54 protein-coding genes and 1 pseudogene (2 of these 55 cut by a window edge) are annotated in these 57671 nt (G+C 56.1%); 15 read left to right on the top strand and 40 right to left on the bottom strand.

All coding sequences use genetic code 11. The annotated features are described in order from the left end of the window. Positions 1-1523, top strand: the 3' portion of a protein-coding gene (gene dxs / locus ACOTY9_RS17255) for a 1-deoxy-D-xylulose-5-phosphate synthase (protein ID WP_014882762.1). Its footprint begins 340 nt before the window's first position; only the last 1523 of its 1863 coding nucleotides appear in the window; its start codon lies off the left edge, out of view; it ends in the stop codon at positions 1521-1523. Positions 1524-1585: 62 nt separating this feature from the next. Then, the gene (locus tag ACOTY9_RS17250) at positions 1586-2560 is read left to right on the top strand and encodes an aldo/keto reductase (protein ID WP_014882761.1); all 975 of its coding nucleotides are present in this window, start codon (positions 1586-1588) and stop codon (positions 2558-2560) included. Between the two features lie 62 nt (positions 2561-2622). Here ACOTY9_RS17250 and thiL read toward each other — a convergent pair whose 3' ends face one another. From thiL to nrdR, 5 genes are all read right to left on the bottom strand, one after another. Continuing rightward, positions 2623-3594 carry a thiamine-phosphate kinase gene (gene thiL / locus ACOTY9_RS17245; RefSeq protein ID WP_045134716.1) on the bottom strand — a complete coding sequence of 324 codons (972 nt, stop codon included), beginning with the start codon at positions 3592-3594 and terminating at the stop codon, positions 2623-2625. A gap of 77 nt (positions 3595-3671) precedes the next feature. Next, positions 3672-4091 (bottom strand): transcription antitermination factor NusB, encoded by a 420-nt coding sequence (nusB, locus tag ACOTY9_RS17240; RefSeq protein WP_014882759.1) that lies wholly within the window; start codon positions 4089-4091, stop codon positions 3672-3674. Between the two features lie 21 nt (positions 4092-4112). Then, a complete protein-coding gene (ribE, locus tag ACOTY9_RS17235) occupies positions 4113-4583 on the bottom strand; it encodes a 6,7-dimethyl-8-ribityllumazine synthase (RefSeq protein ID WP_014882758.1) in 471 nt (156 codons plus the stop codon). Positions 4584-4670: 87 nt separating this feature from the next. Next, positions 4671-5774 (bottom strand): bifunctional diaminohydroxyphosphoribosylaminopyrimidine deaminase/5-amino-6-(5-phosphoribosylamino)uracil reductase RibD, encoded by a 1104-nt coding sequence (gene ribD / locus ACOTY9_RS17230; protein ID WP_032637351.1) that lies wholly within the window; start codon positions 5772-5774, stop codon positions 4671-4673. A gap of 4 nt (positions 5775-5778) precedes the next feature. Then, positions 5779-6228 carry a transcriptional regulator NrdR gene (nrdR, locus tag ACOTY9_RS17225; protein WP_008503337.1) on the bottom strand — a complete coding sequence of 150 codons (450 nt, stop codon included), beginning with the start codon at positions 6226-6228 and terminating at the stop codon, positions 5779-5781. 152 nt (positions 6229-6380) lie between these two features. Here nrdR and ACOTY9_RS17220 point away from each other — a divergent pair, with 152 nt between their 5' ends. Then, positions 6381-6920 carry a DUF3251 domain-containing protein gene (locus ACOTY9_RS17220; RefSeq protein ID WP_047343977.1) on the top strand — a complete coding sequence of 180 codons (540 nt, stop codon included), beginning with the start codon at positions 6381-6383 and terminating at the stop codon, positions 6918-6920. A gap of 270 nt (positions 6921-7190) precedes the next feature. Continuing rightward, a complete protein-coding gene (locus ACOTY9_RS17215) occupies positions 7191-8075 on the top strand; it encodes a nucleoside-specific channel-forming protein Tsx (RefSeq protein WP_014882755.1) in 885 nt (294 codons plus the stop codon). 144 nt (positions 8076-8219) lie between these two features. On the opposite strand, the gene ACOTY9_RS17210 is transcribed toward ACOTY9_RS17215, so the two are convergent. The 7 genes from ACOTY9_RS17210 to queA form a co-directional block, all read right to left on the bottom strand. Beyond that, positions 8220-8900, bottom strand: coding sequence for a helix-turn-helix transcriptional regulator (locus ACOTY9_RS17210; protein ID WP_014882754.1), 681 nt, complete (start codon positions 8898-8900; stop codon positions 8220-8222). 14 nt (positions 8901-8914) lie between these two features. Next, complete coding sequence (locus ACOTY9_RS17205) at positions 8915-9280, bottom strand: VOC family protein (protein WP_047027716.1); 366 nt, start codon at positions 9278-9280, stop codon at positions 8915-8917. Positions 9281-9422: 142 nt separating this feature from the next. Beyond that, positions 9423-10394 (bottom strand): protein translocase subunit SecF, encoded by a 972-nt coding sequence (gene secF, locus ACOTY9_RS17200; protein WP_014882752.1) that lies wholly within the window; start codon positions 10392-10394, stop codon positions 9423-9425. 10 nt (positions 10395-10404) lie between these two features. Further along, positions 10405-12252, bottom strand: a complete 1848-nt coding sequence (secD, locus tag ACOTY9_RS17195; protein ID WP_071890803.1) for a protein translocase subunit SecD — start codon at positions 12250-12252, stop codon at positions 10405-10407. A gap of 27 nt (positions 12253-12279) precedes the next feature. Beyond that, the gene (yajC, locus tag ACOTY9_RS17190) at positions 12280-12612 is read right to left on the bottom strand and encodes a preprotein translocase subunit YajC (protein WP_000007630.1); all 333 of its coding nucleotides are present in this window, start codon (positions 12610-12612) and stop codon (positions 12280-12282) included. A gap of 22 nt (positions 12613-12634) precedes the next feature. Continuing rightward, the gene (tgt, locus tag ACOTY9_RS17185) at positions 12635-13762 is read right to left on the bottom strand and encodes a tRNA guanosine(34) transglycosylase Tgt (RefSeq protein WP_023334687.1); all 1128 of its coding nucleotides are present in this window, start codon (positions 13760-13762) and stop codon (positions 12635-12637) included. Positions 13763-13815: 53 nt separating this feature from the next. After that, positions 13816-14886: a tRNA preQ1(34) S-adenosylmethionine ribosyltransferase-isomerase QueA gene (gene queA / locus ACOTY9_RS17180; RefSeq protein ID WP_014882750.1), complete on the bottom strand. Its 1071-nt coding sequence runs from the start codon at positions 14884-14886 to the stop codon at positions 13816-13818. 92 nt (positions 14887-14978) lie between these two features. On the opposite strand from queA, the gene acpH reads away from it, so the two are divergent. Together acpH and ACOTY9_RS17170 are read left to right on the top strand one after the other, a co-directional pair. After that, positions 14979-15560 carry an ACP phosphodiesterase gene (gene acpH, locus ACOTY9_RS17175; RefSeq protein ID WP_014882749.1) on the top strand — a complete coding sequence of 194 codons (582 nt, stop codon included), beginning with the start codon at positions 14979-14981 and terminating at the stop codon, positions 15558-15560. Between the two features lie 126 nt (positions 15561-15686). Beyond that, positions 15687-16289, top strand: a complete 603-nt coding sequence (locus ACOTY9_RS17170; RefSeq protein WP_008503347.1) for a peroxiredoxin — start codon at positions 15687-15689, stop codon at positions 16287-16289. Positions 16290-16332: 43 nt separating this feature from the next. On the opposite strand, the gene ACOTY9_RS17165 is transcribed toward ACOTY9_RS17170, so the two are convergent. The 7 genes from ACOTY9_RS17165 to phoB form a co-directional block, all read right to left on the bottom strand. After that, positions 16333-17718: a DUF3999 family protein gene (locus ACOTY9_RS17165; RefSeq protein ID WP_348565981.1), complete on the bottom strand. Its 1386-nt coding sequence runs from the start codon at positions 17716-17718 to the stop codon at positions 16333-16335. Then, the gene (locus ACOTY9_RS17160; protein ID WP_348565980.1) at positions 17715-20330 is read right to left on the bottom strand and encodes a DUF2339 domain-containing protein; all 2616 of its coding nucleotides are present in this window, start codon (positions 20328-20330) and stop codon (positions 17715-17717) included. Before ACOTY9_RS17160 ends, ACOTY9_RS17165 begins: the two co-directional genes overlap by 4 nt. 89 nt (positions 20331-20419) lie before the next feature. Continuing rightward, complete coding sequence (gene malZ / locus ACOTY9_RS17155) at positions 20420-22237, bottom strand: maltodextrin glucosidase (RefSeq protein ID WP_348565979.1); 1818 nt, start codon at positions 22235-22237, stop codon at positions 20420-20422. A gap of 156 nt (positions 22238-22393) precedes the next feature. After that, on the bottom strand, positions 22394-23767 hold the full coding sequence (proY, locus tag ACOTY9_RS17150; protein ID WP_014882745.1) for a proline-specific permease ProY: 1374 nt from the start codon (positions 23765-23767) through the stop codon (positions 22394-22396). A gap of 80 nt (positions 23768-23847) precedes the next feature. Beyond that, a complete protein-coding gene (gene brnQ / locus ACOTY9_RS17145) occupies positions 23848-25167 on the bottom strand; it encodes a branched-chain amino acid transporter carrier protein BrnQ (protein ID WP_348565978.1) in 1320 nt (439 codons plus the stop codon). A 409-nt stretch (positions 25168-25576) separates the two neighbouring features. Continuing rightward, positions 25577-26872, bottom strand: coding sequence for a phosphate regulon sensor histidine kinase PhoR (phoR, locus tag ACOTY9_RS17140; protein ID WP_348565977.1), 1296 nt, complete (start codon positions 26870-26872; stop codon positions 25577-25579). A gap of 21 nt (positions 26873-26893) precedes the next feature. Further along, positions 26894-27583: a phosphate response regulator transcription factor PhoB gene (phoB, locus tag ACOTY9_RS17135; protein WP_008503265.1), complete on the bottom strand. Its 690-nt coding sequence runs from the start codon at positions 27581-27583 to the stop codon at positions 26894-26896. A gap of 186 nt (positions 27584-27769) precedes the next feature. Here phoB and sbcD point away from each other — a divergent pair, with 186 nt between their 5' ends. Both sbcD and sbcC read left to right on the top strand, forming a co-directional pair. Next, positions 27770-28975 (top strand): exonuclease subunit SbcD, encoded by a 1206-nt coding sequence (gene sbcD, locus ACOTY9_RS17130; RefSeq protein WP_348565976.1) that lies wholly within the window; start codon positions 27770-27772, stop codon positions 28973-28975. Then, positions 28972-32103 (top strand): exonuclease subunit SbcC, encoded by a 3132-nt coding sequence (gene sbcC, locus ACOTY9_RS17125; protein ID WP_421637388.1) that lies wholly within the window; start codon positions 28972-28974, stop codon positions 32101-32103. Before sbcD ends, sbcC begins: the two co-directional genes overlap by 4 nt. Positions 32104-32201: 98 nt before the next feature. On the opposite strand, the gene mak is transcribed toward sbcC, so the two are convergent. Next, positions 32202-33107, bottom strand: coding sequence for a fructokinase (mak, locus tag ACOTY9_RS17120; protein WP_348565974.1), 906 nt, complete (start codon positions 33105-33107; stop codon positions 32202-32204). Positions 33108-33230: 123 nt separating this feature from the next. On the opposite strand from mak, the gene rdgC reads away from it, so the two are divergent. Further along, a complete protein-coding gene (gene rdgC / locus ACOTY9_RS17115) occupies positions 33231-34145 on the top strand; it encodes a recombination-associated protein RdgC (RefSeq protein ID WP_014882739.1) in 915 nt (304 codons plus the stop codon). Positions 34146-34193: 48 nt separating this feature from the next. On the opposite strand, the gene ppnP is transcribed toward rdgC, so the two are convergent. The 5 genes from ppnP to ACOTY9_RS17090 form a co-directional block, all read right to left on the bottom strand. After that, positions 34194-34481, bottom strand: coding sequence for a pyrimidine/purine nucleoside phosphorylase (gene ppnP, locus ACOTY9_RS17110; RefSeq protein ID WP_014882738.1), 288 nt, complete (start codon positions 34479-34481; stop codon positions 34194-34196). A gap of 71 nt (positions 34482-34552) precedes the next feature. Further along, entirely contained in the window at positions 34553-35230 is a 678-nt protein-coding gene (locus ACOTY9_RS17105; protein ID WP_032637368.1) for an AroM family protein, read from the bottom strand. A 238-nt stretch (positions 35231-35468) separates the two neighbouring features. Beyond that, positions 35469-35660 carry a protein YaiA gene (gene yaiA, locus ACOTY9_RS17100; RefSeq protein ID WP_014882736.1) on the bottom strand — a complete coding sequence of 64 codons (192 nt, stop codon included), beginning with the start codon at positions 35658-35660 and terminating at the stop codon, positions 35469-35471. A gap of 44 nt (positions 35661-35704) precedes the next feature. Continuing rightward, positions 35705-36229 (bottom strand): shikimate kinase AroL, encoded by a 525-nt coding sequence (gene aroL, locus ACOTY9_RS17095; protein WP_014882735.1) that lies wholly within the window; start codon positions 36227-36229, stop codon positions 35705-35707. Positions 36230-36373: 144 nt separating this feature from the next. Beyond that, on the bottom strand, positions 36374-36832 hold the full coding sequence (locus ACOTY9_RS17090) for a YaiI/YqxD family protein (protein ID WP_014882734.1): 459 nt from the start codon (positions 36830-36832) through the stop codon (positions 36374-36376). Positions 36833-36929: 97 nt separating this feature from the next. On the opposite strand from ACOTY9_RS17090, the gene proC reads away from it, so the two are divergent. Continuing rightward, a complete protein-coding gene (proC, locus tag ACOTY9_RS17085) occupies positions 36930-37739 on the top strand; it encodes a pyrroline-5-carboxylate reductase (protein WP_014882733.1) in 810 nt (269 codons plus the stop codon). Between the two features lie 14 nt (positions 37740-37753). Here proC and adrA read toward each other — a convergent pair whose 3' ends face one another. From adrA to ACOTY9_RS17060, 5 genes are all read right to left on the bottom strand, one after another. Further along, the gene (gene adrA, locus ACOTY9_RS17080; RefSeq protein ID WP_248196163.1) at positions 37754-38857 is read right to left on the bottom strand and encodes a diguanylate cyclase AdrA; all 1104 of its coding nucleotides are present in this window, start codon (positions 38855-38857) and stop codon (positions 37754-37756) included. 102 nt (positions 38858-38959) lie between these two features. Continuing rightward, the gene (gene psiF, locus ACOTY9_RS17075; RefSeq protein ID WP_014882731.1) at positions 38960-39280 is read right to left on the bottom strand and encodes a phosphate starvation-inducible protein PsiF; all 321 of its coding nucleotides are present in this window, start codon (positions 39278-39280) and stop codon (positions 38960-38962) included. Positions 39281-39554: 274 nt separating this feature from the next. Then, positions 39555-39815: an anti-adapter protein IraP gene (gene iraP, locus ACOTY9_RS17070; RefSeq protein ID WP_014882730.1), complete on the bottom strand. Its 261-nt coding sequence runs from the start codon at positions 39813-39815 to the stop codon at positions 39555-39557. A gap of 209 nt (positions 39816-40024) precedes the next feature. Beyond that, positions 40025-41239 (bottom strand): multidrug efflux MFS transporter, encoded by a 1215-nt coding sequence (locus tag ACOTY9_RS17065; RefSeq protein WP_023332216.1) that lies wholly within the window; start codon positions 41237-41239, stop codon positions 40025-40027. Between the two features lie 168 nt (positions 41240-41407). Next, positions 41408-42091 carry an extensin family protein gene (locus ACOTY9_RS17060; protein WP_014882728.1) on the bottom strand — a complete coding sequence of 228 codons (684 nt, stop codon included), beginning with the start codon at positions 42089-42091 and terminating at the stop codon, positions 41408-41410. A gap of 103 nt (positions 42092-42194) precedes the next feature. Here ACOTY9_RS17060 and ddlA point away from each other — a divergent pair, with 103 nt between their 5' ends. After that, positions 42195-43295: a D-alanine--D-alanine ligase gene (gene ddlA, locus ACOTY9_RS17055; RefSeq protein ID WP_014882727.1), complete on the top strand. Its 1101-nt coding sequence runs from the start codon at positions 42195-42197 to the stop codon at positions 43293-43295. Here the strand turns inward: ddlA and ACOTY9_RS17050 are convergent. Further along, entirely contained in the window at positions 43292-43522 is a 231-nt protein-coding gene (locus ACOTY9_RS17050; protein ID WP_014882726.1) for a DUF2754 family protein, read from the bottom strand. The genes ddlA and ACOTY9_RS17050 overlap by 4 nt on opposite strands. A 249-nt stretch (positions 43523-43771) precedes the next feature. On the opposite strand from ACOTY9_RS17050, the gene ACOTY9_RS17045 reads away from it, so the two are divergent. Next, positions 43772-44071 (top strand): DUF2755 family protein, encoded by a 300-nt coding sequence (locus tag ACOTY9_RS17045; protein ID WP_014882725.1) that lies wholly within the window; start codon positions 43772-43774, stop codon positions 44069-44071. Here the strand turns inward: ACOTY9_RS17045 and ACOTY9_RS17040 are convergent. The 3 genes from ACOTY9_RS17040 to ACOTY9_RS17030 all read right to left on the bottom strand — a co-directional run bounded on the left by ACOTY9_RS17040 (position 44068) and on the right by ACOTY9_RS17030 (position 47049). Beyond that, positions 44068-45165: a DUF1615 domain-containing protein gene (locus ACOTY9_RS17040; protein ID WP_023332214.1), complete on the bottom strand. Its 1098-nt coding sequence runs from the start codon at positions 45163-45165 to the stop codon at positions 44068-44070. The genes ACOTY9_RS17045 and ACOTY9_RS17040 overlap by 4 nt on opposite strands. 14 nt (positions 45166-45179) lie before the next feature. Beyond that, positions 45180-46400: a peptide antibiotic transporter SbmA gene (sbmA, locus tag ACOTY9_RS17035; protein WP_088126506.1), complete on the bottom strand. Its 1221-nt coding sequence runs from the start codon at positions 46398-46400 to the stop codon at positions 45180-45182. A gap of 115 nt (positions 46401-46515) precedes the next feature. Next, positions 46516-47049 (bottom strand): isochorismatase family protein, encoded by a 534-nt coding sequence (locus tag ACOTY9_RS17030; RefSeq protein ID WP_014882722.1) that lies wholly within the window; start codon positions 47047-47049, stop codon positions 46516-46518. 204 nt (positions 47050-47253) lie between these two features. On the opposite strand from ACOTY9_RS17030, the gene ampH reads away from it, so the two are divergent. After that, entirely contained in the window at positions 47254-48414 is a 1161-nt protein-coding gene (ampH, locus tag ACOTY9_RS17025) for a D-alanyl-D-alanine-carboxypeptidase/endopeptidase AmpH (protein ID WP_045269296.1), read from the top strand. Positions 48415-48416: 2 nt separating this feature from the next. Here the strand turns inward: ampH and ACOTY9_RS17020 are convergent, their stop codons facing one another. Together ACOTY9_RS17020 and ACOTY9_RS17015 are read right to left on the bottom strand one after the other, a co-directional pair. Then, entirely contained in the window at positions 48417-49040 is a 624-nt protein-coding gene (locus tag ACOTY9_RS17020; protein ID WP_348565973.1) for a helix-turn-helix domain-containing protein, read from the bottom strand. A 92-nt stretch (positions 49041-49132) separates the two neighbouring features. Then, positions 49133-51907, bottom strand: a pseudogene (locus tag ACOTY9_RS17015) (autotransporter outer membrane beta-barrel domain-containing protein). Positions 51908-52357: 450 nt separating this feature from the next. Here ACOTY9_RS17015 and hemB point away from each other — a divergent pair. Next, the gene (hemB, locus tag ACOTY9_RS17010; protein ID WP_008503294.1) at positions 52358-53332 is read left to right on the top strand and encodes a porphobilinogen synthase; all 975 of its coding nucleotides are present in this window, start codon (positions 52358-52360) and stop codon (positions 53330-53332) included. 72 nt (positions 53333-53404) lie between these two features. Then, on the top strand, positions 53405-55108 hold the full coding sequence (locus tag ACOTY9_RS17005; RefSeq protein ID WP_252070336.1) for a lysophospholipid acyltransferase family protein: 1704 nt from the start codon (positions 53405-53407) through the stop codon (positions 55106-55108). An 88-nt stretch (positions 55109-55196) separates the two neighbouring features. Here ACOTY9_RS17005 and tauD read toward each other — a convergent pair whose 3' ends face one another. The 4 genes in view from tauD to tauA are tightly spaced (at most 10 nt apart) and all read right to left on the bottom strand, a layout consistent with a single transcriptional unit that may run on beyond the window. Beyond that, positions 55197-56045, bottom strand: a complete 849-nt coding sequence (gene tauD, locus ACOTY9_RS17000) for a taurine dioxygenase (RefSeq protein WP_023332207.1) — start codon at positions 56043-56045, stop codon at positions 55197-55199. Further along, positions 56042-56869 carry a taurine ABC transporter permease TauC gene (tauC, locus tag ACOTY9_RS16995; RefSeq protein WP_014882718.1) on the bottom strand — a complete coding sequence of 276 codons (828 nt, stop codon included), beginning with the start codon at positions 56867-56869 and terminating at the stop codon, positions 56042-56044. Before tauC ends, tauD begins: the two co-directional genes overlap by 4 nt. Next, a complete protein-coding gene (gene tauB / locus ACOTY9_RS16990; protein WP_014882717.1) occupies positions 56866-57633 on the bottom strand; it encodes a taurine ABC transporter ATP-binding subunit in 768 nt (255 codons plus the stop codon). Before tauB ends, tauC begins: the two co-directional genes overlap by 4 nt. A 10-nt stretch (positions 57634-57643) precedes the next feature. Next, positions 57644-57671 carry the 3' portion of a taurine ABC transporter substrate-binding protein gene (gene tauA / locus ACOTY9_RS16985; RefSeq protein WP_200924908.1) on the bottom strand. 935 nt of this gene lie beyond the right edge of the window, so 28 of the gene's 963 nt are visible here — the last part of the coding sequence; its start codon lies beyond the right edge, outside the window; its stop codon occupies positions 57644-57646.

Raw genomic sequence — 57671 nt, 5'->3', positions numbered from 1 at the left:
AGTATGACGTGCTGAGCGTCGGCCACTCCTCCACCTCCATTTCTGCGGGCATCGGTATTGCCGTTGCCGCCGAAAAAGAGAATAAACAGCGCCGCACCGTCTGCGTGATTGGTGACGGTGCTATCACCGCCGGGATGGCCTTTGAGGCCATGAACCATGCGGGTGATATCAAACCGGACATGCTGGTTATCCTCAACGATAACGAAATGTCGATTTCCGAGAACGTCGGTGCGCTGAACAACCATCTGGCGCAGCTGCTTTCCGGCAAGCTTTACTCCTCGCTGCGTGAAGGCGGTAAAAAAGTCTTTTCCGGCGTACCGCCGATTAAAGAGCTGCTCAAACGCACCGAAGAACACATCAAAGGCATGGTCGTGCCGGGTACGCTGTTTGAAGAGCTGGGCTTTAACTATATTGGCCCGGTTGACGGCCATGACGTGCTGGGCCTGGTCACCACCCTCAAGAACATGCGTGACCTGAAAGGCCCGCAGTTCCTGCATATCATGACCAAAAAAGGGCGTGGCTACGAACCGGCGGAAAAAGATCCGATCACCTTCCACGCGGTACCAAAATTCGACCCGTCCAGCGGCTGTCTGCCAAAAAGCAGCGGCGGTATGCCGAGCTATTCCAAAATCTTCGGCGACTGGCTGTGTGAAACCGCCGCGAAAGACAACAAGCTGATGGCGATCACCCCGGCCATGCGTGAAGGCTCCGGCATGGTGGAGTTCTCCAGAAAATACCCTGACCAGTATTTTGACGTGGCGATTGCCGAGCAGCATGCGGTGACGTTCGCAGCGGGCCTGGCCATTGGCGGCTACAAGCCGGTGGTCGCTATCTATTCTACCTTCCTGCAGCGCGCCTACGATCAGGTGATCCATGACGTGGCCATCCAGAAGCTGCCGGTACTGTTTGCGATAGACCGTGCGGGCATCGTCGGCGCTGACGGTCAGACGCACCAGGGCGCATTCGATCTGTCGTTCCTGCGCTGTATTCCGGATATGGTCATCATGACGCCAAGCGACGAAAACGAATGTCGTCAGATGCTGTTTACCGGCTATCACTATCAGGATGGCCCTAGTGCGGTGCGCTACCCACGCGGCAATGCGGTGGGCGTTGAGCTGCAGCCCCTGGAAAAACTGGCGATCGGTAAAGGTCTGGTGAAACGTCGCGGTGAGAAAGTGGCGATCCTGAACTTCGGTACGCTGATGCCAGAAGCTGCGAAGGTCGCTGAAACGCTAAACGCTACCCTGGTGGATATGCGCTTCGTGAAGCCGCTCGACGAATCTCTGATTTTGAATTTGGCCGAGACGCATGACGTGCTGGTCACTCTGGAAGAAAACGCCATCATGGGCGGTGCGGGAAGCGGCGTGAACGAGGTGCTGATGGCAAACCGCAACGTCGTGCCGGTGTTGAACCTCGGCCTGCCGGATCATTTCATTCCTCAGGGTACCCAGGATGAAGCCCGTGCGGCTATTGGCCTGGACGCCGCCGGTATTGAAGCCAAAATCCGCGCCTGGCTGGACTAATCCCTCCCCTTTTTCGCTCCTGCTATGCTTAAACGTATTGTTTAAACAGCAGGAGCGGAACCATGCAATACACCACATTAGGAAAAACCGACCTTAAGGTTTCCCGGCTTTGCCTGGGCTGTATGACTTTTGGCGAGCCCGAACGAGGGAACCACGCCTGGACGTTGCCGGAAGAGAGTAGCCGTCCGATTATTAAACGCGCTATCGAGGGCGGCATTAACTTCTTCGACACCGCCAACAGCTACTCCGACGGCAGCAGCGAGGAGATTGTCGGTCGTGCCCTGCGTGACTTTGCGCGTCGGGATGACATTGTGGTCGCCACCAAGGTGTACTACCCGTCAGGTGACCTGACTCAGGGCCTTTCTCGCGCGCAGATCCTGCGCTCTATTGATGACAGCCTTAGACGCCTGAACATGGATTACGTCGACCTGCTGCAAATTCACCGCTGGGATTACAACACGCCGATCGAGGAGACGCTTGAAGCGCTCAACGAGGTGGTGAAAGCCGGTAAAGCGCGCTATATCGGCGCGTCGTCTATGCATGCGTCGCAGTTTGCACAGGCGCTGGATCTCCAGGCACAGCACGGCTGGGCACGTTTTGTCACCATGCAGGATCACTACAACCTGATCTACCGTGAAGAAGAGCGCGAAATGCTGCCACTGTGCTATCAGGAGGGCGTGGCGGTGATCCCGTGGAGCCCGCTGGCGCGCGGACGTTTAACCCGTCCATGGGGGGAAACCACGGCTCGTCTGGTCTCAGATGAAGTCGGAAAAAATCTCTATGACGGTACAGAAGCCAGCGATGCGTTAATTGCCGAACGCTTAGCCGGGATTGCCGACGATACGGGTGCCACCCGCGCACAGGTGGCGCTGGCGTGGCTGCTGAGTAAGCGCGGGGTCGCGGCACCGATTATCGGGACGTCCAGGGAAGAACAGCTGGATGAACTGCTGAGTGCAGTGGATTTATCCCTGACGCCGGAGCAGATTGCCGAGCTCGAAACGCCGTATCAGCAGCATCCGGTGGTGGGGTTTAAATAAGCACCCTCTTTTGTAGGCCGGGTAAGGCGGAGCCGCCACCCGGCAATACAGAGCGCACAAAATTAACTGAAGTGATCGTACCCTTTCCAGTCGAGCGTGACCGGGGCGCCGTCCTGAACAAACTTCAGCCCTTCGCTCTCCGGCATGATCTGCCCGATGCAGGTAAATTTCGCGCCGAGATGCGCTAACGCCACATCCAGCGTGCCACGGTTCAGCTCAGGTACCGTGAAGCACAGTTCGTAATCCTCACCACCGGAAAGCGCCCAACGCAGGGCCTGCTCAGGCTCCACGTGGCGAAGCAGTTGCTCTGATAGCGGGAACAGATCCAGGTCGATGCGCGCGCCCACGCCGCTGGCCTTCAGAATATGGCCAAGATCGGAGATCAGCCCGTCGGAGAGATCGATAGCCGAGCTTGCCCGTTCCCGTAGCGCCTGCCCATGCAGAATACGCGGGGTGGGTCGCAGATGGCGTTTCACCAGATACGCCGCGTCGTCAGCATCCTTCACGGTCAAGCGATCCTGAAGAATAGCCAGCCCCGCAGCGCTGTCTCCCGGTGTACCGGTCACGTAGATCCAGTCACCTGGTTTTGCGCCCGAGCGTTTGAGCGCCCGACCGAGGGGCACATAGCCATGGATCGCCAGCGTCATCGACAGCGGCCCGGCAGTTGTATCACCGCCAATCAGCTGCATATCGTAGTAGTTCAGCTGTTCAAACAGCGCATCGCTAAAGGCTTCAAGCCAGGTTTCATCGACCTCGGGCAGCGTCAGGGCCAGCGTTAGCCATGCCGGATCGGCACCCATCGCGGCCAGATCGCTGACGTTGACCGCCAGCGCTTTATACGCCAGATCGGCAGGATCGATATCGGGTAAAAAATGACGTCCGCACACTAAGGTGTCGGTGCTGATTGCCAGCGTCTGTTTTTCGGGAATATTGAGAAGTGCACAGTCATCGCCAATGCCGGTTTCAACATCAAGACGAGAGGTTCTGACACGGTCGAAATAACGGGCAATCAGGGAGAATTCGCCGCATGCCATACGTTATGCCTCAGCAAATAAAAGAAAAAACCGGAGCCGCACTGCCCGTCAGGCAATGCAGGACTCCGGTTTGCGGATCACTTTTTGTGGGGACGGATCGCAGGTGCAGCTTTATCAAGAACGCCGTTAACAAATTTGTGGCTGTCTTCAGCGCCGAAGGTTTTTGCCAGTTCGATCGCTTCGTTGATGGCCACTTTGTACGGCACATCATCACGTTTAGACAGCTCAAACAGCGCGATACGCAACACTGCTTTTTCCACCTGACCCAGCTCTTCGAGCAGACGGGACAGGTATGGCTTCATCAGACCATCGAGATACGCGCTATTAGTCGCCACTCCCGACAGCAGTTCACGGAAGTACAGAACATCGACGTCTTTCACGTCCTGTTCTGACAGGAACTGGTACTCAACATCGGCGATGTCGTTGTGGGACAACTGCCAGGAGTAAAGTGCCTGAACGGCACATTCACGGGCGCGGCGACGAGCAGCAGGTTTCACGGAATTCCCCTTACAAAAAAATCAGGCCTTGATGGCTTTCAATACATTGATCATTTCAAGCGCGGTCAGTGCAGCTTCTGCACCTTTGTTACCGGCTTTGGTGCCAGCACGTTCGATGGCTTGTTCAATACTTTCGGTGGTCAGCACGCCGAACGCGACAGGAATTTCAGCATCCTGCGCAACGTGTGCCAGACCATTGCTTGCACCGCCCGCAACGTATTCGAAGTGCGCAGTGCCGCCACGAATAACAGTACCCAGCGCGATCACCGCGTCGTATTTACCGGTTTTCGCCAGCGCGCCCGCTGCCAGTGGCAGCTCGTAAGCGCCTGGAACCCAAACAACGGTAATGTTCTCATCTTTCACCTGACCGATACGTTTCAGGGCGTCAATCGCACCTTCCAGCAGGCTGTCGTTGATGAAGTTGTTGAAACGCGCAATGGTGATGGCGACGCGAGCGTCCGGGGTAGCTACAGCAGCTTCAATAATGTTCATACTCTTCCTTTACGGGTTCATTTGGCCCCGCAGGGGGGCGGATTTTATCATAATACTTTGCGCACTGCTTCCCTATTTCAGGAGCAATTACGCTGTCGTTAAATGGAGGCAGACATCCGGGCCTACAGGACGAATCTCGCTGAATGTGAGTTGCGGTGCGTCGGCCAGTTTTTCAAGGCCAGGCAGCACAAACAGGCCGCGCGCGTCGTGGCCTAACAGTTTAGGCGCAACGTATACAATCAGTTCATCCACCAGCCCGGCCTGCAACAGCGCACCCGCGAGCGTGGGTCCCGCTTCTACCCAGATGCTGTTCACCTGCTGCTTGCCGAGCAGCATCATCAGCACCACTAAGTCGAGGCGACCGTTGTGCTCAGGTACCATAATGCTACGCACGCCCTCTGGCCATTCGCGCGTATCTTCTTTGGTACGGGCAATCCAGGTTTCACCCGGCTGCTGCACGATGCGATGTTCCGGCGTTATGCGGTTCTGGCTATCAATGACAATACGCAGCGGCTGACGCAGATTCTCCTGCGGGTAAAGCGCCTGAGTATCGGCATTCAGTTCGTCCCAGCGCACGGTCATAGCCGGATCGTCAGCCAGAACGGTTTCACTGCTGGTGAGGATAGCATGGCTTTGCGCGCGAAGGCGTTGCACATCGCGCCTTGCCTGGGGCGAGGTGATCCACTGGCTTTCACCGTTTGCCATCGCCGTACGACCGTCCAGCGAGGCGCCCAGCTTAAGCTGGATATACGGGAACCCGGTGCGCATGCGCTTCAGAAAGCCTTTGTTGATCGCTTCGGCGTCCTGCATCATCAGCCCATGACTGACGTCAATGCCTTCCTGCTGCAGGCGATACAGACCGCGTCCGGCAACCTGCGGATTCGGATCCTGCATCGATGCCACCACGCGGGAAACCCCCGCAGCAATCAGCGCGTCGCAGCACGGTGGGGTACGCCCGTGGTGGCTGCAGGGCTCCAGCGTCACGTAGGCGGTGGCACCGCGTGCCTTCTCGCCTGCCATCCGCAACGCATGGACCTCGGCGTGCGGCTCGCCGGCACGATAGTGGAACCCCTCCCCCACGATCTCGCCATCTTTAACGATCACGCACCCGACGTTCGGATTGGGATGGGTAGTAAAACGCCCGCGCTGCGCCAGCTTCATGGCTCGCGCCATGTAAATCTCATCCTGCATGAGCTTAATCCTGTAAGCGGGCGATCTCTTCGCCAAACTCTTTGATATCTTCGAAACTGCGGTAGACAGAGGCGAAGCGGATATAGGCGACCTTATCGAGCTTTTTCAGCTGCTCCATCACCAGGTTGCCGATCATCTTGCTTGGCACCTCGCGCTCGCCCAGACCACGAAGATAAGATTTTATGTGGTTTAACGCCATTTCGACGTCATCCGCGCTGACGGGACGTTTTTCCAGGGCCTTCAGCATCCCGCTACGCAGCTTCTCTTCGTTAAACGGCTCGCGCACATCGTTACTTTTCACCACGCGCGGCATTACCAGCTCAGCAACCTCAAAGGTCGTAAAACGCTCGTTGCACACCAGACACTGCCGACGACGGCGTACGGATGACCCTTCGCCTACAAGACGCGAGTCGATGACTTTGGTATCCACAGCGGAGCAGAATGGGCAATGCATACGGTATCCCTGTTATCCGGTTAACTGAGTTTCATTTTACCCTGATCTGGCCTGACAACAAAGGAAGAGCTTTTTGAGACAAAGGATCTATGTCTGACGGCACGTTGCTAGCTACCATTAGGGAGATCCGTTATTTCAAGGAAATAAACGCTATGACAAGACGTTACCTGAGAATTTTACTTGTGGGGAGCCTCTTCACCCTCAGTGCCTGTGCACAGCAAACCGAAGTCCGTCAGATGAAACAGAGTGTGAATACACTTAATACGGCGATGGACAAACTGAACAAAGAAACGGTGAAGATCACCCAGCAAAACGCGCTGAACGCCAAATCCAGCAGCGGGGTATACCTGCTGCCTGGCGCGAACACACCTGCGCGGCTGAATAGCCAGATTGGCACGCTGAAAATGTCGCTGGTCAATGTGGCAGCGAATGCAAATGGTACGCGCGCAACATTGCGCATTCAGGGAGAATCCAACGATCCGCTGCCCGCTTTTAGCGGCACCGTTGAGTGGGGACAGATCCAGGGCACGACGGAGAATTACCAGGAAGTGAACGTGAAGAACCAGCTCTTCACCGCCCCGGCCAGCGTTTTAGCGCCCAGTGATGTGGATATTCCGCTGCAGTTAAGCGGCCTTACGCCAGAACAGTTAGGCTTTATCCGCATTCACGACATCCAACCCGCCGCGCAGTAAACCCTTCCTTCTGAGCGGAGTGAAATGTCACTCCGCTAACATTTACATTTCGTATGGATTGGCAACATAAATGATTGCCGCTACAATCCCGGCCGTTTAAAGTACGCAAACGTGAACGCAATCGATTACGCGTGTGAGAGATATGTGAAACAACACATATTTTTGTGAGCAAGGATTCCTATAATAGGCTCCGCAGAAACACGAAATATTTAGAAACGCAATTCGCGCATTTTTCACTCCCGGAAGGGAATTTCAATCAGTGGCATGATTATGAAAAAAACATTACTCGCAGCTGGCGCCGTGCTGGCACTGTCCTCCTCTTTCACTGTTAACGCAGCGGAAAACGACAAACCACAATATCTCTCCGACTGGTGGCACCAGAGCGTTAACGTGGTTGGTAGCTATCACACCCGTTTCGGACCACAGATCCGCAACGACACCTACCTGGAATACGAAGCATTTGCCAAGAAAGACTGGTTTGATTTCTACGGCTACATGGATGCTCCGGTCTTCTTCGGCGGTAACACCGATGCAAAAGGTATCTGGAACCACGGTTCTCCGCTGTTTATGGAAATCGAACCACGCTTCTCTATCGACAAGCTGACCGGTACCGATCTGAGCTTTGGTCCGTTCAAAGAGTGGTACTTCGCAAACAACTACATCTACGATATGGGCCGCAACAAGTCCGGTCGTCAGAGCACCTGGTACATGGGTCTGGGTACGGACATCGATACTGGCCTGCCAATGAGCCTGTCCCTGAACGTTTATGCTAAGTACCAGTGGCAGAACTACGGTGCGGCAAACGAAAACGAGTGGGACGGCTACCGTTTCAAAGTGAAATACTTTGTGCCAATCACCCAGCTGTGGGGCGGCAACCTGAGCTATATCGGCTTCACCAACTTTGACTGGGGCTCAGACCTGGGCGATAACGACTTCCGCGATCTGAACGGTAAGAAAGCACGTACCAATGATTCTATCGCGTCCAGCCACATCCTGGCGCTGAACTACGATCACTGGCACTATTCCGTGGTTGCGCGTTACTGGCACAACGGTGGTCAGTGGAACGACGATGCCAGCCTGAACTTCGGCAACGGCGATTTCAGCGTTCGTTCTACCGGTTGGGGTGGTTACCTGGTCGTGGGTTACAACTTCTAACCCGTGCGGGACTGTGCGGGCTGATGCCCTCACCCTGCCCCTCTCCCACAGGGAGAGGGAACAAATACTAAAAACGGCAACATACGTTGCCGTTTTGCTTTTACCTCGCCGCCGGGCAAAAAAGCCAGCTCAAGAGCTGGCTTTTTATTGCTTAACCTTGCGCAAAAAATCCGCCAGAGACCTGTCCGCACTTTCGCTAAACCGTCTCTCCGTCTGCACGATATTGAGACATCTGTCGAGCCGGAAACAGCGATAGTCATCGCGCCGTTCACACCACGCCGCCAGCAGCCAACGCTCTCCCCAGAAGAACAAGCCCAGCGGCTGAACCTCACGCTTTGAAAGCTGCCCGGCTTCATCACGGTAATGCAACGCCAGCACGTGCTGGGCGGAAATTGCCTGATGAATCATGTCAAAATCGCTGCGGGAGTGGCTTTGCATGCAGAAATCCGGGGCATAAATCCGCGTCTGCTCCGCCTTTCGACGACTCTCCTCAGGCAGGATCGCCAGCACTTTCTCCTGGGCCGACTCCAGCTCGCGCGACAGCGATTCTCCTCCCCAGGTCTTGAGCAGGCGAATTGCGACGATCAGCGCCTCAGACTCCTTATTTGTCAGCATCAGAGGCGGCAGATCAAAACCCGACATCAGCCGGTATCCGCTTCCCGCTTCGCCTTCCACCGGCACGCCGGAGAGCGACAGATCGCGGATATCGCGGTAGACCGTGCGCTCGGAGACGCCAAGCCTGTCCGCCAGATGCGCTGCCGTCGTCAGACGCCTGCCCCGCAGGATCTGCACAATCTGAAACAAACGGTCAGCGCGTCGGGTCATATCGTATTACGCTCTCAGGCAGGTTGATGGAGGCCGACGCGGTTACCTTCGCTGTCGATAAACAAAGCAATGGTGCCAATCCCATCCGGCAGTTCCAGCGGGCCAAACACGCACTCGCCGCCCGCGGAGGCAATGCGATCGAGCGTAGCCGCCAGGTTATCCGTATGCAGATAGATAATAGCGCCCTGCTGCGACGGCGAAACACCCTCAAATTTTGCCAGCGCGCCGCCGGTGGCCGGATCGTCATGCGGGAATACCGCGAGCTCTGCCATGTCCATTTTCTCACGTCTCAGCTGTACCTGCATGACTGGCTCATAAAATTTGATGGCGCGATCCATATCTACCACGGGAATTTCAAACCAGTTAATCACACTTTTCATACATCCTCCTGACTGTTGTTGGGGTTCGAAAAGAGTCTACGACAGGGCTCCTGACAGCATACTGTCAGGAGTGTTTGTCAGGAGCAGATAAAAAAAATCCCGGTCAACCGACCGGGATTTCGATAACACGCTATTCGACGCCTTACGGCAGAATGGACGGCTGATCCGCCCCTTCTTTCTCAACCTTCTGCTGGAGCAGGTGCTCGCGCTTCATGCCGAGTTTCAGTGCCAGTGCGGATGCGACGTAGATAGACGACGCCGTACCGATGGAGACACCAATCAGCATGGTCAGCGAGAAGCCTTCCAGTACCGGGCCACCGAACAGGAACAGCATCAGGATCACCATCAAAGTGGTACCGGAGGTGATCAGGGTACGGTGCAGCGTCTGGGTCAACGACACGTTAAAGATTTCGTACGGCGTACCGCGACGGATCTTACGGAAGTTTTCACGGATACGGTCAGATACCACGATACTGTCGTTCAGTGAGTAACCGATAACGGACATCAGGGATGCCACGATGGTCAGGTCAACCTCAATGTGGAACAGCGACAGAACCCCCATGGTGATCACCACGTCGTGCGCCAGGGCGATAACCACCCCGGCCGCCAGTCGCCACTCGAAGCGGAAACCGACGTACACTAGGATGGAGATCAGCGCCACCAGCAGCGCCATTGCACCGGTCTGCGCCAGGTCCGCACCCACGCTCGGGCCGACAAACTCAATACGCTTGACCGCCGCGTTCTGGCTGGTTGTTTCGTTAATCACGTTAACAACCTTGCTGCCCAGCTCCTGGCTGCCGTTAGCATCGTGTACCGGCGGCATACGCACCATGATGTCACGGCTGCTGCCGAAGTTCTGCAGCAGCGGCTCTTCAAAGCCCGCTTTCTGCAGAGACAGACGCATCTGGTCCATATCGACCGGTTTTTCCAGGGAGATCTCGATAACCGTACCACCGGTGAAATCCAGACCCCAGTTAAAGCCTTTCACGCCCATAACGACGATGGACAGAATCAGCAGTAAACCTGAAATGCCGAAGGCCCAGTAGTCCCAGCGCATAAAGTCCCAGACTTTACGGCCATGGTTCAATTGTTCAACAGTATATTCCTGTGCCACAACGCACTCCTCAGATAGACAGCTTTTTGACGCGCTTGCCGCCGTACAGCAGGTTCACGATGGCACGGGTGCCGACAATAGCGGTAAACATTGACGTTGCGACACCGATACCGGTAGTAATCGCAAAGCCTTTGATCGCGCCAGTACCCACTGCATACAGGATAAGAACCTTAATCAGTGTTGTTACGTTCGCATCGAAAATAGAGCTGAACGCGCCTTTATAACCTTCGTCAATCGCCTGCTGAACAGAGCGACCGTTGCTCAACTCTTCTTTGATACGTTCGTTAATCAGTACGTTGGCGTCGACCGCCACCGCAAGGGTCAGAACGATACCCGCAATCCCCGGCATGGTCAGCGTCGCCCCTGGCAGCAGGGACATAATGCCGATGATCAGCACCAGGTTGGCGACCAGCGCACTGGTCGCAATCAGACCAAACTTCTTATAGAAGAAGATCATGAAGAGGATAGAGACCACCAGACCGGCCAGACACGCTTCCAGACCCTGTTGGATGTTCTGCATCCCCAGCGTTGGACCAATGGTACGTTCTTCAACAATCTGAATTGGCGCAATCAGCGCACCGGCACGCAGCAGCAGAGAGAGCTGACGCGCTTCGTTCGGGTTGCTAATACCGGTAATACGGAAGCTGTTACCCAGACGAGACTGGATATTGGCGATGTTAATCACCTCTTCCTCTTTCACCAGCACTGCACGACCGTTGGCATCTTTCTTACCGCTGTCTTTGTACTCCACGAACAGGGTGGCCATCGGTTTACCGATGTTATCCTTGGTGAAGTTAGACATGATGTTACCACCCGCGCTATCCAGCGAGATGTTAACCTGCGGCTGGTTGTATTCGTCCTGGCTGGAAGTGGAGTCGGTAATATGGTCACCGGTCAGAATGACGCGTTTGTACAGCACAACAGGCTGACCTTCGCGGGTCTGTTTCACTTCGGAGTCACCCGGAATACGGCCTGCGGCAGCAGCGGACTGATCGACGTTAGAGTTAACCAGACGGAATTCCAGCGTTGCGGTCGCACCCAGAATCTCTTTCGCACGCGCAGTGTCCTGAATACCCGGCAGTTCAACCACGATACGGTCAGCACCCTGACGCTGTACCAGCGGCTCAGCCACGCCCAGTTGGTTTACACGGTTACGCAGAATGTTGATGTTCTGCTGAACGGCATATTCACGCGCTTCTTTCAGACGCGCATCGGTCATCACCGCGCGCAGCTGGTTGCTGCCCTGAGAGGTGATCACCAGGTCACGGTGACGTTGGGTCAGGTAATCTACAGCCTGATCGCGCGCCGCACTGTCGCGGAACGTGATGCTCATGCCGTAGTTATCTTCTTTACGCACGGTAGTGTACGGGATGCCTTTGTCGCGCAGATCGCTGCGCAGGCTGTCGATATTCTGTTCCTGCAGCTTGCCGAGCGCGGTATCCATATCCACTTCCATCAGGAAGTGAACACCACCACGCAGGTCAAGACCCAGTTTCATCGGCTCTGCGTTCAGCGCAGCCAGCCAACGCGGGGTTGCAGGAGCAAGGTTAAGCGCCACGACATATTTGTCACCCAGCACGCCCATCAGCGCTTCGCGAGCGCGGAGCTGCGTGTCGGTGGTGTCGAAGCGAGCAAGAATTGCACCCTCTTCCAGAGCCACAGACTTAGCGGTAATTTTTTCTTCTTGTAACGTTTTCTGGACCTGGATCAGCGTTTGCTCACTGGCGGCGACACCGCGCGCGCCAGTGATTTGAACGGCCGGATCCTCACCATACAGGTTGGGAAGCGCGTACAGCAGGCCGACGAGAATCACGACGACCAGCATGATGTACTTCCACAAAGGATAACGGTTTAACACGGCAGTTCCCTTTGGGAAAAGTTGGGATTACAGCGCCTTCATGGTGCCTTTCGGCAGAACGGCAGCTACGAAGTCACGTTTGATAACCACTTCAGTGGTGTCGTTCAGGGCGATTGCAATGTAGCCACTTTCAGCCACTTTGGTTACGCGACCGACCAGACCACCGTTGGTCAGCACTTCATCGCCTTTCGCGATGGAGTCCATCAGCTTTTTGTGCTCTTTGGTACGCTTCTGCTGTGGGCGGAGGATCATGAAGTAGAAGATCAGACCGAACACAACCAGCATCAGGATCAGAGACATCGGGCTGCCCTGCGCCGGAGCACCTGTTGCCGCTACCGCATCAGAAATAAAAAAGCTCATTCAAATTCCCTCATTATTAAAATTAATCAACGTTCAACGGTGGAACATCCCGCCCCTGACGTTGGTAGAAATCGGTCACGAAGCTCTCTAATTTACCCTCTTCGATAGCCTTACGTAAACCAGCCATTAAGCGCTGATAATAACGAAGATTATGAATGGTATTGAGACGCGCGCCCAAAATCTCGTTGCAACGATCGAGATGATGCAGATACGCGCGGGAATAATTGCGACAGGTATAGCAATCGCACTCGGAATCGAGCGGGCTGGTGTCACTCTTATGCTTCGCGTTACGGATTTTCACCACGCCGTCAGTCACGAACAGATGACCGTTACGTGCGTTACGGGTTGGCATGACGCAGTCGAACATATCGATGCCGCGACGTACGCCTTCCACCAGATCTTCTGGTTTACCCACACCCATCAGGTATCGTGGTTTATCCGCCGGGATTTGCGGGCAGACATGCTCCAGAATGCGGTGCATATCTTCCTTCGGCTCACCCACAGCCAAACCGCCGACAGCGTAGCCATCAAAACCTATCTCTACCAGACCTTTAACGGAGATATCGCGTAAATCTTCGTAAACGCTGCCCTGGATAATGCCGAACAGCGCATTTTTGTTCTGCAGGGAGTCAAAACGGTCGCGGCTACGCTTCGCCCAACGCAGAGACATCTCCATAGAGCGTTTCGCGTAGTCCCAGTCAGCCGGGTATGGCGTACATTCGTCGAAGATCATCACGATGTCAGAACCGAGATCGTACTGAATCTCCATCGACTTTTCTGGATCGAGGAAAATCGGATCGCCGTTGATCGGGTTACGGAAGTGAACGCCCTCCTCGGTGATCTTGCGGATATCCCCCAGGCTGAAGACCTGGAAACCGCCAGAATCAGTCAGGATTGGGCCTTTCCACTGCATGAAGTCGTGCAGGTCACCGTGCAGCTTCATGATCTCCTGACCCGGGCGCAGCCACAGGTGGAAGGTGTTACCGAGGATAATCTGTGCGCCAGTGGCTTCAACTTCTTCCGGCGTCATCCCTTTTACGGTGCCGTACGTACCCACAGGCATAAACGCGGGGGTTTCCACCACGCCGCGATCAAACACCAGACGACCGCGACGCGCGCGGCCATCGGTGGTATCGAGTTCAAATTTCATTTTTTCTCCGACGTCAGAAAAACAGTCCAACGTTGTCATACGGTGCCGCGGACTTATTCCCCGACACGCTCATTCAAAGCCTGCGGATTGTACGTGATAAACATCGCGTCCCCGTAGCTAAAAAAGCGATATTTTTGTTCTACCGCAGACTTGTAAGCATTCATCGTATGCTGATAACCCGCAAACGCGGAAACCAGCATAATCAGCGTCGATTCAGGCAGATGGAAGTTGGTCACCAGCGCATCAATGACTTTGTACTGGTAGCCCGGGTAGATAAAGATCTGCGTATCACCAAAGAACGGCTCGATGAGACCCGTTTTCGCGGCCTGTGCAGCGCTCTCCAGCGAACGGACTGAAGTCGTGCCTACCGCAACCACGCGGTTTCCGCGCGCTTTCGCCGCCAGCACCGCGTCCACCACCTCCTGAGGCACTTCGGCATACTCAGAGTGCATGATGTGGTCTTCAATGCTGTCTACGCGTACCGGCTGGAACGTACCCGCGCCGACGTGCAGCGTCACGAACGCCATCTCAACGCCCTTCGCGCGCAGTTTTTCCAGCAGCGGTTCATCAAAGTGCAGGCCCGCCGTCGGCGCCGCGACCGCGCCAGGTTTCTGGCTGTAGACGGTCTGGTAAAGCTCGCGGTCGGCCTCTTCATCCGGGCGTTCAATATACGGCGGCAGCGGCATATGGCCGATGGCGTTAAGGATATCGAGGACCGTGCGCTCGTCCTGGAATTCCACCTCAAACAGCGCGTCGTGACGCGCGGTCATGGTCGCTTTAATGCTCTCGTCATCGCCCAGCAGCAGTTCTGCGCCCGGCTTCGGCGCTTTAGAGGCGCGAATATGTGCCAGAATACGTTTATCATCGAGCATACGTTCGACCAGCACTTCAATCTTGCCGCCGCTGGCCTTACGGCCAAACAGACGCGCCGGGATCACGCGGGTGTTGTTAAAGACCAGCAGATCGCCAGGGTTGAGCTTGTCGAGCAAATCGGTGAAAGTACCGTGCGTCAGCTCGCCCGTTGGCCCATCCAGCGACAGTAAGCGACAGCTGCTGCGCTCAGGCATGGGATAGTGAGCAATCAGGGATTCAGGTAGTTCAAAGGAGAAATCGGCGACGCGCATGACGTATACTCGTGACTTAAAAACAGGCGGCATAGTCTAGTGCTCACACCCTTTTGCTGCAACAATTAGCCGCCCCCGGACAAATAAAACGCATGAATTTTCTCGCTCACCTGCATCTCGCTCACCTCGCTGACAGCTCCCTTTCCGGCAATTTGCTGGCCGATTTCGTGCGCGGCAACCCTGCAGAAGACTATTCCCCTGAGGTTGTCGACGGCATCTTTATGCACCGCCGCATTGATGTCATCACCGATAACCTGCCCGAGGTCACGGAAGCCAAAGCGTGGTTCCGCCCTGAGACGCGCCGCGTTGCGCCGATCACGCTGGATGTGATGTGGGACCATTTCCTGTCTCGCCACTGGGAACAGCTCTCCCCGTCGCTACCGTTGCCAGAGTTTGTGCGCTACGCCCATGCACAGGTGTCGGTCATTTTGCCCGATTCACCGCCGCGCTTTGTCAATCTGAACAACTATTTGTGGTCAGAACGCTGGCTGGAGCGCTATGGTGAGATGGCTTTTATCCAGAACGTCCTGAATGGCATGGCCAGCCGCCGGCCGCGTCTGGATGCGCTGCGTGACTCCTGGTATGACCTGGATGCACACTATGACGCGCTGGAGACGCAATTCTGGCAGTTCTATCCGCGCATGATGGCGCAAGCGAAAAACAAACAGCTATGACAGATTTACATTGATAGGTAAAAGCTGGCGGAACGATTGTCACCACCTCTTTGTCTTATCCATGAACACTCTCTATACTGGCTCGCGTTGCGTTCCAAATAACCTTAGTATCTACAGGAGAATCATATGGTTCTGGTAACTCGTCCGGCTCCGGATTTTACAGCTGCAGCAGTTCTGGGCAACGGTGAAATCGTTGAAAACTTCAACTTCAAACAGCACACCAACGGTAAAGCGACCGTTCTGTTCTTCTGGCCAATGGACTTCACCTTCGTTTGCCCGTCTGAGCTGATCGCCTTCGACAAACGTTATGAAGAATTCCAGAAGCGTGGCGTGGAAGTGGTTGGCGTCTCCTTCGACTCTGAATTTGTACACAACGCATGGCGTAACACCCCTGTCGACAAAGGCGGCATCGGTGCGGTGAAATACGCAATGGTTGCGGACATCAAACGCGAAATCCAGCAGGCTTACGGTATCGAACATCCGGACGCTGGCGTTGCACTGCGCGGTTCTTTCCTGATCGACGCAAACGGCATCGTTCGTCACCAGGTTGTTAACGATCTGCCGCTGGGTCGTAACATCGACGAAATGCTGCGCATGGTTGACGCGCTGCAGTTCCACGAAGAGCACGGCGAAGTGTGCCCGGCTCAGTGGGAAAAAGGTAAAGAAGGTATGGCTGCTTCCCCAGACGGCGTAGCAAAATACCTGTCTGAGAACGTATCCAGCCTGTAATCGGCACGGTTTACGAAGAAGGCCCGCACATGCGGGCCTTTTTTTATGCTTTACGCTGCGTCTCTCGCCAGATGCGCCAGGCCATGAGCGCCAGCAGGATCACGCCCACAATCAGCACGCTCCACACCAGCAGCGCGTTCATCCGGCTCTCCTGCTCGCCCGCAGAAGTGGCGGTTAAACGCGCCTCACCGCCCAACGCGACATCATCCACAATATCGGCCTGCGGCAGATTCGCCATATCATAGGTTTTGCGCAGGTCGGCGGGGATCAGCATGTCAGGTTCCAGGTTTGCTGGTTTTGCCGCCCCGTTTCCCCAGGCGAGCACGTACGGTGCTTTCCCCTGCGCGTTAAACACCAGATCAACGCGGTCGCGATGCCCTATGACGTTCGGAAGGTATTCAGGCAGACGCGCATTCAGCGTCGTGATTTTTACCGCCTGGACCCGCTCTCCGTTAAGCGAAACCGGCGCAGACGTTTTGCCCTCCAGGCGGTAAAGAACCTCTTTTCTCAGGGGGTGCCATGTGTCTTTTTCCGTACTTCGCCACGCAATCTCCACGGGCAGAACGCCGTCGCCATTCAGCAAGAAGCTGACCGTGCTCAATGGTTGCGGGTGCGCCCAGTGCCACTGCGCTTCGCTTGTCGATAGCTGTTCCCCTTCCCCCTCCAGGTCGATCGCTTCCGGAGCCATCTGCGCAGGGGCGCTAATCGCGTTTACGCCGGTCAAGGTCATGCCCTGGCTCTGCGCATTCAGCACCACCATGAGATAGCGATTCGCATCAGGAGATAAAACCGTATCGGTATCGATCCGATCGAGCTTAAGGCGATCCTGGCCACTGACGACGTCCAGCAAGGGCATATCCTCGCGTAGGGTATACCAGCGCTTCAAATCCTCGCTGTAATAGACCGATGCCGTTCCCTGCCATGACGTCTTAGGGGGATTCCAGAGCAGCTGCAGCTGGGATATAGCCATCTCACCCGTCGCCTGCTCTGGCAAGGTCAGCAGATAATGTTGCCCGGCCACGGCAGCTTTCTGCCCTTCGAGCACAATCTCAACGCCATTTCCGGAACGGAGCAGGATCTTATTGCTCTCACCGGCATCTGGCGCAGCGGCAAGCGGTGAGGCGTCCAGAGGAAAAAGACGCAGCGCCGTGGATTGCGCCACCACCTGCGGGCGCGTCGCGGTGACCAGGCTGAAGGGAACCGGCTCACCCGACTGATTAAAGACGCGGACATCGTCCAGATTCGGGGAGGTGCTCTGTTCATAGACGGCGAGCGGCAGCAATACCCGATACCACTGGGAAGGAACCGACGTTTCCAGTGAACGACCAAAGGCATAATCCCGCGGCGATTCCGTTTGCATCTCGTCGCAGAACGCCATGCCCGATAGCGCCAGCAGCGTGGTACAGACTACCGCTTTCATCCATTTCATTTTTCATCTCCAGTTTTAGGCGGTAGTGGCGAGAAATACCCCACGATCAGGACCAGTATCGCCACGCCGATAAATGCCACGGCACGGGACAGGCCGCCTCCGCCTGCGCTGTCCACCAGCATCAGTTTAACCATCACGACCCCCAGCAAGGCGGCCCCGCAGAGCCACTCCTGGCGGGAGGCCCGGCGGGTAGCATGGACCATGACCACCAGCGCGATCAGCATCCAGAACAGGGCAAACGTGGTCTGGATAAGCCGCGAATCCCACAGCGACGCCATATTCCAGCCCACATCCCCATACCAGGCCAGGGCGCGCATCAGCGCCCCGTTAAGCCACCAGAAGCCAAACGCCATGATAGCAACGGCAGGCCACGGGCGAGCCTGAGCAAGCAACGCGGGATAGTAGCGATCCACCCCCCGATAAAAGACCACCAGCCCCAGCAGCGCGAATGCCGCGCCTTCCTCAAGCGGGTTCACCAGCGGCAGCCAGGTTTGCCGGTAAACGACGCCGTCCTGGAAATTGGTCACGACCAGCAGCACCAGCAGCGCCACGACGACAGGGATCGGCGCCAGGCAGGTATAGAGCGCAGGCCACTCCCCGAACGGCCACGCGCGGCGACGCACCGCCGCGGAAAGCGCCAGAATCACGCCGCCCCCAGCCGCCATCGCCAGTCCACTGCCCCACGCCGCCATGCCCAACGGTAGCGCGCGAGCAAACCAGTAAAGCTCGGCCGCCAGCGCCAGTAAAATCATCCAGCAAAGCGTCAGGTGCAGCCCCATCGCGATGCGCGGCAGCAATCGTTCACCGTCACGTCGCAGCAGCATCAATGCGGCAGGAAGTGCAATGCACCAGGCCAGATTTGACCAGCCAGCGGCAACGATCTGCTGATGCGAAAGCTGGTAAACCACCATCACCAGCATCAGTGGCCACAGCAGCCATTTGCTGGCATCCAGCTCCCGCCACGCCAGACGAGCGGCAGCCTGGCGCCAGCCCCAGACCGAGACGGCCGAGAGCGCCAGCACGCCTGCCAGAACAGGTAATTCTTGTTTCAGCACCCGTTGCGAGGCACCCAATAGCGCCACGATCCAGAACAACAGGCCGCCTGCCAACAACGCCCAACTGACCGGCAGAACACTTTTGCGCCATAGCCACGCCGCAGCCAGCCAGCAAAGGCTGAGGATGGCGAAGATAAGGAGAAGGCTCAGCGACGTCACGCCGTCCATTTGCGCCCACAGCGCGCTGCCGAGTGCCAGCACCAGCAGCGCCGTCCCGCTATAGCTCATACGACGCTGGTTCTGCTGCATGCCCAGCCAGAGGATACCCAGCCCCTCCAGCGCCCAGGCCATCGCCGTCCAGCGCGCCGAGAGTGCCAGCGGAATGGCGAGCGTAGCGAACCCGCCGCCGATGGCCAGCGCCGCCATGACCAGTGGTCGTCCGATGGACGGATAGCGCCGCAGCGCGAGGAACGCAAGGGTAAGATAAAATGCCCCATATCCGAGCGCGCTCAGCGCCGGGCCATATTCCCAGTGCCGGGTCATGCCGTACTGCATCCCGAAGCCAATCAGCGGCGGAGCAAACAGCAGTACGCCGTCAATAATCTGTTTCCCTTTTTCCTGCGCCCGCAGCGACAGCGCCACGCACAGCACGCCGAATATCAGCGTATTGGCAATCAGGAACAGCTGGCACACCCAATAGTGTTCAGGCTGATAGTCGCTCAGCCCCCAGAGGCCACCCACGCCAAACGTAAAAAGCAGACCGAGCAGATTGAGCTCGCGCCAGTGCTGCCAGATGCTGATGGCGAGAATACCGATGGAAAGCAGGAGATAGAAAGAGAACAGCGCCACAAAGTTGCCGCCTCCGGTAGACAGGAGCAGCGGTGCCAGATACCCGCCGAGGCTCGCCAGCATGGCCAGGCTCAAGGCCTTTTGCAGCACGGCCAGCCCGACGCTCGCGGCGCAAATCGCTACCAGCAGCGCAAAAGCCAGCGTCATCGGCAACATTTGCCAGAGCCGGAAGGCACCAAAGACCGTCAGGTAAAGAATGCCCGTCGCCCCACCCTGTAAGATAAGCGCATAAACCGGCTGCTTATGCCGCAGTCGCCAGCCAAACGCCAGCAGAACGATGGCAAACAGCGCCGTCGCCACCAGGCGCAGCTCAAGCGGGAACAGGGAATGTTCGACGGTATAGCGCAGCAGGAAAGAGAGACCGAGGAAAAGCAGCAGGATCCCCAGCTTCGCCAGCGGATTTCCCTGCATAAACCAGCGCACCAGCGACGTCAGTATGCCGCCAAAGGCGGATGGCTGTTTTGCCGCAGGGGCAGGAGCGGAAACGGGTTCAGCCCTGGGCACGCGGGCGTCCGGACGCCAGGGGTCGACAGGTGCGGGAGCGTGCTCAACCACTGGCGCGGTCACAACCACCGGCGCGGCGGTCTGCGCCGTCTCCGACGCTATCTCAGCGGCACCACGCTGCTCAAGCGCTTCAATGCGCTGGCGAAGCCTGGCGATCTCCTGCCGCGCCGCCGTGCTCCGATTAAAGCCAATAACCGCAAGCACGGGCGCAACCACCAGCGCAAAAACCAGTAACAAACAGCCAAGGATGTAGAGCTCGTCCATGTTTCCACCTTCACCGTAAACTATTCGTTAAGATTGACACAAATCGTTGCATTTGCGCCATCTTAAAGGTGGAAACATTTACCGTCGCGTTAGCTACCGACCCAGATCGTCGCGGATATCGCCGGCAGCGCCAGCACGCCGTCCTGAATCGTCGCCTTGCCCTCTTTATTCTTCCACGTAGCCACCTTCAACAGCGGGGAATCATCCAGCACCACTTCACAAGCCTCGCCCCGGTTGATAGCCACCAGCACGCGCTGCTGGTTATAGACGCGGACAAAGACCACCACGTTATCGTGGGCGTACACCACCTGGCAGCCGCCGTAGCGCAGGGCTAGACTCTGTTTACGCAGCTTCGCCAGCCGCTGATAGAGGCTGAACAGTACCTTGTCCTGTTTTTCTGGCGCCCATGGGAAGGTTTTGCGACAGAACGGATCGTTGTTACCGTCCAGTCCCACTTCATCTCCGTAGTAGATACACGGTACGCCCGGCCAGGTGAAAAGCCAGGTGACCGCCAGCGGCAGACGCGCCACATCCTTGCCGAGCAGGGATTTAAAGCGTGCGGTATCGTGACTATCAAGCTGGTTAAACATCCTCAGCTGCTGCTGATGAGACAGCCCGGCGCGGTAGTTATCCATCCACGCTGTGCAGGTTTCGGCGTCAATGTGGTTCGGATCGTAGGAGATATCGGTATTCGCCAGGAAACCCCATAGCGGGAAGGTAAAACCGCGATAGTTCATCGCCGCATCTTCGGCATCGTTTTGCAGCCACTGGCGCGCGTCGCCAAAGTGTTCGCCAAACACGAACGCTTCAGGCCGGGCCGCTTTTGCCGAGCGCGTGATCCCGCCGACGTGATGCAGGTTATTTCGCGCCCCACCCGCTTCACCCAGCATATGTACGACGTCCAGACGCCAGCCGTCCATATTCCACGGGGCGTTCAGCCAGTGGCGGACGATGCTGTCTTCGCCGCCGTAAATCTCATTAACCAGCGTTGATGACTGGAAATCCAGCTTCGGCAGACTGGGGTAGCCCAGCCAGTCCAGGGCACGCCCCTCCTCATTAAAGCTGTACCAGTCACGCTGCGGCGAGTCCGGGTTATGACATGCTCCGCCCATCGACTGGTTATGACGGTCAAACCAGGCGTGCGAATCTCCGCTGTGGTTAAACACGCCGTCCAGAATCAGGCGCATGCCTTCCTTAAGGGTGTTCTCTCGCAGGCGCAGCAGTGCCTCGTCCCCGCCAAACTGCGCGTCAACGTGGCGATAATCCTGTGTATCGTATTTATGTACGCTCGGGGCTTTAAACACCGGGTTGAGGTAGAGCGCCGTCACGCCCAGTTTTTTCAGGTACGGCAGCTTTTCGCTGATGCCGTCGAGATCGCCGCCGTAAAACGTCGAGCCGCCCGCCTGCGCCGTCACCGGCTCATCCCATTTTTTCAGGATAATGTCGTGGCCCGCCGCGTGGTGGTGATAGACCTTATCCTGGTCGGCAGTGCGTTTTTCGCTACGCGCAAAGCGGTCCGGGAAAATCTGGTAAAAGACCTGATCGTTAACCCACTGCGGTCCGCTATCCGGATAATCAACGGCAAACTGTTCCAGCCGTGCGGGCGGGAACCGGCTAAACCCCTGCGGGGTAAACCACAGCTGACGATGGTTCCACAGCAGCTTGAAGCTATAACGGCGGCGCGGCTGTCCGCTACGCAAATCGATATTCGCCCGCCAGGCGGTGATCCCCGGCTGCGGCTGGCTGCGCAGCTTGTGCATTTTCAGCCCGGTCTCTTCATTATCAATTTCGGCGCGGAGCGTCACGCGTTCTGGCTGATTTTCCCCCGCCAGCCAGAGCGTAATCACAAGGTTGTCTTTGTTTTGCTTAACAAATGGGGCAACCGGAAGGTGCCAGGCATTTAACATCACGAATCCCCTTTGATGAAATTGACGTCACCTTGCCACAGGGTGGTTAAGGATAGCTCACCATGACGTGATTTATTGGGGGAGGAGGACGGGGGAGGAGGGATCAGTGCGGCCTGATGCCCTAACCCTCTCCCACAGGGAGAGGGAATAAAAAAATTACTGCGCTTCTGCCAGTTGGCGATCGCGGCGGCATTTAAACACCCAGCCAACCAGCAGCAGGACGATCCACGCACAGCCCACGTAGAGGGAAATACGGGTATCCGGATGGTAGCCAATCAGGCCAATGATAAACACCAGGAAGATCAGCCCGACGACGGTTGTTGCAACGCCACCCGGGACTTTAAACTTCAGCGCTTTCGCCTCTTCCGGCGACAGGCGACGGCGGAACGCAATCTGCGACAGCAGGATCATGATCCACACCCACACGGTCGCGAAGGTCGCCAGCGACGCAATCACCAGGAAGACGTTCTCCGGCATGATGTAGTTCAGGTAAACCGAGAACAGCAGCGCAACGGTCATGACCACCACCGTCACCCACGGCGTGCCGCGGCGGGAGGTTTTAGCGAACACCTTCGGCGCACTGCCCTGCTCCGCCATGCCATGTAGCATACGGCCTACGCCAAAGACGTCACTGTTGATCGCGGAAAGCGACGCGGTCAGCACCACGAAGTTCAGAATGCTGGCAGCAAACGCAATGCCCATATGCTGGAAGGTCAGCACAAACGGGCTACCGTTGGTACCGACCTGGTTCCATGGGTAGATGGACATAATCACGAACAGCGTGCCCACATAGAACACCAGAATACGCATCGGCACGGAGTTGATGGCACGTGGAATGGATTTCTCAGGGTCTTTCGCTTCCCCGGCGGTGATACCAATAATTTCAATACCGCCGTAGGCGAACATCACCATCTGCAGCGACATCACCATCCCGAGCCAGCCGTTGCTGAAGAAGCCCCCGTTGCTCCAGAGGTTATGGATCCCGGTCGGCTGACCGCCGTTGCCAATCCCCCAGAGGATGATGCCAAAACCGGCCACAATCATGATGATAATGGTGGCGACCTTGAAGAAGGAGAACCAGAACTCAAGTTCGCCGAACACCTTCACGCTCATCAGGTTGACGGCGCAGATGAGCAGCACCACGCTCAGCACCCAGATCCAGTGCGGCACCGTCGGGAACCAGACGCCCATATAGATCCCAAACGCCGTCACATCGGCAATGGCCACAATCAAAATTTCAAAGCAGTAGGTCCAGCCAGTGATAAACCCGGCCAGCGGTCCGAGGTTTTCCTGCGCATAGCGCGAGAACGAACTGGCAGAAGGATTGTGAACCGACATCTCTCCGAGGGCGCGCATGATGATATACGCCGCCACGCCGCCAATGATGTAGGCCAGCAGAACGCTTGGACCGGCCATTTTGATGGCATCTGCCGAGCCATAAAAAAGACCGGTACCAATCGCAGAGCCCAGCGCCATAAAGCGGATGTGGCGTGTGCTGAGACCACGTTTAAGTTTGTTAGTGCTTTCCATTAAAATCTTGCCATTCAACACGAAAAAACAAAAAACCACGGGGCCTTAAGCCCCGTGGTTAAACAGTTTGTTGCCGTTGATTAATGGGCGTTAGATGCAACCTGGCGCCCTGCAGCACGGTCCCAGATAATCGCCAGAACCAGTGCAACAACGGTAGGCATCAGCCAGGCCAGGCCCTGCTCGGACAGCGGCAGACGCTGTGTCCAGGCGGGCAGAATCGCGGCGAACGCTGATGCTTTAATCCCGTCAAGGATACCAAAAATCAGGCTGATAAACATGGCTGGCGCAATAATTCGTGAGGAGTTATTCCACCACGGACGGGTGAAGCTCAGCACCACCAGCACGATGCACGGCGGATAGATGGCCGTCAGCACCGGAATAGAGACCTGAATCAGGTGGCTCAGACCGAGGTTGGACACCGCCATGGAGAAGATACCGAGGATAAACACCAGGGTGCGGTAAGAGAGCGGCAGATACTGCGCAAAGAACTCAGCACAGGCGCAGGTCAGGCCCACTGCGGTCACCAGACACGCCAGGAAAATCAGCGCCGCCAGCAGCATACTGCCCGCACCACCGAAGGTGTGCTGGACGTAAGCGTGCAGAATAGCCGCACCGTTCGCGTTCTGATCAACCAGCATGGCGCTATCAGAGCCCAGGCGGAACAGCGCCAGATACAGCAGCGTCAGACCCACACCAGCCATCAGGCCAGCCCAGATGGTATAGCGGGTCAGCAGACGCGCTTCGGTCACACCGCGGGAACGCGCGGCGTTAACGATAACAATACCAAACACCATTGCGCCCAGCGTATCCATCGTCAGGTAGCCGTTCACAAAACCGTTAGAGAACGCGGCGTTTTTATAGGCGTCCATTGCCTCGCTGATCGGGCCTGCTGGCCAGATGATAGCGGCCACGGCGAGAACGATCAGGGCGATGATTTTCAGCGGCGCCAGGAAGTTACCCACGGTATCCAGCAGTTTGCCCGGATAGAGGGAGACCAGAATGACAATCGCGAAGTAGACCAGGCTGTAGATAAACAGCGGCATCGGGCCGTCGCCGGTCAGCGGAGCAATCCCCACTTCAAAGGAAACGGTCGCCGTGCGCGGGGTGGCAAACAGCGGGCCCACGGCCAGATAGCAGACGGTGGCCAGCAGAACACCTGCGACTTTGCCAATCGGCGTGCTGAGGCTGTCCACGCCGCCACCGACTTTCGCCAGCGCGACGACGGTCAGTACCGGTAGACCCACGGCAGTAATCAGGAAACCAAACGCAGCGGTCCAGACGTGTTCACCCGCCTGTAAGCCAACCATTGGAGGGAAAATAATGTTGCCTGCGCCAACGAACAGCGCAAATGTCATAAAGCCCAGCGCGATGATGTCACGCGATTTTAAGTGATGGGTCATAAAACCTTACTGCCTGTGGATGTGGTGTTGAAAACATTGAGATTTTCGTTTTCCCTGACGGGACGATACAGCCGAAAAATTGCTCAATTTCAGCGGGAAATGCTCCCGTCCTGGCGTGGAGAAGAATAGTTTTTCGATTTACCACGCAAATACAGTCGGTCTGACAGTATCTGGGGGGCAATTTAAACGCTTATAACGTTTAAAGGCAAGGTGGGATCTCAAAACCAGAACAATATGCCAGCATGAAAATACACGCCAGCACAATACGCTATCTACAGGAAAAACTCATGGCTAATCATGCGAACAAAAAACACCCAGCCGTATATTATTCATCCGCGTTTCGCTTGACTGCAAAGCAAACGGGCCAGCAGACGCTGACCCGTGGAAAGGGAAAATGACACACCTGCCCTCAGGCGGTCTTTTTGGCAATTAATCGTTCCGGAATAACGAAACTGAAGCGGGTTCCTTTCCCCAGCGTACTCTGAATATCAAGTCGGCTTTCGTGGTGATTTACCGCGTGCTTCACAATCGCCAGCCCCAGGCCGCTCCCCCCTGTTTGCCGCGACCGCGCTTTATCCACGCGGTAGAAGCGTTCGGTCAGACGCGGGATATGCTCCGGTGCGATCCCCGGCCCGTTATCTTCCACGCTAAACTCGGCGCCCGTAGGGGTACGGTTCCAGCGCACCATAATATCCGTTCCTTCCGGCGTATGGTTCACCGCGTTGTACACCAGGTTGGATATGGCGCTACGAAGCTCATCCTCACTGCCCAGCACCTTTAGCGTGCTTTCGACCTCGAAGGTCAGGTGATGCTTTTTGTGGCTTAACGTCTGCGCTTCACGCTCCACAACCCGCAGCATCATCGGCACATCTATCGTGTCATTCAGCGCAAGCGTAGGCGCCGCTTCAATCTTCGAGAGCGTGAGCAGTTGCTTCACCAGCCCTTCCATGCGATGCGTTTGCTCGCGCATGGTATGCAGCGCTTTTTCACGCGGCGCACCTTCCAGCGTTTGCTCCTGCATCATCTCCAGATAGCCCTGAAGCACGGTCAACGGAGTACGCAGTTCGTGGCTGACGTTCGCAAAGAAATTACGGCGCGCGCCCTCAAGCTGGTGCATTTGGGTGACATCGCGCGCCACCATCAGCCACTGCTTATCGCTGTAAGGCATCACGCGGATTTCCAGATGGCGACCATTATTGAGCTTCAGATTGTGCGGGCGGGTAAAATCACGCTTTTTCAGATACAGCGTGAATTCGGGATAGCGTAAAAGGTTAAGGATGTTCTGACCGTTATCGTCCGGCCAGCGAAGGCCCAGCAACTGTTGCGCCAGGCCGTTACACCAGAAGATGGTGCCTTCTTCAGTGGTCAGGATGACCGCATCCGGCAACGACTCCGCCCCGCTGCGAAAACGCTTAATCAGGCTTCCCAGCTCGCGACGGCGCTTTTTATTACGCATCTGCATCTGGTGCAGGCCGTACAGCAGGGGCTCCCAGCTGCCGCTGCCCGGCGGTGGGGTCATACTGCGGTCAACCCACAGCCACCAGGAGAGGCGCAGCAGGTTCCAGAAATGCCAGATCAGCAGCCCGGTGACCGACGCCAGCAGAAACCACGGCAGATGTCCGAGAAAGGCCCCAAGAAGGAAGGCCGGAATACAGCATAAGATCAGTTCAAAGACGAGCCTTTTCCATGACAGACGTTCCAGCACGCGTCACACTCCTGTCATTGTTCAGAAACGGGTCGAAAAACGATAACCCGTGCCGCGGACCGTCTGTACCATGCGATCGTGGCCGCTCAGTTCCAGCGCTTTTCGCAGGCGGCGAATATGTACGTCAACCGTCCGGTCTTCGACATACACGTTAGTTCCCCAGACGTTATTCAGCAACTGCTCGCGGCTATATACGCGTTCCGGGTGAGTCATAAAGAAGTGCAGGAGTTTAAATTCGGTAGGGCCCATATCGAGGGGGTTTTCGCCGGTCATCACGCGGTGCGAGGTCGGGTCAAGGCTGAGTCCCTGCATCTCTATCACCTCTTCCACCGCCATCGGTGAAATACGGCGCATCACGGCTTTAATGCGGGCGACCAGCTCTTTTGGGGAGAACGGTTTAGTGATGTAATCGTCCGCGCCGGTTTCTAGTCCGCGCACGCGATCCTCTTCCTCTCCGCGCGCCGTGAGCATAACAACCGGGATGTCGCGGGTCAGTGCCTCACGCTTCAGGTGTTTGATAAACTGCAGTCCGGAGCCGCCAGGCAACATCCAGTCCAGCAGAATCAGATCGGGCCAGGGTTCATTCAGCTGGTTCACTGCGCTGTCATAATCTTCCGCTTCAACCGGCTGGAAGCCATTTTGCTCGAGCACGAAGCACACCATTTCACGAATTGGAGCTTCATCTTCTACGACCAGAATACGTCTCGCCATACTTTGCCCTGTCTTATCTTATTAAGTTACACGTTTGTAATTCGGCGCCATTATGCGTCAGATTTATGACAGATTTATGAAAAACATTACCACGGTAGCGGGCAAACCGTTGTTTTATTACAGCGGTTATTTTCCCTTCTCTGAACGTTTATAATCCTGCTTTCTCATTTTTGCCACGGAACCGCTATGCGCATACTTCACACCTCGGACTGGCATCTCGGTCAAAATTTTTACAGCAAAAGCCGTGCGGCTGAACATGCAGCGTTCCTGAACTGGCTGCTGGAGACGGCGCAGGCCCACGAGGTCGATGCGATTATTGTCGCGGGTGACATCTTTGATACGGGGTCGCCCCCCAGCTATGCGCGCGAGCTGTATAATCGCTTCGTGGTGAATTTGCAGCAGACCGGCTGTCATCTGGTGATAGTGGCCGGTAACCATGACTCCGTGGCAACGCTCAATGAATCCCGTGACATTCTGGCGTTTCTCAATACTACCGTCGTCGCCAGCGCCGGGCATGCCCCGCAGATCCTGAAAAAACGCGACGGTACGCCGGGGGCAGTGCTGTGCCCGATCCCCTTTTTACGCCCGCGCGATATCGTACAAAGTCAGGCGGGACTGTCGGGCACAGAAAAGCAGCAACATTTATTACAGGCCATCACCGACTATTATCACCAGCAGCACGCGGATGCCTGCAACCTGCGTGGCGAACAGCCGATACCGGTGATTGCGACCGGGCATCTCACCACCGTTGGGGCCAGTAAAAGTGACGCCGTGCGTGACATCTATATCGGCACGCTGGACGCCTTTCCGGCGCAGAACTTCCCGCCTGCGGACTACATTGCGCTCGGGCATATTCACCGCGCCCAGGTGATCGGCGGCTGCGAGCATATCCGCTACTGCGGATCCCCTATTTCGCTCAGTTTCGATGAAACCGGCAAAGCCAAATCCGTGCATCTGGTGAGCTTCAGCGAGGGCAAACTCAGTGCCGTCGAGACGCTGGAGGTGCCGGTCACCCAGCCGCTGGCGGTGCTGAAAGGCGATCTGGAGGCCATCACCGCTCAGCTTGAACAGTGGCGCGGCACCGCGCTTAATCCCCCCGTCTGGCTGGATATCGAAATCACTACGGATGACTACCTGCATGATATGCAGCGAAAAATCCAGGCGCTGACGGAAGACTTGCCGGTAGAGGTCTTACTGGTGCGCCGCAGCCGCGAGCAGCGCGAGAAAATTCTGTTAAGCGCCCAGCGGGAAACGCTCAGCGAGTTGCGGGTAGAAGAGGTGTTTGAGCGCAGGCTCTTACAGGAGGATATTGACGACGCGAAGCGCGAAAGACTCAGCGAACTGTTCACCCATACCCTGCATGCCCTCAATGACGAGGAAGAAAACGCATGAAAATTTTGAGCCTGCGTCTGAAAAATCTCAACTCCCTCAAGGGCGAGTGGAAAATTGACTTTACCGCTGAACCCTTTGCCAGCAACGGGCTGTTTGCCATTACCGGCGCCACAGGCGCAGGTAAAACCACCCTGCTCGACGCCATCTGTCTGGCGCTTTATCACGAAACGCCGCGCCTGAGTAAGGTTTCCCAGGCACAAAACGACCTGATGACGCGAGATACCGCCGAGTGTCTGGCGGAAGTGGAGTTTGAGGTAAAAGGCATCGCCTACCGCGCCTTCTGGAGCCAGAACCGGGCACGCAACCAGCCGGACGGCAACCTGCAGGCGCCGCGCGTGGAGCTGGCCCGCTGCGAAGATGGCAAAATCCTCGCCGATAAAGTCACGGACAAGCTGGAGCAAACCGCCGCGCTCACCGGTCTGGACTATGGCCGCTTTACCCGTTCAATGTTGCTCTCACAGGGGCAATTTGCCGCCTTCCTGAATGCCAAACCGAGCGATCGCGCAGAGCTGCTGGAAGAGCTGACCGGCACCGAAATCTACGGCCAGATTTCCGCCATGGTGTTTGAAAAACACAAAGCCGCCCGCAACCTGCTGGAAAAGTGCGAGGCGCAGGCAGCGGGCGTCGTGCTGCTGAGTGAAGAACAGCAGCAGCAATTACAGCAAAGTTTGCAGGCACTTACTGACGAAGAGAAAACGTTGCTGGCACAGCAGCAAAACCAGCAGAAACATTTTCAGTGGCTTACCCGTCATGATGAGCTTGTGCGCGAGCAACAACGCATCACCGCATTGCAGCAGCAGGCACAACAGGCTCTGACGGACGCTGCGCCTGAGCTGGCAAAGCTCCAGCTTGCGCAGCCCGCCGCCCAGCTTCGTCCGCTCTGGGCGCACCAGCAGGAGCAAACCGCGCGTCTGACGCAAACCCAGCAGCGAATTATTGAAGTAAATACTCGCTTACAAGCCAAAACCGCGCTGCGCGCGCGGATCCGTAATACTGCCCTGCGTACCCACGCCGAGCTTCATACTGAACTGACGGCGCTGGCGCAGTGGCTGGCGGAGCACGAGCGTTATCGCCTGCTGGGTCAGGAGATTGCCGGATGGCGCGCGCTCTTCTCACAGCTTAACCGCGATAAAAACCAGTTGGCCACGCACGCTGCGCGGATGACTGAGTTACGTAACAAGCTGACTGACATGCCGGAAAATACGCTCACGCTGACGGCGGATGAGGTCAACGTGGCAATGGAGCAGCAGTCCCGGTCACGCACGCAGCGCCAGCGGCTGACGTCGCTACACGCTCGCTATCAGCCGCTGCAAAAGCGCCTGTGCCAGAGCAATGAAAACGTACAAAAAGCCCAGGCGGAGCAGAGCAAACTTAATGAAACGTTGACGCTGCGCCGCCAGCAGTACAAAGAGAAACACCAGCACTATCTGGATCTAAAGGCCCTGTGCGAGCGTGAAGCGACAATTAAAGATCTGGAGAGCTATCGTTCACAGCTTGAGGCAGGCAAACCTTGTCCCCTGTGCGGTTCCTGCGAGCATCCCGCCGTTGAGCAATATCAATCGCTTGAGCTGACGGATAACCAGCGCCGCCGTGATGCGCTGGAAAAAGAGGTGGCCGCGCTAAAAGAAGAAGGCCTGCTGGTGCTGGGGCAGGTTAATGCCCTGGCTCAGCAGATTCAGCGCGAGACGGGCGACGTGCAGACCCTGTCTGAGGAAGAGCAAGCACTCACTAAAGAGTGGCTTGAGATCTGCGCGTCCCTGAATATCACATTGAATATTCAGGAAGATATCGCGCCATGGATAAACGAGCAGGAACACTATGAGCGCCAGCTTTATCAGCTCAGCCAGCGTCTTACCCTGCAAAACCAGCTGAACGAACAGGAAGCGCAGGCGCGCCAGTATCAGCAGCAGCTGACGGCGACACGCCAGACGCTGGAACACACCCTGCTCACGCTTTCGCTTAGCGTTCCCGAAGAGGGGAACGAAGCCGCCTGGCTGCACGCCCGCGAAGGAGAATTCGCGCAGTGGCAGGAAAAACAAACGCAGCACGGCGTGCTTGTGGAACGCAGCAACGCTCTGAAGCCGTTGCTCGACACACTTCCGGCAACCCACACCGAAGAGACCGAACCGGCCATTCCTGATGGCTGGCGCGCCATTCACGATGAATGCGTATCGCTGCAAAGCCAGCTTACCGCCCAGCAGCAACAGGAGGCGCTGGAGCAAGAGCGCCTGCAACAGTCGCAGACCCAATTCTCCGCGGCGCTCTCTGCCAGCTGTTTTGCCGACCGGGAGGCGTTCATTGCCGCTCTGCTGGATGATGACACCCTCCGTGGCCTCGAACAGCTGAAGCAGTCGCTGGAAAACCAGATACAGCAGGCCACGGCGCTATCCGGCCAGGCGAACCAGCAGCTACAGGCGCATGTTGCGCTGCGCCCGGAAGGTCTCGAGGCCGATGCATCCACTTTGCAAATCCAGCTGCAGCAGCTGGCGCAACAGCTTCGCGAGAACACCACGCATCAGGGCGAGATCCGCCAGCAGCTCAAGCAGGACAGCGACAACCGTCAGCATCAGCTGGCGTTGATGCAACAAATTGAAGAGGCCGCGCGTCAGGCCGACGACTGGGGCTATCTGAACGCGCTGATCGGCTCCAGTACCGGCGATAAGTTCCGTAAGTTCGCTCAGGGGCTGACGCTGGATAATCTCGTCTGGCTTGCTAACCAGCAGCTAAATCGCCTGCACGGGCGTTATCTGCTGCAGCGCAAAGCCAGCGATGCGCTGGAGCTGGAAGTAGTCGACACCTGGCAGGCGGATGCCGTACGCGATACACGCACGCTCTCTGGCGGCGAGAGCTTCCTGGTCAGCCTGGCGCTGGCGCTGGCGCTTTCCGATCTGGTGAGCCACAAAACGCGAATCGATTCGCTGTTCCTGGATGAAGGATTCGGCACCCTCGACAGTGAAACGCTGGATACCGCACTGGATGCGCTCGACGCGCTGAACGCTACCGGGAAAACCATCGGCGTCATTAGCCACGTCGAGGCGATGAAAGAGCGCATACCGGTGCAGATTAAGGTGAAGAAGATTAATGGGCTGGGGTATAGCAGGCTGGACAGGGAGTTTGCGGTAGGGTGAATAAAGGGTCGCTGCGGTCTGGTGCTCTCACCCTGGCCCTCTCCCACAGGGAGAGGGTATAAACATCAAAAACAGCAACTTGCGTTGCTGTTTTGCTTTTATTCCGGCCACAGCCACGCCGCGCCGCGCACGCCGCTGGAGTCGCCGTGGACGGCTTTGCGGATCGGGGTTTCACACTCGCCGCCGAAAACCCACTGCTTCACAAGATTTGGCACCGTGGCGTACAAGCGGTCAACGTTGCTCATCCCGCCCCCCAGCACAATCACGTCCGGATCGAGAATATTCGCGACGTGCGCCAGCGATTTTGCCAGACGCATTTCGTAACGGCTCAGGGCCAGTTCAGCCACCGGATCCTGTTCTTCAACCAGACGCATGATTTCATTACCCTTGAGCGGTCGACCGCTCAGGCGGTGGTAATCGGTTGCAAAACCGGTGCCGGAGATAAACGTCTCAATACAGCCCTGCTTGCCGCAGTAACACGGCACGTCGGCGCGGTATTTGAGTTCATCTTCATCCATCCACGGCAGCGGATTGTGCCCCCACTCGCCCGCCGTGCCGTTGCCACCGATGTGCGAACGCCCCCCAAACGCCACGCCCGCACCGCAGCCGGTCCCGATAATCACCGCAAAAACGGTCTGCGCCCCTGCGGCGGCGCCATCAACGGCTTCGGAGACCGCCAGGCAGTTGGCGTCATTGGCCAGACGCACTTCCCGGTTCAGACGCGCGCTTAAATCTTTATCAAATGGCTGACCGTTTAGCCAGGTGGAGTTAGCGTTTTTAACCACGCCGGTATAAGGGGAGATTGACCCCGGGATACCCATCCCGACGGTACCGCTTTGCCCTGTCGCCTGCTCGGCCATATCGACCAGCCGGGCAATCGTCTCGATGGTCTGGTGGTAATCATCGCGCGGCGTAGGCAGACGGTGGCGGAACAGCTGTTCCCCCTGCTCGCTCAGTGCAATGACTTCTGTTTTGGTGCCGCCCAAATCAATCCCAATACGCACAAGACTCTCCTCATTCTTTTGATTATCAACAGAGTAGAAGCACGCTTCCCGATTAGCAATGCAAGCGATGCGACAATTCGTTATCATGCCCGCTGATTTAACGACAAGGCCGTGGAAATTATCATGCTGTGGTTCAAAAATTTGATGGTTTACCGTCTCAGCCGCGACGTTTCGCTGCGTGCAGAAGAGATGGAAAAACAGTTAGCCGCTTATAGCTTTTCCCCTTGCGGTAGCCAGGATATGGCAAAAACCGGTTGGGTTCCGCCAATGGGTTCACAAAGCGATGCCCTGACCCACGCCAGCAGCACGGGACAAATCATCGTTTGCGCTCGCAAAGAAGAGAAAATTCTGCCCACGCCGGTGGTGAAGCAAGCGCTTGAAGCAAAAATCTTCAAGCTGGAAGCCGAGCAGGGCCGCAAGCTGAAAAAAACCGAAAAAGATTCGCTGAAAGATGAAGTCCTGCACTCTCTGCTGCCGCGCGCTTTTAGCCGCTTTAGCCAGACGATGATGTGGATCGATACCGTTAACGGGCTGATCATGGTCGACTGCGCCAGCGCCAAAAAAGCAGAAGATACCCTGGCCCTGCTGCGTAAAAGTATCGGTTCTTTACCGGTCGTTCCGCTGGCACTGGAAACGCCGATTGAGCTGACCCTGACAGAATGGGTTCGCAGTGGTACTGCGGCGCAAGGTTTCCAGATTCTGGATGAAGCCGAGCTGAAAGCCCTGCTGGAAGATGGCGGCGTGATCCGCGCCAAAAAGCAGGATCTGGTGAGTGACGAAATCGCGGTACACATCGAAGCCGGGAAAGTCGTTACCAAACTGGCGCTCGACTGGCAGCAGCGCATTCAGTTCGTGATGTGTGATGACGGCTCCGTGAAGCGTCTGAAGTTCTGTGATGAGCTGCGCGATCAAAACGAAGATATTGACCGGGAAGATTACGCCCAGCGTTTTGATGCGGACTTTATCCTGATGACAGGTGAGCTGGCGGCGTTAATTCAGAATCTGGTGGAAGGCCTCGGCGGCGAAGCGCAGAGATAACAGGCAAAACACAGGCCGGGTAAGCGTTAGCGTCACCCGGCTTTTTTTTTATTTCAAATAGCGGCACAGATAAGAGGTCGGTTCAGCAACCTGCAAATGAAATTCGCTGTGGCCAGGAACGTTGAAGGCTTCCCCGGCAGCGTAAACTTTCCATTCCGTTTCACCCGGCAGTAAGACGTTCAGCGCGCCGCTGACTACCGTCATCTCTTCCGCTTCGGCCGTGCCAAAGGTGTATTCCCCTTCAGCCATGACGCCCACACTGGCGCGGCCCGTGCTGCTGCTGGTAAAACCAATGGATTTCACTTTACCGGAAAAGTATTCGTTACTTTGAAGCATGAACTGGCCCTTATATTCAGAGATAAAAATTCACTATAGGGGCCATGCTCATTGCCTGTCACGCAAAATCATTACATCAGGAGTTCGGAAGCCAGGCGCGCCATCAGAACATTTGATAACAGCACCGGCACGTCCAGCGCCTTTTGCAATAAATCACGGTGATGCTGATGGAAACCGAGGCAGTCCAGTATCAACACATCCGCCCCTTTCTCCAGTAGCGCCTTCCCGGCAGCGATCAGTTTGGCCTCGCTGTCCCAGAAGGGATTTGCCAGGGCATACAGAGGCGTTTTTTCAAGCACGTGCCATTTTGCTTCCTGGTTGTTCATGAGCTCTTCCATCGGCACAATCACCCCCACCTGATGCCCGTCAACAATAGAGGCCACCAGAGGCGGAATGATGCGCATTGGCTCAAGCAAAATCGCATTGCGCGCCACCAGTCCCTTAATGGGGGCGGTACTCATCAGCAAAATAACGTCATAATCTTGATTATCGAGCACTTCTATCACTGACTGGAGCGAACGCTCAATTTTCTGTCGTGAAACATGCGCCAGTTTACCGTCGCTTAATAACGTCGCCAGGGGCTCCTCCCCCGCCTCAACAGCGTAGTCCTCCATGACCTCTTCCCGGCTCATCTTACCCAGCAGGCTGAGATGCGTGATCTGCTGTTCAGAGACATGCTCGGTTAAAAGCGGTAACACTTCGCTTACAGGGACCACACCAATAGTGAGGATCGCCAACGTTGCCTTCATCGTTTTCGCCTTCCATTACTACAAAATCTTATTACACAGGTACAGGCTCACTACGCTGCACAGTTCGTTTTTTCAACAAAACAGCACCAAGCGTAGCAGGTGATCTGCATCGCGAAATGTAAAGATCACCTGCGGGTAACGGAGTCACCTGTAATAACTAAATATTAACTCCTGCTTAACATTGGCGATGAGTAAAAAGTGTGATTCAGGCACGGTATTGGAGCGTTTAAGAAAACATCTATGACTTTTCGGGATCTTCGTAGCGCCGTTTGGCGTCCAGCGCTTCCTGTTCAGTCTCATGTTCACTGATCAGCGAGTCCGGTTTGGGGTGATCGGCACGCAGCTGATACCAGGTCACGGTTTGATCGCCTGTGCCTTTTTCAACGGTAACGATACGTGCTTCGCGCGGATAGGGAGGTCTGGTTGGCATAGCTCATCCTTTTTTTATGTCTGAGCTATCAGTATAGACGGCGGTTAGCTGGCACAAGCCAAACGCAGGGCGGTAATAATCTGAATCACCACCTCTTCCGGTGCCGCAGAAGCATCCACAACGTGGTGCGCCGCTTCACGGTACAGGGCATCACGCTCGGCCAGGACTTCGCTCACCTCTTCGCTGAGCGGTCTGGAGGTCAGCGCCGGACGTTGTCCCTCCTCCGGAAAGGCCTCAAGGCGCCCCACGAGAGCCGAAACCGGCGCGCAGAGATAGATCACAATGCCCTTTTCACGCATAAAATGCCGGTTACACTCGGCGAGAACAATCCCCCCTCCTGTCGCAATCACGGCTGACGGCGTGGTGACCGCTTTCAGCGCGGCCGTTTCGCGTGCGCGAAAGCTCTCCCATCCCTCTTGCTCAACAATGTCCGCGATGGTTCTGCCGGCCTCGGTTTGCAGCCAGTGGTCGGTATCAACAAACTGACGATGACATGCGCGTGCCAGTTCCAGGCCAACGGTGGTTTTCCCACAGCCGCGGGGGCCAACTAAAAAGATGGGTTGGGTCATAGCCAGGTGTTCCCCTTGATGCCGGATGGCTGAAGAGTGTAAAGAAATCATTGCAGAAGATGTGTAGAATACTTTACTGCAAAGCGGTACGGGATGACAACCCTGCGGAAGCCACACTGTACCACAAAGTGACAATAATTATCATTACGCTGTGCGACGCTTCACTTCCAGCAGCCATTTATCCAGTTCGGCAGCAAACTGCTGGCGATCGCGCTGGGACAGGCTGTCCGGCCCTCCGGTCTGCACGCCGCTGGCCCGCATGGTATCCATAAAATCACGCATAGTGAGTTTTTCCCGGATGGTTGAAGGCGAATAACGTTCACCGCGCGGGTTAAGCGCCGCTGCGCCTTTCTCCAGCACTTCCGCCGCCAGTGGAATATCAGCGGTAATGACCAGATCCTCCGGGCTGCACAGACGAACAATTTCATTATCCGCCACGTCGAACCCGGCCGGGACGCGCAAGGAACGGATAAAGCGCGAAGGCGGAACGCGGATATTCTGGTTCGCCACCAGCGTCAGTGGCATCTGAACGCGCTCGGCGGCGCGGAATAAAATCTCTTTAATCACATTAGGACACGCGTCCGCATCAACCCAAATCGCCATATTGTCTCCCCATAATGTCTCTGCCGACTATTGTCGCCTGCATTTCGTTGTTAAGCTATCAATCAGAGAAAACAACGCATAATGACGGAGAATCGTGATGGATAAGAAAATCGGGTTTATCGGCTGCGGTAACATGGGCAAAGCCATCCTGGGCGGCCTGATCGCCAGCGGGCAGGTTCTGCCCGGTCAGATTTGGGTCTATACCCCGTCACCGGACAACGTCGCCGCATTGCGCGATCAATACGGGATCAACGCCGCCGAAAGCGCGCAGGAAGTCGCCCAGGTCGCCGATATCGTCTTTGGCGCCGTTAAGCCGAACATCATGATCAAAGTGTTGAGCGACATCACCTCCAGTCTGAATAAAGAGACGCTGGTCGTGTCGATTGCCGCGGGCGTGACGCTCGATCAACTGGCCCGCGCGCTCGGTCATGACCGTAAAATCGTCCGCGCGATGCCCAATACTCCCTCACTGGTTAATGCCGGTATGACCTCCGTCACCCCTAACGCGCTGGTGACCTCAGAAGAGGTGGCTGATGTGCTGAACATTTTCCGCTGCTTCGGTGAGGCGGAAGTGATTGCGGAATCCATGATCCATCCTGTTGTCGGCGTCAGCGGCTCTGCACCTGCATACGTGTTCATGTTTTTAGAAGCCATGGCCGACGCCGCCGTGCTTGGCGGCATGCCGCGTGCGCAGGCGTATAAATTCGCCGCTCAGGCGGTGATGGGTTCCGCCAAAATGGTGCTGGAGACCGGTAAACATCCGGGAGAACTGAAGGACATGGTCTGCTCGCCTGGCGGCACGACCATCGAAGCGGTACGAGTGCTGGAAGAACGTGGATTCCGCTCTGCCGTCATCGAGGCGATGGCAAAATGCATGGAAAAATCAGAGAAGCTGAGTAAATCCTGATTTCTGACCGGGCGTCAGGCGGCCACTTCGGTGCGGCCGCGCCCGGCATTTTTCGCCTTATACAGCGCCACATCTGCCGCCTTCAGCCATTCCCGGTAATGTCGAAACTGCGGCCCCCAGGGGGCAACACCTACGCTGATGCGCAGAGGCTCTTTCGGTGCGCACGGTAAGGACAACGTTTCCAGACGCTCGTGCACCCGAGACATGACGGCGATGGCGCTTTCAGCCGCTGTCTGCGACATAATCACGGCAAACTCATCTCCGCCAAAACGGCCTATCGCATCGCCTGACCTGACTGACATCTGAAGCTGACGGGTAAGAGCAACAATCGCCTTATCGCCCACGTCATGCCCCCAGGTATCATTGATGTTTTTAAAATGGTCGATATCAATCAGCAATATTGTGGCGTTGCAGTGGCTCCGGCGGCAGTGCTCAAACTCATTACGCAGCAGCATTTCCCAGTGTCGTCGGTTAAAGACCCCGGTCATGCCGTCACGGGTACTCATCATTTCCAGCCGCCGCTTATGTTCCGCAAGCCTGATGGCCGTCCGGTGGCTGAGCCAGGCAAACAGCATGGGATAAAGCATGAGCACCGGAAGCGTTAAGCCCCACTCCACGGGATCGGGGTTGAAGACAGTTACTTTCCCGACGAGGGGCAGCGTCACCAGCGCGGTCAGGAGGGTTAACGTTATCCCCACAAGAAACAGGCGGCAGCCACCGGAGCCCATCATGTTCATTCCCACCATCATTACCAGCGCTGCCGTGGGTAATGCATACAGCCCCATCACGCCAATCCAGAGCCCGGCGATAATGGCATCCATCTTAAGGTTGAAAATCTCCTGCTGGTGAGGTGACGCGGCGCGGCAGGATAACTGCCAGGCAAAATGGGGCCAGACGAACGCCCACCCTACCAGGATCAACCACCATCCGCCGGGTAAAAAATGGATGACCAGCATTCCCGCCACGGGGAAAAACATGGCTGCCAGACCAACAGCGCGCGCCAGCCGAACCCGCCGGGCAAACTGGATGCCGGAGCGGTAAGGGTCATCCTGAGAAAGGGTTAAACTCCACTCTTCCCGAATGCGCTTTTTGTTGTAATACGTTTCATCATTCATCATTTTTGGGAATATTCTGAAACATTTTCCCAAATTATAGAGAGGGGGACTGCGGGGAAAGTATGAAATTTCGGGTGAGCAGCCGACGCCACTCACCCGTTAGAACTACACTTGTTTCTTCAGACAGGCACTCATGAACTTGCTGCGATCGTCTCCCTTCAGGGACTGTTCGGTCGCTTTCGCATTACACTCGCGCATTTTTTGCTGCTGCGGCGTCAGACTTTTTTCGCCAGGCTTCGCGGCACCGTTTTTAAGGCAGTCGCTCATATAGGTCTTACGGGCATCGCCTTTCAGACTCTGGGACGTCGCCTGTTGATTACAGGTCGTCATCCGTTGCTGCTGAGGCGTTAGCGTTTTCTCTTCCGCATTCGCCGATGAGATCAGGAACAGGCCGGAGAGCAGAGTAACCAGTAATGTTGTTTTCATTGCACCATCCTTTTGTGAATATTCCCTGTAAGTCTGGTTCGTAACAGGAAAAAAACCACCCGGCAGCGGTGATTTGCCGGGAATTTCTCATTTCAGACCTAACGTACCGGTATTGGCGGTGTCGACATAAAGGATAGGGGAAGTAACGCGATAACACGCGTGCTCTGTTTCACTTTTATTTTCTCCCGGTACAAACAGATAAAAAATAAATACAGAGCAGCGCCAGGCATCCTGCATGACAATTTTGTGAAACGTCAGAACCGTTCGTGACGGCTTAACTGCGCGGATGCCTCAACAGCTTCTTTACGTATTGCTGCAGCAATTCGGCATCCTCTGGTGGAACCTGAGTGTCGGGTCGAGCCTTATCCAGCGCCCCTTCGATGCTATTGATTAACGCCTGCTGATCGGATGTATCCATCCGCCGCAATAGCGCGGTGACGACAATTTCCAGCGCTTCGACCTGGGCAACCAGTTCTTTAGACTCTTCTTCCTTTTGTGCAAGCTTAACCAGCAACTCAGCAATGAGATTCTTCATCGTGCTATTTCCTTATGGGGTTTCCTCTGAAATTAACACCAGGAATGAAATATGCAAAGCGGAGAAAAGTATTATCTTATGTAAAAGTGACATTACCGCCAAATTAGGGTGCCACCCTTATTAGCGAAACGTTTTTCTATAAAAAAACGCCGCATTTAGTTATATAAAAAACGGCTACCATAAGAATATATAATACACCCGCGAAAGGACTATTTCGCTGATTTCGCCTCCGCCATTCGTGTTCGACGGCGCAGGGCAATCGCCAGCTGGATAATATTGATTAAAACGACAATTGCCGTAGCAGCAAATACCCAACGAAAACCTGCCATCGCAGAAACGGATGCGCCAATAAGCGGACCGGCAACGTTGCCTAAATACATAAACGACTGGTTATAACCAAAAATACGTCCGGTGACCTGGTCGCTGGAATATTTGACCAGCAAGGTCTGTACGGCAGGCAACATAGCCCCATCGGCGAAACCGAGTAAAAATCGCAGCACGCCCAGCTGAAGCGGAGAGGTAACAAACGACATCGCGAAAAAGAGCACCACCGCAAAAATCAGCGTCGCCATCAGGATACGCGCCGTGCCGATCCTGTCCCCCAGCTTCCCCAGACGTGGCGCAGAGATCAGCGCGGAAACGCCCGGCACGGCGGCAATCATCCCGCTGAGAAAAGCAATATTATTGCTGTCTGGCTCCATTGATTTAATAAACAGCGCCAGAATGGGCCCCACCGAGCCGTTACAGAGCTGGATCACCATGGTGGTGACAAACAGGCTGATCATTAGCCCTGGGTAAGGCAGCGAGGCGAAGACGGCCTTACCGCTCAGGCGTTCAGACTTGCTGACAACGGGGCGCCCTCCCTCTTTGATCAGAAAGAGCGTGACCAGAAAGCTAACCACCAGCAGGATCGCAGTGATGATAAATACCGCGCGCAGCCCAACGTGGTCTGCCAGAAAGCCGCCCAGCAGCGGGCCACCGATGACGCCACTTATCTGCGCCGTTGAGAGGGTGCTCAGCGCCCAGCCGCTTCGTTCGCGTGGCACCTGAGAGGCCACCAGCGCCATGGCATTCGGAATGTACCCGGACGTCAGCCCCATCACCGCCCGCAGGAAAAACAGCTGCCAGACGTTCGTGGCGAAGGCCTGGAGCAGAATCGCAATCGCCATCCCGAGCGAGGCGCGCAGCAGCATCAGCTTACGGCCTTTCCGATCCGCCAGGCTGCCCCACATCGGAGACACAATGGCGGAGACCAGAAACGTGACGCTGAACGTCAGACCGGACCACATGGAGAGCGCTTCGTGGGAGGTAACCCCCAACTGCGACACGTACAGCGGCAGGAACGGCAGGATCTGGCTAATGGCCAGCCCGGTAAAAAAGCAGCCGAACCAGACCGAGATGAGATTAACTTTCCAGGATTCCATAAAGAAATAGTCTTCATTTTTAGGCGAATTCGCCGTCAGATTAGCAAGTTACGCACGCCGGCGTCGCACCAGAGATGCGGCTTTGCTGACTTTGGTGTTTTATCTTCCCAGTCATCATATTTGTGAAATAAGTCACAAACCATCCACTTTCTGGCGGAAGATTATGCTTCAGCGACAGAGTCCGAAACCGCGCATCCCCAGATGAAAATGGTTGGCATGCGCCGCGTTATACTCCGGCCCCAGACCGTTACCGTAGTAGCCGCAGCTGGCCGCCAGCAGGGCCTTCAGCCATGGCTGCGTTTTTGCCGATTTCCAGCCGTTCAGCACCGTGACGCGCTCCCCGTTCGCCAGCCGAAAAGCGGCGATATCCAGCGCGTCGGCGGTGGCATGCTCACTGCGCCGCGCATCGGGCCGGTGGTAGATATTGCGACAGGCAAAGCTGCCAAGGTGCTCAATGCGCGTCAGCTCATGTCCCGTGAAGCGCTGCGTCAATGGCCGGGCCTGCTGGCTGACAAACAGTGCAGAGCTGAGCGCCAGCGGACAGCTGGCAAGAAAACTGCCGTTCAGACTCACCGGGCCGAAGTCACGCACGCGCACGACGTTGCGCAGCGGACATGTCCCGCCGCCGTCAGCGACCGGTTGGGTGCGGATAAGGTTTCGTTGATTGGCCTGCGTTAACAGGCTCGCGCAGGCTTCGGGGGTTAAACGTCGCAGTTTATACTGGGTAATACGGCCAGGGGGATCGTCCAGGGCCAGCGGTTTAAATGGATTGTAGTAAGACGGCAACCAGCGATAGCCCGCCGTTGCAACTGCCCCCAGGATGAAAACGGTCAGCAGAGTTTTTCCTTTCACGTTCCCCCCTCACTCTTCCCCAAAACATTATGGCAGAAGGCCGCGAAACCCGCAGGGCATCGTGGTATGTTATTGGCTTTTCGTCAGACTGGAAGAGAGTGAGATGGCAAAGCAGCGCGTAGGTATTGTCTTTGGGGGAAAATCAGCGGAACACGAGGTGTCATTGCAATCGGCCAAAAATATCGTTGATGCGATCGATAAAAGCCGGTTTGACGTGGTCCTGCTGGGCATTGATAAACAGGGCCAGTGGCATGTTAACGACGCCAGCCAGTATTTGCTGAATGCCCACGATCCGGCGCACATCGCCCTCAATCCTTCGGACATCAGCGTCGCGACCGTTCCTGGCGTCATGAAGGGACAGCTCATCGACGCCGGCAATGCGCAGGCTCTCACTCAGATCGACGTGGTCTTCCCTATCGTACACGGCACGCTCGGGGAAGATGGTTCCCTGCAGGGGATGTTGCGCATGGCCAACCTGCCGTTCGTCGGATCAGACGTACTGGGATCCGCCGCGTGCATGGACAAAGACGTCACCAAACGCCTGCTGCGCGATGCCGGACTGAATATCGCGCCATTCGTCACGCTCACCCGCGCCAACCGAGACAAGTACAGCTTCGCGCAGGTTAGCGGTCAACTGGGGCTGCCGCTGTTTGTGAAGCCTGCCAACCAGGGGTCATCCGTGGGCGTTAGCAAAGTCGCCAGCGAAGCAGAGTTCACGCAAGCCGTCCGTCTGGCGTTTGAATTTGACCATAAAGTGGTTATTGAGCAAGGGATCAAAGGTCGCGAAATTGAGTGCGCCGTGCTGGGCAATGATTTTCCACAGGCGAGCACCTGCGGTGAAGTGGTCTTAAACAGCGACTTCTACTCCTACGACACCAAATACATTGATGATAAAGGCGCACAGGTCGTTGTTCCTGCGGATATCGATCCGGCGATCAACGACAAGATCCGGGCGATCGCCATCAGCGCCTACCAGACTCTCGGCTGCAGCGGCATGGCGCGCGTGGATGTCTTCCTGACGCCGGAGAACGACGTGGTAATCAATGAAATCAACACGCTGCCGGGCTTCACCAACATCAGCATGTATCCAAAACTGTGGCAGGCCAGCGGGCTTGGCTACTCTGAGCTGATCACCCGCCTGATCGAACTGGCGCTGGAGCGTCACGCCGCCGACAGCGCGCTGAAAAGTTCCGTTAACGGTTAATCGGCCCCCTTCGCCGTCTCTTCCGTCGTCGTCTCTTCCGGGCGACGGCGGATAATCAACCCCGCCAGCCAGAAACTGATCACCCAGGTCACCAGCCCGACGGCATAGGTTTGCCACCCTTTTGCTTCAAATCCTAACAGCCCCACGACGCCGTTAAGAATAAAAATCAGCCCAATAGCAAAGGCATAGTAGTGCCAGTCACGGCGAAGTTTGGACGTGAGCTTCATAACAACTCCGGCAGGAAAAAAAGACATCCTCTCACAGTTTAAGCACGAGGTCTGTGGCATATGCGGAAATTCTGAAACGCGACGCAATTTCACTTAAGTTTAAAAATTGTGACGCGCTGCAGAAATCAATAATCCAGGAGAATTCCTGAGCGTAAATTAACACGATTCTGATATTGACAAATGCAATCACCTGTCAAACTCACCCCGTAAGACGCGTATTAAAACAGAGTTATACCTCGGGAGGTCAACATGGCTGACTTTACATTGTCGAAACCGATTTTTGGCGGCAAACCAAAAACCTCTACGGCGGGTAATATCGCGTATGCCTTGTTTGTCCTTTTCTGCTTCTGGGCAGGCTCCCAGCTGCTCAATATGCTGGTCCATGCGCCAGGTGTTTATGAACACCTGATGCAGGTGCAGGATAACGGGCGTCCGCGAGTGGAGATTGGATTTGGCGTGAGCACGCTGTTCGGTCTCGTTCCTTTCCTCGCGGGGTGTATGATTTTAGGCGTAGTCGCGTTAGTCCTGCGCTTTCGTCGTCGCCATTAAAGCCCCATACAGCGAGCCCGGCGATCGTCCACGCGCTTCGCAAACCAGGCGGTGGTCAGGTTACGTGTGATCTTCGGGCTTTCCAGCTGAATACCCGGCAGGATAGCCCTCGGTAACGTTTTCCCACTCTTCTGCTCCGCAAGGGCAAACACCTTCTTGTAGAGATCCGTTTTCTCGAATGCCAGGCTATCGCCTTTTTCAAGCTGACGGCGGATATCGCTGTTGCTCATATCAAGTGCTGTCGATAATGTCCGTACCGCGCTTTCGGTGCCTCCCGCCTCGCTGCTGCCGTAGGCGATGAGATCGCCGTCCAGCGCCAGCTTGACGCCGCTTGCGCGGCTAAGCGCACTTTGAAACGCCGCGTTACGGCTGGCATACCAGCCCGCATTAAAGTCTGCGAAGCGGTACAGCGGCGCGTTGTAATTCGCCGGATAGTTCAGCAGATGATACGTGCCGAACCACAGTCCGCCGCGCAGTGAGAAGACCTCCTGGCGCACCGTACCGTCAATTTTCCATGGATAGCCGTCGGTATGCTTCTCGGCAAACGCGATGCTCACCTGCATTGGTCCGCCGGTGTGAACCGGGTTGAGCGAGCCAAACAGTTTCTGCCCCATTGGCACCATGTTGATGAAATCATCAAAAATGGCGCTGAGCTGTTTTTCGGTTTTCACCGTGTCCAGCCGGTCGCTGTAGCTTTTACCGTTCGGCGAGGTGATTTTCAGTGCGGTATGCACGAGGAACACCGGGATATGCATCGATTCCGCGCGGCGGTCGATCTCTTTCCAGGCAATTTTATTCAGACCCGGCACCACCGGGTCTGACTGGTACATGGACTCCTGCTGCGCCACCGCCAGCACCGAGCAGATATTTTCCTCGGTCGGGGCAATCTTCTGACTTTCAAAGGTTTTAGCCAGCGCATCTGCCCACGCATTGCGATCCTTCACGCTGGCGGGCATTTTTTGCCGCACAACGCTTGCCACATCCACGGGCTTTTCACCCTTTTTGAGCGGGGCTGCCCCTTTTTCGGCACAGCCCGCCAGCACCAGAGCGGCCAGTAAGGACAGCGATAACGCGCGCGGTACGGCAAAAGACATAGCAACTCCCTGTATTAGCTAAAGGTATTGGTCACTTCCTGCAGGTCACGATCGTCCAGCTCACGCTCAAAGCTGCGCAGACGTTTGTAGATGGACATCAACTCCACCAGCGTGGTCCAGGAGCTGATCAGATACTGGAACGACCCGCGCACCTGACCGAAAACATTGGTGATCTGCGTCATCAGACCGAGCGTAATCGTACCCGCAACAATCGACGGAAACAGCAGGAACAAGCCGAAAACGTTATCCACCTGCAGATACAAAATGCGCGCAATGTTGAAATACATATAGTGGAAGTAAAGGCGGAAGTAGTTACGACGCACGGCACCAAACAGCTCACGGACGGTCGGCGGCGACGCGCGGCTGGCATCATCTTCCCCGTAAACCAGCTCTTTACGATACGCCGCTTCAACGCGCTGATTTTTAAACTCCAGACCCGGCAGCTTGATCCCCACCACCGCCAGCAGGCCCGTGCCCATCAGCGACCAGACAATCGCGGCAATCACCAGACCATACGGCAGATGGCCGACAATCGGCAGATCCGGCACATGCGCAGAGAGCGTCACCAGTACCGGCAGGAAAGCAATCAGCGTCATGATGGCGTTGATGAAACTGACGCCCATATCTTCAAGGGTGGAGGCAAAACGCATGGTGTCTTCCTGCACACGCTGCGCGGCACCTTCGATATGACGCAGATGCTGCCAGTGCGCCATGTAATGTTCGTTCATCGCGGTACGCCAGCGGAAAACATAGTGGCTGACGAAGAAATTGTTCATAACACCAATGATCACCGCAATAAGCGCGATACCGAGGAAGACGCCGACTTCATGGTAGAACTGGTTAATAGTGACCTTGTGCGGCGAACTCAGCGCGGTCTGAATCAGATCGTAGAACGGTGCATACCAGGCGTTTACCGCCACCCCCACTTCCACCAGGAACCACGTCACAAAGATGATCAGCGAGGTACCGAGAATCGACCAGTACTGCCAGCGGTGCGGAGAATAGACAAACCAGAACAGCGCAAACAGCCCTACGCACAGCATGTAGTAGGCGTAAAACAGCAGATAGCTCAGTGACCAGAAGCGCGCTGCGCTAATCGGCACGTCGCCTGTCGCCCCAACTATGCGTGCCAGCCATGCACCGCCGCCCGCCTGCCAGAAAATGACAGCGATGAGTGCCCAAATAAATGCCGACAGGAAGAATGGCCCCGGCTTTGGGAAAAAAGACTTAAACATGATGCTTCCTTCTTGTTGTTATGGTTGTTGCTGTGCTCAACACATGACCAAACGAATACCCTGCCCGGGCCGGAAGACCGGCTCGGGCAAAAAGGTCAGACCCGAGGGTTGATTATTAGTTCGCTTTCCAGTTTTCGAGAATTGTTTCGGTGCGTTTCACCGCGGGAGGGTTCATCGGTGCAATGAAGTTACGCCAGACGTCATTATGGTGGTTAATCAGAATCTGTGCTTCAGCCGCCGGGCGATTCGCGGTGGTATGGGCATCCTCAGCCACGGTAATGTGGTAGCCCCGACTGACGCCGTTTTTAATTGTCGCGTCCACGCAGTAATCCGTGGCGCAGCCGCAGATGACAAACTCACGAATTCCGTGTTCACGTAACAGCGCTTCAAGCGATGTGTTGTAAAAAGAATCACAGGCGGTCTTGGTAACGTAAAGCGCATCAGCCGGTTGATGGAGTTCAGGCAGCAGCGCAAACCCTTCACTTCCTTCTTCCAGCCCCCCGGCCTCGGTATGCTGAATAAAAATGACGGTGTCGGCCGCCTGCGTAAGCTGGTTGATCAGAGAGACACACTTTTCGCGCTGATGACGAGGGGTTTCAAATACCCCGTTTTGCATATCAACCACCATGACCACACGCTTTTCAGACATACCGTTCTCCGTAAGATTGAGTAATACTGGTGCCTATCATAAGCCCGATGCCAGAAAATGGGAGAGCGCTCGCAAGTAAATTATTCATATTTACCCATGGTTACGTTTTTCTGGCTATCGTTATGCTATTCCGGGCATTGCACGGTAGAGATTAGTAGTATAAATACCCATTACTTTCTTCATTCACTTCATGGATGCTTTTCGTTGAAACGTTGTCTGCTCTCTTTTGCCGCGCTGTGTGCGGTGAGCTTCTCCACCGTCCAGGCGGCCCAACCGCTGACGGCGCCCGTTTTGGCTTCAGACATTGCCGATCGCTACGCGAACCTGATCTATTACGGCAGCGGCGCAACCGGGATGGCAATGGTGGTTATTGATGGCAACCAGCGCGTATTCCGCAGCTTCGGTGAAACGCGCCCAGGCAATAACATTCACCCGCAGCTGGATTCCGTCGTTCGCATCGCGTCCTTAACCAAGCTAATGACCAGCGAAATGCTGGTGAAACTGCTCGACCAGGGCGTGGTGAAGCTCGACGATCCGCTCAGCAAATACGCCCCACCGGGTGCACGAGTGCCGACGTATCAGGGAACGCCCATTCGCCTTGTGAACCTCGCGACGCACACCAGCGCGCTACCGCGTGAGCAGCCTGGCGGGGCGGCGCACCGCGACGTGTTTGTCTGGCCCACCCGCGAGCAGCGCTGGAACTACCTGAGCACCGCCACGCTGAAGGCGGCCCCGGGTTCGCAGGCCTCTTACTCAAATCTGGCGTTCGACCTGCTGGCGGATGCCCTCTCAGCGGCCGCAGGCAAACCCTACACGCAGCTGTTTGAAGAGCAGATAACCCGTCCGCTGGGGATGAAAGACACCACCTTTACCCCTTCTCCGGACCAGTGCCGTCGCCTGATGGTGGCGGAGAAAGGCGCAAGCCCGTGTAACAACACGCTGGCGGCAGTGGGGAGCGGCGGGGTCTATTCCACCCCAGGCGACATGATGCGCTGGATGCAGCAGTTCCTCTCATCGGATTTCTACTCGCGCAGCAGCCAGGCCGACCGTATGCAGACCCTGATTTATCAGCGAACTCAGCTGCACCGTGTGGTCGGAATGGACGTACCGGGTAAAGCCGATGCGCTCGGCCTGGGCTGGGTCTATATGGCACCCAAAAATGGCCGTCCGGGTATTATTCAGAAAACCGGCGGCGGTGGCGGGTTCATTACCTATATGGCGATGATCCCGCAGTCCAACGTGGGCGCATTTGTGGTGGTCACCCGCTCCCCGCATACGCGCTTCGTTAATATGAGTGATGGCATTAATAACCTGGTGGCTGAACTGAGTGCCAATAAAGCCCAGGTGCTGACCGCGTCTAACTGATCTTAATATTCCGTGGGCAAGCGGTTGATGCTGACCAGCTTGCCCCGGCTCATATTAATGTAGTTTCCCTGCCGCAGCGCAGCGAGAACCTCTGCAACAACCGAGCGCGAAATACGGGTGCTTTGTTGAATATGATTCATCACACCAATTTTCGAGCGCAACGTTTCATCCCACTCCGCCATATTCAGCAACATGGCGCGGATCTGGTGATAAGAATTATTTCCCACCAGCTGCATATCGCGTTTCGCAAGAATGTAATTTATCCATGATAACCAGGCGAAGGCCTCTTTCCAGAGCGCATTCTGTTGTATGAGCTGACGGGTGGTTTCCGTGGACAAATAAAAACCCGTACAGGGTGTTTTGGCGATAACTTTGTATTCGTGACAGTGTTTAATCATCACGGTGGATAGCCCAAAAATAAATGGCGCTTTCGCGATCCCCAACAGCAATTCATCTGGATAACGATAGATTTCGATTATACCGGTCTGTAATACGACCGTGCGTGACTCATTGCACTCGTGAGAAGTAATGATTTGTTGTGGAGCACATTGAAACGTACTACTGGCTGCTATCAGACACTGTTCGAGCCGGCTTAATTCAGAAAGCGGTTTCGCATTAACGTTCATGCAGACCTCAAGACATCCGTATTGGTCGGTTCAATATTGTTTTTTGTTTTTATCGTAAAAAAGCGGGGGATATTCTCCCCCGCTTTCAGGAATTACCAGGTATATTTCACACCCAAATTGGCGCCCCAGTTCTGGTCAACGTCACCGCCGCCAAGATACGTGGCATCCGTGTACGCGCTGAAGTTCTTCGTGAAGCTGAACTGCGTACCCAGCCCTACACGCACCGCAGAGCCTTTAACGCCGTTGTCGATGCTGTCGTCGTTGATATCCGCAGTGTTATCAGCATCATCATAGACATAGGCCAGCTTGAAGTAAGGCGTCAGCGCCTGCTCGCCACCGTAGTTGAAGGTATAACCCGCATCCAGGCCGAGTTCATAGCGCAGGCTATCGTAAGATTGCCCATCAACGCGCATGTCATTACTCAGGCGATAATCATCCCCGGACTGGAACAGACCGGATACCGCCGCGTAAGGGGTTACGTAGCCAGACAGGTTTGGTTTCCAGTCATAGCCCAGCTTCATGCCAAAGCCAACCGCATCGGTGGTCGTGTCACCGTCAACGTATTGACCGTTGCTCATGGTAGCTGAAAGGTCGTTGTTAAAGCGGGTGTAGCTCAGGGAGCTGTCGAGGAACATATCGTTCGCAAACTTCGCAGAGGCATAGATCATTGCCGTCTGGCTGTCCTGATCGACCTGACCGGTACGATCGCTGATATCCCCCTTCGCGAAGCCTGCTGCACCGCCGACGATCCACTTCGCATTGTTACCGTCAATCTGGGTGTCCAGACCGACCATAATGCCGCTCACGTCCTGATCGTAGCTGATAACGCCATTGTCACCGTCGTAGTTGCCACCGAAGTAGCTCACCCAGGCTCCGCCATTGTCCGCCAGGCCATGACGGCTGTTGGTCAGACGCGAACCGACGGTATCCTGCTGCAGATTCCAGATATTGGTATTGGCAGAAGGAATGCTCAGCGCCATGTTGGCGTAGTCGCTCAGCGCTTTCTGCTCAAGGACAACGGTATCACCCTGCTGCTGTGCCTGATAGGTGTAAGCCCCTAAATCCGCTTTGTTTGCGGCAGTAAAGTGGGCTGCGGTATCCGGATTGTTATCATAAACACGGACGATCTCTTTGTTTTTGTAATCAGCGACGGAGCCTGCGCCGGTCGCATCATCAATGCGCACTTTATAGTTACCGGCAACGTCACCGTTCACCGCCAGATGGCCGTCTGAGTTCAGTGCGACGACACCATAGTCGTAGTCCGCGCTGTAACGATCGTTAGTGATATAACGCGCGTTATTCAGATCGCTGTTCAGCACATAATCACGGCTGGCTACGTTCAGTACGCCGCCGTCGGTCAGCACCATATTGTGCGTGTCGACCTGACCCAGACCCAGCGCCAGCTCGGCACCGTTATCGACGGTGATCGTATTCGCATACAGCGCGGCCGTCTCTTCGGTCAGAGCTGCACGGCTATCGCTGTCCAGATAGAGGCTGTCGGTCGCTACGCCGCCGCTGTCGCCAATATTCAGCGATGAAGCATTGTTTAAGGTAATGGAGTCCGCCAGCAGGCCAGCGTTTTCAACGTTGACCTGAGAGCGGTTATTCACCGCCAGCGCGTCGATGTTAGAGATCTTACGGGTATCCCACTCGGAACCGTTGTCCAGCGTTACGTTGAACAGGCCGCTCTGGTAGACCGCTTCGCCCGCTACGTGGCCGTTGCTGTCAAAGGTGGAGTCAGGTCAGATGCTATTAGGCGCCAGCGCATGCCAGTCAACGTTGCTGTAACCCAGACCGTACATCTGCGAAGTGCCAATGGCTTCAACGCTGGACTGCGCCGCACCGACCCACTTGCTGCCGTTGGTCAGCGTCACGTCCAGCCTGTCGGTGCCATCCCAGCCGTTAGTGGTTGGGTTATAGACGCCATCATCGGTGGTATCGGTTGCCGGATCGCCATTTTCGTAGAAGTTGTTATCGAAGGTGCTGGCGAACAGGATGTCGCCGGTGACGGTAGAATGGTCGAACGTGGCGGTGGTCTGCATGGCGTTGTCAGACGCGCTGGCCGCAACGATCAGCGCCGCGTCATCCGCGCCCGTGGCGTGGGTTTCACCGTAGTCGCTCGGCTTAGCCGTTTGACCGTAGAATCCGCTGGTACCCAGATCGCTGTAGGCGCCTGACGTCAGCACGGAGTCTTTAACCACCAGCGTATCGGTGAACACGTTTGCGCTGTTCGCCACGCCTTCAACGCCGTCATACGGAGTATTATCGAGCTCCTGATATCCCTGCGTTAGCGTAATGCCCGCAACGTGGGAATTATTCTGGATAACAATATCAGACTCCACGTCCAGCGTAATCGCGTTACCGAGAGCGTAGGTATCCAGGTAATGGGTTTCCGATGTTTCGCCCTTCACGACGTCATAAGCGTAATGCTCGTAAGCGTCGTTGATCGTGCTGTTATCGACAGTCAGGCTAAAACGATCGAACTGACTATGCGCGGTACCGTCGGCGTCTACGCCGTCGGCACAGTTTGCGGTCATACACTCAGAGGTAATCATACCGTTGATGGTGCTGTTAGAAATGCTGAGCGCATTTGAATGACCATTGATGCCGTCATCCAGATAATACGTCGAAATAACGCCATTCACCGTTGATTTATTGATCACCGGATAAATATCACCGTCGTGGCTGGCATCGGTGTAATCCCAGTCAGCATAACCATAATACCACGGGGTTGAGGCGGCGTTATCATATCCAAATGTATTATACGTCGTACCGGAAATATCTTTCGCATTGGCCTGAGAAGCGATAGCCAGGGTACAGGCTAATGCAAGTTGAGATACAACCAGTTTCTTTTTCCATGTTTGCATTGGGTCATCCCTCCTCAGGGACGTAAGCAAGTTTGTCCGTCAAATCATTGTGCAATATTCAATTGCGGAGAGAATTATGCAGTTGCATTTAGAAAAGGTTCAATGAATGATTCCATTAAGTCCGCATACAGACAAAAAAACAGAAAAAAGGTCAAACACACAGCAGGCATTCATTATAAACATTATAAAAACAGAAAGTTGAAAATTAATTTCATAACTCACATTAATATTATTAAAATAAATAGATCATTATTTTTTATATATTCCATCTGATATAGAAATCATACTAATCATTCCCCTTTTCCTGAAAAAACAGACCGCGCGAGTGTAGAGTGAAAAAAGGTTCTTCAGCCGTCAATTTGAGAAAAGAAAAAAGCCTACTTTCGTAAAACAACGGCCTTCACTTTGAGGTACACTAGGCCTCTTTGTTCCACAAACATCAGGCATCCCATGACCGATTTAATTGCACGTCCCCGCCGTCTGCGCAAGTCACCTGCACTGCGCGCTATGTTTGAAGAGACAACCCTGACCTTAAACGATCTGGTGTTGCCGATTTTTGTTGAAGAAGAGATCGATGACTACAAAGCCATCGAAGCCATGCCGGGCGTGATGCGCATTCCGGAAAAATATCTGGCGCGCGAGATCGAACGTATCGCCAACGCGGGGATCCGCTCGGTGATGACCTTTGGCATCTCCCATCATACCGACGCCACCGGCAGCGATGCGTGGAAAGAAGATGGCCTTGTCGCCCGTATGTCCCGCATCTGCAAAGAGACCGTGCCGGAAATGGTCGTCATGTCAGACACCTGCTTCTGCGAATACACCTCTCACGGCCACTGCGGCGTGCTGTGCGATCATGGCGTGGATAACGATGCCACCCTGCTGAATCTCGGCAAGCAGGCCGTGGTCGCGGCCGCTGCGGGTGCAGATTTCATCGCCCCCTCTGCCGCGATGGATGGACAGGTTCAGGCGATTCGTCAGGCGCTGGATGCGGCAGGCTTCACCGACACCGCCATCATGTCCTACTCCACCAAATTTGCCTCCTCCTTCTACGGCCCGTTCCGTGAAGCGGCTGGCACGGCGCTGAAGGGCGACCGTAAAACCTATCAGATGAACCCGCTGAACCGCCGGGAAGCGATTCGCGAATCCCTGCTGGATGAAGCTCAGGGCGCAGACTGCCTGATGGTCAAACCGGCTGGCGCGTATCTTGATATTCTGCGCGACATCCGCGAACGCACTGAACTGCCGCTTGGCGCTTACCAGGTGAGCGGCGAGTACGCGATGATCAAATTCGCCGCGCAGGCGGGAGCGATTGACGAAGAGAAAGTGATCCTAGAAAGCCTGGGTGCGATCAAACGTGCGGGCGCGGACCTGATCTTCAGCTACTTCGCGCTGGATCTGGCTGAGAAAAAAATCCTCCGCTAATCTTCACCAAACTGCAATACAACCGACATCTGCTCCTTCTACTGTCTTCGCAAGACGGCAGGAGGAGTAACCATGTTTAGCCTCGATAGCGTTCTCGACGATCTTTGGCCTCAGGCGAGGCCTGCACCCTGGCAAAAAAGTCTGTTAAAAAGACTGTTTTACGAAGAAGAATTCCAGCAGTTTGCCGCCGCGCACCGCCACCTCAAAGGACTGGACATGGTGGAGCAAGTTCTGGAGCACCTTGATATTCTCTGCACCGTTTCCGCCCGCGATCTCGAACAAATCCCCGAACATGGCCCGCTGGTCATTATTGCCAACCACCCGACGGGTACGCTGGACGGGCTGGCGCTGTTGTACGCCGTCTCCCGCGTACGCCGTGACGTAAAAGTCGTGACCAACCGGATGCTGACCCACCTTGAGCCTCTCAGTTCACTCTTTATCCCGGTGGACAATATGGGGGGCAGGACGGCGAAATCCTCCCTGGTGCAGATGGAACAACATCTGCAAAATGCGGGCGTACTGATCTTCTTCCCGGCGGGAGAAGTTTCACGTCCGACGCGCAAAGGCATTCACGATAAAAAATGGCACCCGGGCTTTATCAAGCTCGCCAGCAAGCTGCGCGCGCCGCTGCTGCCGGTGCATATTCAGGCGCACAATAGTCTCCTCTTTTATGCCAGCACACTGGTGTCGCCGACATTGTCGATGCTGCTGTTAATGCAGCAGATGTTCCGCCGCCGCCATAGCCAGCTGCCGATTAAAATCGGCCAGCAGATCGCCTGGCATCACTGGCACAGCGCCACCCTTTCGTCGCGTGAGATGGCCGAGCAGTGCCGTCAGCACGTGATGCGTCTTGGCAAGGGAATGCCTGGCGTCTTTAAAACCCAGTGCGCCATTGCTCGTCCGGAGGACCGGGCGACTCTGAAACGCGCGCTGGCGCAGGCCGAGTGTCTGGGCAAAACCGGCGACGATAAGCTCATCTATCTGTGGCAGCGCAACGGCCAGGAAGAGGCTCCGCTGCTGCGCGAGCTGGGCCGCCTGCGCGAAATTGCGTTTCGTGCGGTGGAGGAAGGGAGCGGCAAGCGCCGGGACACCGACCGTTACGATGACGATTATCTGCACCTGATCCTGTGGGATGATGAGGATCTGGAGATCGTGGGGGCGTATCGCTTTATGCCCACCGCAAAGCAGATTGCGCATCGGGGTCCGGAAGGGTTGTACAGCTACAGCCTGTTCCACTACGACGATAAAATGCAGGACGTGCTGGAGCACGGCATTGAACTGGGTCGCAGCTTTATTCAGCCGCGCTACTGGGGACGCCGCGGCCTGGATTATCTCTGGTCCGGGATTGGGGCTTATCTGGCACGTTATCCGCACTACCGTTATCTGTTTGGCCCGGTCTCGATCTCCGGAGGCTTACCGCCAGCGGCGCGGGATCTGCTGGTGGCATTTTACCGTCTGTGGTTCCCGGCAAGCCATCCGCTGGCCGCGTCGCGCCAGCCTTATCCTGCATCGTTACCGGACGTATTGGCACAGTTTGGCGGCGTGGATTACGTGGACGATCTGACGAAGCTGAAATCCCTGCTCGGCAATCTGGGCTGCGGCATTCCGCCACTCTACAAGCAGTATTCCGAGCTGTGCGAACCGGGTGGCGTGCAGTTTATTGATTTTGGCAGCGACCCGGCGTTCAACAACTGCGTAGACGGGCTGGTGCTGGTGGATTTGTGCTATCTGAAGACGAACCGCTATCAGCGGTATATAGGGGTACACTCTTTGTAGGCCGGGTAAGCGCAGCGCCACCCGGCAAAAACGGTGCACAATTGCCGGGTGGCGGCTACGCCTTACCCGACCTACAGGTACTAGAGGATCAAGGGCGATAAAACGGCTTATCCCCCAAAATCGTCGCCCGCTGCATAATCCGACGCTGCGGCAGATAATCCGCATTGGCATAGTGCTGCGTCACGCGGTTATCCCAGATCGCGAGATCGTTCTCCTGCCAGCGCCAGCGCACCTGAAACTCCGGTTTGGTGATATGCGCAAACAGGAAGCGTAGCAGCGCCTCGCTCTCTTTTTCCGTCACGTCCACAATGCGCGTGGTAAACCCTTCGTTCACGAATAACGCCTGCTTGCCCGTGACCGGATGGGTACGCACCACCGGGTGCAGCAGCGGAGGATGTTTTGCAACCGCATCCAGCCAGCGCTGATGCTCCTCTTCGCTTTTACGGTACTTGTATTCCTGGAACGATTTTTTGAAATCGTGCTCCGCCCGCAGACCACTCAGCAGCGTCCGGAACGGTGCGGACAGCGCCTCGAAAGCCGCAATACCGCTCGCCCACAGCGTATCGCCTCCGGTCTCCGGCAGCAATTTTGCCGCGAGGATCGCCCCTGCGGGCGGCGTCTCGATAAAGGTCACATCGGTGTGCCAGTTGTCATTATCCGGCGGATTATCGTTATGGGTATCCAGGACGATAATCTCCTCCACCCCTTCCGCATGCGGATAGACCGGATGGATATGCAGATCGCCAAAGCGTAGCGCCAGCGCGCGCTGCTGCTGCGGGGTGATCGCCTGCTCGCGCAGGAACACCACCTGATGGCGCAGCACCGCGTGATACAGCTGCTCGAACTGGTTATCGCTCAGCGGACGGGTTACATCCAGGCCCGACACCTGCGCGCCAATATACGGCCCCAGCGGGGTAATGGTCAGACGTTCACTCATTGTATTTCTCCATGCCAGGGCGTCAGACGACGCTGTAGAGCGCGCAGCCCCAGCTCTAATCCGAAGGCGATCGCGGCAATGACCGCGATCCCAGCCAGCACCACGTCAGTCGCCAGGAACTCTCCCGCCGACTGCACCATAAACCCTAATCCTCGCGTGGCGGCGATCAGCTCTGCCGCCACCAGCGTGGACCACCCCACGCCGAGGCCGATGCGCAGCCCGGTTAAGATCTCCGGCAGCGCGCCCGGTAAAATCACGAACAGCAGCACCTGTGTCCGGCTGGCGCCCAGCGACTGCGCCGCGCGGATCCGCACCTGCTGGGCACTTTTGACGCCCGCCAGCGCCGACATCGCAACCGGGGCGAAAATCGCCAGATAGATCAGCAGGATTTTTGACGTTTCACCGATGCCAAACCAAATTACCATCAGCGGCAGATAGGCCAGCGGCGGCACCGGGCGGTAAAGCTCAATCAGCGGATCGAGGATGCCGCGCACCGTCGGGCTTAAGCCCATCGCGATGCCAACCGGAATGCCGATCATCACCGCAGCCAGCAGCGCCACCAGAATGCGCGTCAGGCTTGCGCCCAAATGCTGCCAGAGCGTGGCATCCATAAACCCCTGCGGCCCGGCGATGGCAATAAGTTTGGCCAGCACCTGTCCCGGCGGCGGCAGAAACAGCGGGCTGATCCACTGCAGTGCCGCCACCAGCCACCACACCGCCAGTAACACCAGCAGCGTCCCGACGCTCAACGTGAGCTGGCGGGAGAACGGCCAGCGTAGCGCCTGACGCGTGCGGCGCGTTTTTTCACTGAAGACGATGCTCATGAGAAAGCCTCCCGTTGGTCAAACACGCGGCTTAGGATGTACTCACGCTGGTCGATAAACTGCGGATCGGATTTGATGCTGCGCACGGGTTCTCCGGCGACATAACGGCGCGCGAACTCGAGCGGCAAGCGTTCCACCACGCGCCCCGGCCCCGGCGATAACAGCACCAGCTCGGTCGCCATAAACACCGCTTCTTCGATGTCGTGGGTGATCAACAGGACCTGCTTACCCGTCTCATGCCAGAGACGCAACAGCAGGGTTTGCATCTGCTCGCGGGTGAAGGCGTCCAGCGCGCCGAACGGCTCGTCCAGCAGCAACAGCTGCGGGTTTGCCGCCAGCGCACGGGCAATGCCGACACGCTGGCGCTGACCGCCGGAAAGCTGCCAGATAAAGCGTTTTTCCGCCCCTTCGAGACCCACTTTTTTCAGCATCTGCCGTGCCGTTTCCAGCCGCTGTTCGCGGTTCACCCCCGCAAGCTGTAGCCCAAATGCCACGTTTTCCTGCACGTTGCGCCAGGGGAGCAAACCTTCATTCTGGAAAACCACGCCGCGCTCGGCGCCGGGGCCTTCCACCTTTTTGCCTTCCAGTTGGATGGTGCCACGCTGATAAGGGACAAAACCGGCAATCAGATTCAGTAGCGTAGTTTTCCCACACCCGGAGGGGCCCAGCACCACCAGCAGTTCACCGCTGGCCAGCGTCAGGTTGATCTCCTCCAGCGCAGGTTTGCCGCCGTAATCGGCATACAGGTTCGTTATGCTCAGCATGGCGGACTCCTTATTTCACAAAGCGGTCGGTGACGTAC

It is taken from the genome of Enterobacter cloacae complex sp. SHL012, from assembly GCF_049237505.1.
Taxonomy (GTDB): Bacteria; Pseudomonadota; Gammaproteobacteria; order Enterobacterales; family Enterobacteriaceae; genus Enterobacter; species Enterobacter kobei.
This window is presented reverse-complemented; position numbering and strand designations above follow the sequence as displayed.

Coding starts and splice junctions, on each gene's coding strand:
- ACOTY9_RS17105 (WP_032637368.1), bottom strand. CDS start 35,230: ATGAAGGCAACGTTGGCGATCCTCACTATTGGTGTGGTCCCTGTAAGC.
- proY (WP_014882745.1), bottom strand. CDS start 23,767: ATGGAAAGCACTAACAAACTTAAACGTGGTCTCAGCACACGCCACATC.
- yaiA (WP_014882736.1), bottom strand. CDS start 35,660: ATGCCAACCAGACCTCCCTATCCGCGCGAAGCACGTATCGTTACCGTT.
- ACOTY9_RS17220 (WP_047343977.1), top strand. CDS start 6,381: ATGACAAGACGTTACCTGAGAATTTTACTTGTGGGGAGCCTCTTCACC.
- ACOTY9_RS17250 (WP_014882761.1), top strand. CDS start 1,586: ATGCAATACACCACATTAGGAAAAACCGACCTTAAGGTTTCCCGGCTT.
- ACOTY9_RS17050 (WP_014882726.1), bottom strand. CDS start 43,522: ATGAAGCTCACGTCCAAACTTCGCCGTGACTGGCACTACTATGCCTTT.
- ribE (WP_014882758.1), bottom strand. CDS start 4,583: ATGAACATTATTGAAGCTGCTGTAGCTACCCCGGACGCTCGCGTCGCC.
- ACOTY9_RS17005 (WP_252070336.1), top strand. CDS start 53,405: ATGTTTAGCCTCGATAGCGTTCTCGACGATCTTTGGCCTCAGGCGAGG.
- ppnP (WP_014882738.1), bottom strand. CDS start 34,481: ATGCTTCAAAGTAACGAATACTTTTCCGGTAAAGTGAAATCCATTGGT.
- ACOTY9_RS17170 (WP_008503347.1), top strand. CDS start 15,687: ATGGTTCTGGTAACTCGTCCGGCTCCGGATTTTACAGCTGCAGCAGTT.
- ACOTY9_RS17210 (WP_014882754.1), bottom strand. CDS start 8,900: ATGACCCGACGCGCTGACCGTTTGTTTCAGATTGTGCAGATCCTGCGG.
- ACOTY9_RS17090 (WP_014882734.1), bottom strand. CDS start 36,832: ATGGCGATTTGGGTTGATGCGGACGCGTGTCCTAATGTGATTAAAGAG.
- malZ (WP_348565979.1), bottom strand. CDS start 22,237: ATGTTAAATGCCTGGCACCTTCCGGTTGCCCCATTTGTTAAGCAAAAC.
- aroL (WP_014882735.1), bottom strand. CDS start 36,229: ATGACCCAACCCATCTTTTTAGTTGGCCCCCGCGGCTGTGGGAAAACC.
- rdgC (WP_014882739.1), top strand. CDS start 33,231: ATGCTGTGGTTCAAAAATTTGATGGTTTACCGTCTCAGCCGCGACGTT.
- sbcC (WP_421637388.1), top strand. CDS start 28,972: ATGAAAATTTTGAGCCTGCGTCTGAAAAATCTCAACTCCCTCAAGGGC.
- ribD (WP_032637351.1), bottom strand. CDS start 5,774: ATGCAGGATGAGATTTACATGGCGCGAGCCATGAAGCTGGCGCAGCGC.
- ACOTY9_RS17040 (WP_023332214.1), bottom strand. CDS start 45,165: ATGTCTTTTGCCGTACCGCGCGCGTTATCGCTGTCCTTACTGGCCGCT.
- yajC (WP_000007630.1), bottom strand. CDS start 12,612: ATGAGCTTTTTTATTTCTGATGCGGTAGCGGCAACAGGTGCTCCGGCG.
- phoB (WP_008503265.1), bottom strand. CDS start 27,583: ATGGCGAGACGTATTCTGGTCGTAGAAGATGAAGCTCCAATTCGTGAA.
- proC (WP_014882733.1), top strand. CDS start 36,930: ATGGATAAGAAAATCGGGTTTATCGGCTGCGGTAACATGGGCAAAGCC.
- tgt (WP_023334687.1), bottom strand. CDS start 13,762: ATGAAATTTGAACTCGATACCACCGATGGCCGCGCGCGTCGCGGTCGT.
- ACOTY9_RS17045 (WP_014882725.1), top strand. CDS start 43,772: ATGGCTGACTTTACATTGTCGAAACCGATTTTTGGCGGCAAACCAAAA.
- tauD (WP_023332207.1), bottom strand. CDS start 56,045: ATGAGTGAACGTCTGACCATTACCCCGCTGGGGCCGTATATTGGCGCG.
- hemB (WP_008503294.1), top strand. CDS start 52,358: ATGACCGATTTAATTGCACGTCCCCGCCGTCTGCGCAAGTCACCTGCA.
- queA (WP_014882750.1), bottom strand. CDS start 14,886: ATGCGCGTCGCCGATTTCTCCTTTGAACTACCTGAATCCCTGATTGCT.
- acpH (WP_014882749.1), top strand. CDS start 14,979: ATGAATTTTCTCGCTCACCTGCATCTCGCTCACCTCGCTGACAGCTCC.
- sbcD (WP_348565976.1), top strand. CDS start 27,770: ATGCGCATACTTCACACCTCGGACTGGCATCTCGGTCAAAATTTTTAC.
- ACOTY9_RS17030 (WP_014882722.1), bottom strand. CDS start 47,049: ATGTCTGAAAAGCGTGTGGTCATGGTGGTTGATATGCAAAACGGGGTA.
- ACOTY9_RS17065 (WP_023332216.1), bottom strand. CDS start 41,239: ATGGAATCCTGGAAAGTTAATCTCATCTCGGTCTGGTTCGGCTGCTTT.
- thiL (WP_045134716.1), bottom strand. CDS start 3,594: ATGGCATGCGGCGAATTCTCCCTGATTGCCCGTTATTTCGACCGTGTC.
- ACOTY9_RS17215 (WP_014882755.1), top strand. CDS start 7,191: ATGAAAAAAACATTACTCGCAGCTGGCGCCGTGCTGGCACTGTCCTCC.
- adrA (WP_248196163.1), bottom strand. CDS start 38,857: ATGATGAATGATGAAACGTATTACAACAAAAAGCGCATTCGGGAAGAG.
- ACOTY9_RS17205 (WP_047027716.1), bottom strand. CDS start 9,280: ATGAAAAGTGTGATTAACTGGTTTGAAATTCCCGTGGTAGATATGGAT.
- iraP (WP_014882730.1), bottom strand. CDS start 39,815: ATGAAGAATCTCATTGCTGAGTTGCTGGTTAAGCTTGCACAAAAGGAA.
- brnQ (WP_348565978.1), bottom strand. CDS start 25,167: ATGACCCATCACTTAAAATCGCGTGACATCATCGCGCTGGGCTTTATG.
- sbmA (WP_088126506.1), bottom strand. CDS start 46,400: ATGTTTAAGTCTTTTTTCCCAAAGCCGGGGCCATTCTTCCTGTCGGCA.
- ACOTY9_RS17165 (WP_348565981.1), bottom strand. CDS start 17,718: ATGAAATGGATGAAAGCGGTAGTCTGTACCACGCTGCTGGCGCTATCG.
- ACOTY9_RS17020 (WP_348565973.1), bottom strand. CDS start 49,040: ATGAACGTTAATGCGAAACCGCTTTCTGAATTAAGCCGGCTCGAACAG.
- nrdR (WP_008503337.1), bottom strand. CDS start 6,228: ATGCATTGCCCATTCTGCTCCGCTGTGGATACCAAAGTCATCGACTCG.
- tauC (WP_014882718.1), bottom strand. CDS start 56,869: ATGAGCATCGTCTTCAGTGAAAAAACGCGCCGCACGCGTCAGGCGCTA.
- ddlA (WP_014882727.1), top strand. CDS start 42,195: ATGGCAAAGCAGCGCGTAGGTATTGTCTTTGGGGGAAAATCAGCGGAA.
- tauB (WP_014882717.1), bottom strand. CDS start 57,633: ATGCTGAGCATAACGAACCTGTATGCCGATTACGGCGGCAAACCTGCG.
- psiF (WP_014882731.1), bottom strand. CDS start 39,280: ATGAAAACAACATTACTGGTTACTCTGCTCTCCGGCCTGTTCCTGATC.
- ACOTY9_RS17160 (WP_348565980.1), bottom strand. CDS start 20,330: ATGGACGAGCTCTACATCCTTGGCTGTTTGTTACTGGTTTTTGCGCTG.